The 53,628-nt window shown below is 32.0% G+C and carries 52 protein-coding genes, 2 pseudogenes and 1 riboswitch (1 of these 55 cut by a window edge); of the genes and pseudogenes, 11 read left to right on the top strand and 43 right to left on the bottom strand.

What is annotated here, in order from left to right:
* Window positions 1–66: 66 nt before the first annotated feature.
* A complete protein-coding gene (locus tag CIW83_RS11650; RefSeq protein ID WP_094901345.1) occupies window positions 67–1,032 on the bottom strand; it encodes a L,D-transpeptidase in 966 nt (321 codons plus the stop codon).
* A 211-nt stretch (window positions 1,033–1,243) separates the two neighbouring features.
* On the opposite strand from CIW83_RS11650, the gene sufC reads away from it, so the two are divergent.
* From sufC to sufU, 5 genes are read left to right on the top strand one after another with little or no spacing between them, the layout of a single operon-like run.
* Entirely contained in the window at window positions 1,244–1,999 is a 756-nt protein-coding gene (sufC, locus tag CIW83_RS11645) for a Fe-S cluster assembly ATPase SufC (protein WP_094901343.1), read from the top strand.
* An 11-nt stretch (window positions 2,000–2,010) separates the two neighbouring features.
* On the top strand, window positions 2,011–3,417 hold the full coding sequence (sufB, locus tag CIW83_RS11640) for a Fe-S cluster assembly protein SufB (RefSeq protein ID WP_094901341.1): 1,407 nt from the start codon (window positions 2,011–2,013) through the stop codon (window positions 3,415–3,417).
* An 11-nt stretch (window positions 3,418–3,428) separates the two neighbouring features.
* Window positions 3,429–4,481, top strand: a complete 1,053-nt coding sequence (gene sufD, locus CIW83_RS11635; protein WP_094901339.1) for a Fe-S cluster assembly protein SufD — start codon at window positions 3,429–3,431, stop codon at window positions 4,479–4,481.
* The gene (locus CIW83_RS11630; protein ID WP_094901337.1) at window positions 4,474–5,712 is read left to right on the top strand and encodes a cysteine desulfurase; all 1,239 of its coding nucleotides are present in this window, start codon (window positions 4,474–4,476) and stop codon (window positions 5,710–5,712) included. The genes sufD and CIW83_RS11630 overlap by 8 nt, the downstream gene beginning before the upstream one ends.
* Complete coding sequence (gene sufU / locus CIW83_RS11625) at window positions 5,702–6,127, top strand: Fe-S cluster assembly sulfur transfer protein SufU (RefSeq protein ID WP_094901335.1); 426 nt, start codon at window positions 5,702–5,704, stop codon at window positions 6,125–6,127. Before CIW83_RS11630 ends, sufU begins: the two co-directional genes overlap by 11 nt.
* Window positions 6,128–6,156: 29 nt before the next feature.
* Here sufU and CIW83_RS11620 read toward each other — a convergent pair whose 3' ends face one another.
* From CIW83_RS11620 to CIW83_RS11605, 4 genes are all read right to left on the bottom strand, one after another.
* Window positions 6,157–6,717: a GNAT family N-acetyltransferase gene (locus CIW83_RS11620; protein ID WP_094901333.1), complete on the bottom strand. Its 561-nt coding sequence runs from the start codon at window positions 6,715–6,717 to the stop codon at window positions 6,157–6,159.
* A 15-nt stretch (window positions 6,718–6,732) separates the two neighbouring features.
* Window positions 6,733–7,353 (bottom strand): TetR family transcriptional regulator, encoded by a 621-nt coding sequence (locus CIW83_RS11615; RefSeq protein WP_094901331.1) that lies wholly within the window; start codon window positions 7,351–7,353, stop codon window positions 6,733–6,735.
* 458 nt (window positions 7,354–7,811) lie between these two features.
* Window positions 7,812–8,957: a glycerate kinase gene (locus tag CIW83_RS11610; RefSeq protein ID WP_094901329.1), complete on the bottom strand. Its 1,146-nt coding sequence runs from the start codon at window positions 8,955–8,957 to the stop codon at window positions 7,812–7,814.
* Window positions 8,958–9,003: 46 nt separating this feature from the next.
* Window positions 9,004–9,960, bottom strand: a complete 957-nt coding sequence (locus CIW83_RS11605; RefSeq protein ID WP_094901327.1) for a D-2-hydroxyacid dehydrogenase — start codon at window positions 9,958–9,960, stop codon at window positions 9,004–9,006.
* A gap of 246 nt (window positions 9,961–10,206) precedes the next feature.
* A riboswitch (cyclic di-AMP (ydaO/yuaA leader) is annotated at window positions 10,207–10,341 on the top strand.
* 9 nt (window positions 10,342–10,350) lie between these two features.
* Between CIW83_RS11605 and CIW83_RS11600 the strand changes: the two genes are divergently transcribed.
* Window positions 10,351–11,061: a cell wall hydrolase gene (locus CIW83_RS11600; protein ID WP_094901325.1), complete on the top strand. Its 711-nt coding sequence runs from the start codon at window positions 10,351–10,353 to the stop codon at window positions 11,059–11,061.
* 285 nt (window positions 11,062–11,346) lie between these two features.
* Here the strand turns inward: CIW83_RS11600 and CIW83_RS11595 are convergent, their stop codons facing one another.
* From CIW83_RS11595 to CIW83_RS11505, 20 genes and pseudogenes are all read right to left on the bottom strand, one after another.
* Window positions 11,347–13,602 (bottom strand): hypothetical protein, encoded by a 2,256-nt coding sequence (locus tag CIW83_RS11595; protein WP_094901323.1) that lies wholly within the window; start codon window positions 13,600–13,602, stop codon window positions 11,347–11,349.
* A gap of 617 nt (window positions 13,603–14,219) precedes the next feature.
* Entirely contained in the window at window positions 14,220–15,035 is an 816-nt protein-coding gene (locus CIW83_RS11590) for a GNAT family N-acetyltransferase (RefSeq protein ID WP_094901321.1), read from the bottom strand.
* A 71-nt stretch (window positions 15,036–15,106) separates the two neighbouring features.
* Entirely contained in the window at window positions 15,107–15,775 is a 669-nt protein-coding gene (locus tag CIW83_RS11585) for a nucleotidyltransferase domain-containing protein (protein WP_094901319.1), read from the bottom strand.
* A gap of 108 nt (window positions 15,776–15,883) precedes the next feature.
* Window positions 15,884–16,813, bottom strand: coding sequence for a D-alanyl-D-alanine carboxypeptidase family protein (locus CIW83_RS11580; protein WP_235601304.1), 930 nt, complete (start codon window positions 16,811–16,813; stop codon window positions 15,884–15,886).
* 266 nt (window positions 16,814–17,079) lie between these two features.
* Window positions 17,080–17,601 (bottom strand): GNAT family N-acetyltransferase, encoded by a 522-nt coding sequence (locus tag CIW83_RS11575; protein WP_158220104.1) that lies wholly within the window; start codon window positions 17,599–17,601, stop codon window positions 17,080–17,082.
* Between the two features lie 115 nt (window positions 17,602–17,716).
* Entirely contained in the window at window positions 17,717–18,631 is a 915-nt protein-coding gene (locus CIW83_RS11570) for a CPBP family intramembrane glutamic endopeptidase (protein WP_094901313.1), read from the bottom strand.
* A gap of 321 nt (window positions 18,632–18,952) precedes the next feature.
* On the bottom strand, window positions 18,953–19,165 hold the full coding sequence (locus CIW83_RS11565) for a hypothetical protein (protein ID WP_094901311.1): 213 nt from the start codon (window positions 19,163–19,165) through the stop codon (window positions 18,953–18,955).
* Window positions 19,166–19,450: 285 nt separating this feature from the next.
* Window positions 19,451–21,049: an S-layer homology domain-containing protein gene (locus CIW83_RS11560; RefSeq protein WP_094901309.1), complete on the bottom strand. Its 1,599-nt coding sequence runs from the start codon at window positions 21,047–21,049 to the stop codon at window positions 19,451–19,453.
* 284 nt (window positions 21,050–21,333) lie between these two features.
* Complete coding sequence (locus tag CIW83_RS11555; protein ID WP_094901307.1) at window positions 21,334–21,900, bottom strand: DUF3841 domain-containing protein; 567 nt, start codon at window positions 21,898–21,900, stop codon at window positions 21,334–21,336.
* A gap of 32 nt (window positions 21,901–21,932) precedes the next feature.
* Window positions 21,933–22,516: pseudogene (locus tag CIW83_RS23705) on the bottom strand (DUF3841 domain-containing protein).
* A 299-nt stretch (window positions 22,517–22,815) separates the two neighbouring features.
* Entirely contained in the window at window positions 22,816–23,271 is a 456-nt protein-coding gene (locus CIW83_RS11545) for a hypothetical protein (protein WP_094901305.1), read from the bottom strand.
* Window positions 23,272–23,666: 395 nt separating this feature from the next.
* Complete coding sequence (locus CIW83_RS11540; protein WP_094901303.1) at window positions 23,667–24,242, bottom strand: DUF3841 domain-containing protein; 576 nt, start codon at window positions 24,240–24,242, stop codon at window positions 23,667–23,669.
* The gene (locus CIW83_RS24885) at window positions 24,218–24,364 is read right to left on the bottom strand and encodes a DUF3841 domain-containing protein (protein ID WP_369819393.1); all 147 of its coding nucleotides are present in this window, start codon (window positions 24,362–24,364) and stop codon (window positions 24,218–24,220) included. Before CIW83_RS24885 ends, CIW83_RS11540 begins: the two co-directional genes overlap by 25 nt.
* 20 nt (window positions 24,365–24,384) lie before the next feature.
* Window positions 24,385–24,777 carry a DUF3841 domain-containing protein gene (locus CIW83_RS11535; RefSeq protein WP_201259829.1) on the bottom strand — a complete coding sequence of 131 codons (393 nt, stop codon included), beginning with the start codon at window positions 24,775–24,777 and terminating at the stop codon, window positions 24,385–24,387.
* Between the two features lie 145 nt (window positions 24,778–24,922).
* A complete protein-coding gene (locus CIW83_RS24880; protein ID WP_143598556.1) occupies window positions 24,923–25,636 on the bottom strand; it encodes a glycine/betaine/sarcosine/D-proline family reductase selenoprotein B in 714 nt (237 codons plus the stop codon).
* Between the two features lie 243 nt (window positions 25,637–25,879).
* A pseudogene (locus CIW83_RS24875) lies at window positions 25,880–26,935 on the bottom strand (glycine/sarcosine/betaine reductase component B subunit); the annotation flags it as partial.
* Window positions 26,936–27,049: 114 nt separating this feature from the next.
* Entirely contained in the window at window positions 27,050–27,811 is a 762-nt protein-coding gene (locus tag CIW83_RS11525) for a 4Fe-4S double cluster binding domain-containing protein (protein ID WP_094901300.1), read from the bottom strand.
* Between the two features lie 58 nt (window positions 27,812–27,869).
* Window positions 27,870–28,790 carry a DMT family transporter gene (locus tag CIW83_RS11520; protein WP_201259826.1) on the bottom strand — a complete coding sequence of 307 codons (921 nt, stop codon included), beginning with the start codon at window positions 28,788–28,790 and terminating at the stop codon, window positions 27,870–27,872.
* A gap of 452 nt (window positions 28,791–29,242) precedes the next feature.
* Entirely contained in the window at window positions 29,243–29,410 is a 168-nt protein-coding gene (locus tag CIW83_RS24870; RefSeq protein ID WP_201259825.1) for a DUF3841 domain-containing protein, read from the bottom strand.
* A 243-nt stretch (window positions 29,411–29,653) separates the two neighbouring features.
* Window positions 29,654–30,310: a B3/4 domain-containing protein gene (locus tag CIW83_RS11505; protein ID WP_094901296.1), complete on the bottom strand. Its 657-nt coding sequence runs from the start codon at window positions 30,308–30,310 to the stop codon at window positions 29,654–29,656.
* Between the two features lie 150 nt (window positions 30,311–30,460).
* Between CIW83_RS11505 and CIW83_RS11500 the strand changes: the two genes are divergently transcribed.
* A complete protein-coding gene (locus tag CIW83_RS11500) occupies window positions 30,461–31,345 on the top strand; it encodes a LysR family transcriptional regulator (protein WP_094901294.1) in 885 nt (294 codons plus the stop codon).
* A gap of 226 nt (window positions 31,346–31,571) precedes the next feature.
* On the opposite strand, the gene CIW83_RS22935 is transcribed toward CIW83_RS11500, so the two are convergent.
* The 17 genes from CIW83_RS22935 to yaaA all read right to left on the bottom strand — a co-directional run bounded on the left by CIW83_RS22935 (window position 31,572) and on the right by yaaA (window position 47,242).
* Window positions 31,572–32,015, bottom strand: a complete 444-nt coding sequence (locus CIW83_RS22935; RefSeq protein WP_255374398.1) for an HAD-IA family hydrolase — start codon at window positions 32,013–32,015, stop codon at window positions 31,572–31,574.
* A 54-nt stretch (window positions 32,016–32,069) separates the two neighbouring features.
* Window positions 32,070–32,306: a hypothetical protein gene (locus CIW83_RS22930; protein ID WP_201259824.1), complete on the bottom strand. Its 237-nt coding sequence runs from the start codon at window positions 32,304–32,306 to the stop codon at window positions 32,070–32,072.
* 181 nt (window positions 32,307–32,487) lie between these two features.
* Window positions 32,488–33,240 (bottom strand): serine hydrolase, encoded by a 753-nt coding sequence (locus CIW83_RS11490; protein ID WP_255374389.1) that lies wholly within the window; start codon window positions 33,238–33,240, stop codon window positions 32,488–32,490.
* Complete coding sequence (locus CIW83_RS24365) at window positions 33,216–33,467, bottom strand: serine hydrolase (protein ID WP_255374387.1); 252 nt, start codon at window positions 33,465–33,467, stop codon at window positions 33,216–33,218. The genes CIW83_RS11490 and CIW83_RS24365 overlap by 25 nt, the downstream gene beginning before the upstream one ends.
* A gap of 75 nt (window positions 33,468–33,542) precedes the next feature.
* The gene (locus tag CIW83_RS11485) at window positions 33,543–34,376 is read right to left on the bottom strand and encodes a MerR family transcriptional regulator (protein ID WP_094901292.1); all 834 of its coding nucleotides are present in this window, start codon (window positions 34,374–34,376) and stop codon (window positions 33,543–33,545) included.
* Window positions 34,377–34,699: 323 nt separating this feature from the next.
* Complete coding sequence (locus CIW83_RS11480; protein WP_094901290.1) at window positions 34,700–35,257, bottom strand: DUF3795 domain-containing protein; 558 nt, start codon at window positions 35,255–35,257, stop codon at window positions 34,700–34,702.
* 538 nt (window positions 35,258–35,795) lie between these two features.
* Complete coding sequence (locus CIW83_RS11475) at window positions 35,796–36,518, bottom strand: Cache 3/Cache 2 fusion domain-containing protein (RefSeq protein WP_158220103.1); 723 nt, start codon at window positions 36,516–36,518, stop codon at window positions 35,796–35,798.
* Window positions 36,519–36,583: 65 nt separating this feature from the next.
* Complete coding sequence (locus tag CIW83_RS11470) at window positions 36,584–36,964, bottom strand: hypothetical protein (protein ID WP_094901286.1); 381 nt, start codon at window positions 36,962–36,964, stop codon at window positions 36,584–36,586.
* Window positions 36,965–36,974: 10 nt separating this feature from the next.
* Window positions 36,975–37,535 carry a hypothetical protein gene (locus tag CIW83_RS11465; RefSeq protein ID WP_201259823.1) on the bottom strand — a complete coding sequence of 187 codons (561 nt, stop codon included), beginning with the start codon at window positions 37,533–37,535 and terminating at the stop codon, window positions 36,975–36,977.
* A gap of 387 nt (window positions 37,536–37,922) precedes the next feature.
* On the bottom strand, window positions 37,923–38,870 hold the full coding sequence (locus CIW83_RS11460) for an ATP-binding cassette domain-containing protein (RefSeq protein WP_094901284.1): 948 nt from the start codon (window positions 38,868–38,870) through the stop codon (window positions 37,923–37,925).
* Window positions 38,871–38,873: 3 nt separating this feature from the next.
* The gene (locus CIW83_RS11455; RefSeq protein ID WP_094901282.1) at window positions 38,874–39,920 is read right to left on the bottom strand and encodes an ABC transporter ATP-binding protein; all 1,047 of its coding nucleotides are present in this window, start codon (window positions 39,918–39,920) and stop codon (window positions 38,874–38,876) included.
* Window positions 39,921–39,944: 24 nt separating this feature from the next.
* A complete protein-coding gene (oppC, locus tag CIW83_RS11450; protein ID WP_094901280.1) occupies window positions 39,945–40,895 on the bottom strand; it encodes an oligopeptide ABC transporter permease OppC in 951 nt (316 codons plus the stop codon).
* Entirely contained in the window at window positions 40,895–41,845 is a 951-nt protein-coding gene (locus tag CIW83_RS11445; RefSeq protein ID WP_094901277.1) for an ABC transporter permease, read from the bottom strand. Before CIW83_RS11445 ends, oppC begins: the two co-directional genes overlap by 1 nt.
* Before the next feature lie 14 nt (window positions 41,846–41,859).
* Window positions 41,860–43,857: an ABC transporter substrate-binding protein gene (locus tag CIW83_RS11440; protein ID WP_094901275.1), complete on the bottom strand. Its 1,998-nt coding sequence runs from the start codon at window positions 43,855–43,857 to the stop codon at window positions 41,860–41,862.
* Window positions 43,858–44,275: 418 nt separating this feature from the next.
* Window positions 44,276–44,686: a hypothetical protein gene (locus CIW83_RS11435; protein ID WP_143598554.1), complete on the bottom strand. Its 411-nt coding sequence runs from the start codon at window positions 44,684–44,686 to the stop codon at window positions 44,276–44,278.
* Window positions 44,687–44,891: 205 nt separating this feature from the next.
* Window positions 44,892–46,247: a 23S rRNA (uracil(1939)-C(5))-methyltransferase RlmD gene (gene rlmD, locus CIW83_RS11430; RefSeq protein WP_094901271.1), complete on the bottom strand. Its 1,356-nt coding sequence runs from the start codon at window positions 46,245–46,247 to the stop codon at window positions 44,892–44,894.
* 155 nt (window positions 46,248–46,402) lie between these two features.
* Complete coding sequence (gene yaaA, locus CIW83_RS11425) at window positions 46,403–47,242, bottom strand: peroxide stress protein YaaA (protein WP_235601303.1); 840 nt, start codon at window positions 47,240–47,242, stop codon at window positions 46,403–46,405.
* Between the two features lie 314 nt (window positions 47,243–47,556).
* Here yaaA and CIW83_RS11420 point away from each other — a divergent pair, with 314 nt between their 5' ends.
* The 4 genes from CIW83_RS11420 to CIW83_RS11405 all read left to right on the top strand — a co-directional run bounded on the left by CIW83_RS11420 (window position 47,557) and on the right by CIW83_RS11405 (window position 52,461).
* The gene (locus CIW83_RS11420; protein ID WP_094901269.1) at window positions 47,557–48,243 is read left to right on the top strand and encodes a response regulator transcription factor; all 687 of its coding nucleotides are present in this window, start codon (window positions 47,557–47,559) and stop codon (window positions 48,241–48,243) included.
* Window positions 48,233–49,252, top strand: coding sequence for a sensor histidine kinase KdpD (locus CIW83_RS11415; RefSeq protein ID WP_094901267.1), 1,020 nt, complete (start codon window positions 48,233–48,235; stop codon window positions 49,250–49,252). The genes CIW83_RS11420 and CIW83_RS11415 overlap by 11 nt, the downstream gene beginning before the upstream one ends.
* Window positions 49,253–49,384: 132 nt before the next feature.
* The gene (locus tag CIW83_RS11410; protein ID WP_094901265.1) at window positions 49,385–50,053 is read left to right on the top strand and encodes an ABC transporter ATP-binding protein; all 669 of its coding nucleotides are present in this window, start codon (window positions 49,385–49,387) and stop codon (window positions 50,051–50,053) included.
* 11 nt (window positions 50,054–50,064) lie between these two features.
* Window positions 50,065–52,461: an ABC transporter permease gene (locus CIW83_RS11405; RefSeq protein WP_094901263.1), complete on the top strand. Its 2,397-nt coding sequence runs from the start codon at window positions 50,065–50,067 to the stop codon at window positions 52,459–52,461.
* A 40-nt stretch (window positions 52,462–52,501) separates the two neighbouring features.
* On the opposite strand, the gene CIW83_RS11400 is transcribed toward CIW83_RS11405, so the two are convergent.
* A protein-coding gene (locus CIW83_RS11400; protein WP_094901261.1) for an ATP-dependent DNA helicase crosses the window boundary here: on the bottom strand, window positions 52,502–53,628 show its 3' portion. 1,201 nt of this gene lie beyond the right edge of the window; the window shows 1,127 of its 2,328 coding nt (coding positions 1,202–2,328); its start codon lies beyond the right edge, outside the window; the stop codon is at window positions 52,502–52,504.

Genomic DNA, 53,628 nt, shown 5'->3' with positions numbered 1-53,628 from the left:
AAATTGGAAACTGTAAATCTTCAATTTAAGATTAACGACTATAGTTTTAAAAGCGTAGTCTAATATTCATTTAAATAATATACCGTATTCTTTGAGCTTTATTTCATTTCCTATCCATACAGGTGTACCTTTATCAATTAGCTGATATAGTATTTCTACATCTTGATTATACATTCTAACACAACCTAAGGATACGTATTTTCCAATGCTTTCTTTATCAGAATTTCCATGTATACCATAGGACCCTCCACCTTTTATACTCAATCCCATCCATCTTTTGCCAAGAGGATTATTTGGTGCTCCGCCCTTTACAGGCTTATATTTTCCTGCTCCTCCCCAGTATGGATTCACAAATTTCGTTACTATTGTAAATTTGCCTTCTGGAGTATACTCAGGAGCCTTTCCAGTTGCTACAGGATATCTTTTTATTATTTCTTTTCCTGATAAATGATATAAGGTATTATTGCTTTTATTAATTATTATAAAATTCCCTCCAGGGATTTCAGTTGTAAATTCCAACTCTATTTCTGGAACACTTATCTTATTTAATTCTATATCTTCATTTATCTTATGATATGTATTCTTACCGACTATACCATCAGATGTCAGCCCTTTTTCTCTTTGATATCTAGCTACTATCTCTTTTGTCTTACTATCATAATAATATCCTCCTGCTATATCGACATATCCTTTCTTCTCTAAAAACCTCTTGAGTCTTACAACTTCTTCACTAGATATCCCTTCCTTTAATATTAGCCCATCAACATTAAATTTTGTAATAATTTCTATTTTATTTTCTTCTTGGAATTCTTCCTGAGCTTCTTGCTGTATTTCTATTATAATCTCCTCCATATTTTTTTCTATTTGTTCATCTGTTAGTTCTTCCTCAAACTCTTCTTCCATTAGTTCTTCCTCAATTTCTATACTTTCTACAATACTTGTGTCTATATGGCTTAAATCATTCTTTACTTGACCACCGACTATAACTTGCTGAAGTATCATAAATATTACTATAAACTTATTTAACTGCATTTCAAGCCTCCCCTTTCTACTAGATTTTATAATCTATATGTCTTCTTTTATTGTATTCTTTGTAGCGAAGGATTTATGAGTAAAATTAAAATACAATTAATTCCTAGTAAATTAGTCTATTTACTTTTTTAAACCACAAGTATATAATTATACTTACATCGATGATAATCATTATCAAGTGATAACTTTTTTCATATAAAGGAGGGTTTTTATGCCAAATAATTTACTTAGTATAAATAATTTAAAGGTAAATATAGAAGATAAGGAGATTTTGAAAGGACTTAATCTCCACATTAATCATGGTGAAATCCATATTATCATGGGACCTAATGGTGGAGGAAAATCAACTCTGGCATATACTTTAATGGGACATCCAAAGTACGAGATTATAGATGGGGAAATAGAATTTGAGGGAGAGCTGATAAATGATTTAGCACCTGATAAGAGAGCTAAAAAAGGAATATTTCTATCCTTCCAATACCCAGAGGAAATTCCCGGTGTTACAGTAGAAGAATTTCTGCGAACTTCAAAAACATCTGTTTCAGGAGAAGCTCAAAAGCTTATTCCTTTTAAAAAATTACTAAAGGAGAAAATGAAACAGCTAGAAATGAAAGATGAATATGCATCTAGATATTTAAATCTAGGGTTTTCAGGAGGAGAAAAGAAGAAAAATGAAATCCTTCAAATGTCTATTCTTGATCCCAAGCTCGCAATCCTAGATGAAACAGATTCCGGGCTTGATGTAGATGCAATAAGGATAGTAGCTGAGGGTGTAAAGAATTTTAAAAACCAAAAAAATTCTATATTAGTAATAACTCACTATAATAAATTACTCGATTATCTTCAACCCGATTATATCCATATCTTACTTGATGGAAAAATCGTTAAAACTGGCGGAATAGAACTAGCCAAGGAAATTGATGAAAGAGGATACGAGAATATTAAAGCTGAGCTTTCCAGCAAATAGAGGTGAAAAATATGGAAAGAAAAAAAACATATATTGAAGATATTGACAGGGGAATCTATGATATCAAAAATAAATTTACCTATAAATATAAATCAGACAAAGGTTTAAGTCCTGAAATAATAAAAGAAATTTCAAGAGAAAAGAATGAGCCGCAATGGATGACTGATTTTAGATTGAAATCGCTAGAGATATATAACAGTAAACCTATGCCTGCTTGGGGAGCAGATTTATCAGACCTTGATATGGATGATATTATAACCTATATCAGACCTAATTCTGATATGAAGAATAGTTGGGATGACGTACCCGAAGATATAAAGAAAACCTTTGAATTATTAGGTCTTCCCCAAGCGGAAAGAGAAGCCCTAGCTGGAGTTGGAGCACAATATGATTCAGAAGTTGTCTATCACAATATCAAAAAGGAATTAGTCGAACAAGGTGTAGTATATACCGATATGGAAACTGCATTAGAAGAGTATGAAGATATAGTTAAAGAATATTTTATGACTTTGATCCCTCCAAATGCCCATAAATTTGCTGCCCTCCATGGAGCTGTTTGGTCAGGAGGTTCTTTTGTATATGTCCCTGCTGGGATTCAAGTAGACATTCCCCTTCAATCGTATTTCAGACTTAATGCACCGGGAGCAGGTCAGTTTGAGCATACCTTAATAATTGTGGAAGAAGGAGCAAAACTCCACTTCATAGAAGGCTGTTCTGCTCCCAAATATAAAGTAAACAATCTGCATGCTGGCTGTGTTGAGTTATTTATAAGAGAAAATGCAACTTTGAGATACAGTACCATAGAAAATTGGTCCAAAAACATGTATAACTTAAATACGAAAAGGGCCTTAGTAGATAAAAATGGTACTATAGAATGGATTTCCGGCTCTTTCGGATCTAAAGTCACTATGCTTTATCCTATGAGCATATTGAGGGGAGAAGGTGCAAAATCAGAATTTACAGGAGTCACCTTTGCAGCAAAAGGACAGTATTTAGATACTGGTACAAAGGTTGTTCATGCAGCACCACATACAACATCGACGGTTAATTCTAAATCTATTTCCAGAGATGGAGGTCATGCCTTTTATAGGGGACTTCTTAAGGTGGCTAAGGATGCCTATGGATGCAAATCATCAGTATCCTGTGAATCATTAATGCTTGATAATAAATCCAGATCAGATACTTTGCCTATAATAGAATTAAATAATGACAATATAGACATAGGTCATGAGGCTAAAATAGGCAGAATCAGCGATGAGGCTATCTTCTATCTTATGAGCAGAGGAATTAGCGAAGAAGAAGCCAAGGCAATGATAGTCAGAGGTTTTGTGGAACCAATAACTAAGGAGCTTCCACTTGAATATGCTGTTGAACTTAATAACTTGATTAATATAGAACTTGAAGGTTCTATTGGATAAGGAGGGATAAAATGCTTTGGAAAAGAATTGGTTTAGAGGATTTTCAGTTTCCTAATGTTTTGAATTACACAAAAGATTATATAAAAATCGAAGGAGAACTTCCTATTGGAGTAGAATTAAATAGGACAAATGAAGATATGGATAACTATTTTAATGCACCTAAAATTCAAGGGGTAGGAGATAGATTTGTTTCCTTTGTCAATAAATTTTATAACAGCGGCATAGGCTTATCCCTTCCCCCGAATACTAAAATAAATAGTCCTATAAAAGTTGAATTTAATATGGATAATGAAAATCCTATTGTTATAGATAAAAATATTATTATAGCTGAAGCTGGAAGTCAAGCAACAATTGTTATTGATTACAGCTCCAATGAAGAAATAGAAGCTTTCCATAATGGACTTACAATTGCATATGCAAAAGAAAATTCGGTAATCAACATAATAAAACTGCAAAGAATGAACGATATATCTCGGAACTTCGATTCAAATATTGCCTTTGTGGAAGGACGAGGAAAGGTAAATTGGATATCTGTTGAGTTAGGAAGCAGTATTAGCGGTTCTAGTTATTGCACTATTTTAGAGGGTGAAGCAAGTGAGTCCAATCTTTCTTCCATATATCTAGGTGATGGAATACGCAAAATGGATTTGGAGTATTCCATGATTCACTGCGGTCCTAGAAGTATAAGTAATATCGAAACTAAGGGAGTTCTCAAAGATAAATCTAAAAAAGTATTTAGAGGAAATCTTGATTTTAAGAGAGGTGCCAGACATTCCAAAGGTTCTGAGGAAGAGTATGTAATATTACTTGATCCTACTGTAAAATCAGATTCCATACCAGCATTATTGTGCGGTGAAGATGATGTAGAAGGAGAACATGCAGCTAGTGCAGGACAAATTGATGAAAATAGGCTTTTTTATCTTATGAGCAGAGGATTGAGCGAGAGAGAAGCAAAAAAATTAATCGTAGAAGCATCCTTTAGACCGATAATTGATAAAATTCCCTTAAAGGACTTACGTAAATTGATTAGCAGTGAAGTTGAGAGGAGAATTATAGATGCTTAAACTAAATCCTCAAGAAATAAAAAAAGACTTTCCTATATTTAATCAACAAATAAATAATAATGAACTAGTATATTTAGACAATGGTGCTACAACACAGAAACCTATACAAGTCATTGATGCCATGAGTAATTATAACAAAGTCTCTCATGGAAATCCTCATAGAGGTGCTCATCAGCTTAGTATAAGGGCTACAGAGGAGTACGATTTAGCTAAGGAGAAAGTAAGAGAGTTTATCAATGCTAAAGATATAGAAGAGATTATTTTCACCAGAAATACTACGGAGTCCATCAATCTAATTGCCTATTCCTATGGAAGGGAATTCATTAAAGAGAATGATGAAATAGTATTAGCTATCTCAGAGCACCATAGCAATATCCTCCCTTGGCAAAGAATAGCAAAGGAGAAAAAGGCAGTATTAAAATATATGTATTTAGATGAAGAAGGAAGGATTTCTCTAGAAGAAATAAAGAAAAAAATAACCAATAAGACAAAGATTGTATCTATTGCTCAGATGTCTAATGTTCTGGGAGTTATTCACCCTCTTAGTGAAATAATAGACTACGCTCATAATAAGAGCTCCATAGTTGTAGTAGACGGAGCTCAAAGCACTCCACATATGTCAGTAGATGTTCAACATCTTGATGTAGATTTCTTTGTCTTTTCTGCCCATAAGATGTTAGGTTCTATGGGAATAGGAGTATTATATGGTAAAAAAGAATTGTTAGAAAGTATGCCTCCATTTTTAATGGGTGGAGATATGATAGAATATGTCTATGAACAGGAATCCACCTTTGCCCCCCTTCCACATAAGTTTGAGGCTGGAACACAAAATGTAGAAGGAGCTGTAGGACTTAAAGCGGCAATTGATTATTTGCAAAATATAGGTCTAGATAATATCCATAAACATGAGAAAATCCTAGTGGAATATGCATTGGAAAAAATGCTTTATATACCTTATGTGAATATTCAAGGTCCTAAAGATTTGGATACGAGAGGCGGCATAATATCCTTTACAATAGATGATATACATCCCCATGATATAGCATCTATTTTGGACTCCTATGGTATAGCCCTTAGAGCAGGACATCACTGTTGTCAACCTTTGATGAGGTATCTTGATGTTCCTGCAACTTCTAGGATAAGCTTCTATCTCTATAATACAAAGGAAGATATAGACCAATTTATTGAAGGAATTAAAAATGTAAGGAAGTGGTTAGGTTATGGATCTTAATTCAATTTATACTCAACTTATTATGGAGCATAATAAAAATGGACACAATAAGAAATCCTTATTAGATTCAGACATCACTGAAAGAGGGCATAATCCCACCTGTGGTGATGATATTTCCTTGCACCTAAAGCTTGATGGAAATATAATAAAGGATGCTTCATTTACTGGAGTTGGATGTGCTATATCTCAAGCATCTACATCTATGATGATAGATTTAATAAAGGGTCTAACTATAGAGGAATCACTAAATTTAATAAAAACCTTTATAGGTATGATAAAAAAAGAAATCACTGACGAAAATGAACTAGAGAAATTAGAAGATGCTATAGTTCTTCAAAATATTTCTAACATGCCTGCTAGGGTAAAATGTGCTGTTTTAGCATGGCATACATTGAAGGAAGCAATATCAAAATAAAGACGGTAAAAACCGTCTCTATTTTGATACTACTCTGCACCTCTATCCACATAATCTCTTTTAATATATTCATTTTGAAGAATTGCCATATGAATTATATCTTGCCATTTCCCCTCTCTAAAAATGCTTTCTCGTAATCTTCCTTCATGTTGAAAACCTATTTTCTCATATAGATTAATAGCTTTGCTATTAAAAGAAAAGACCCTTAAATACACTCTATGCAGATTCATTTCAAGAAAGCTATAATCAAGAAGTAATTTCATCGCTTCTGTTCCATATCCTTTGCCCCATGATGTCTTATCTCCAATATCAATAATACATTCAGCGTTACGATTTTTATAATCAATATTAATCAATGAAGTAATCCCTACAGGATTATTAGACTCCTTTTCCACTATTATATAACTCCTTGAAGATCCTGAACCTAAAATTACTTGACTAACAAACTCTTTTGTCTCGTCAATATGATAAATATCTAAAAATGGAGAAGTAGATTTCATGACCTCTATGTCATTTCTCCATGTATGATATAACTCTACATCTTGTAATGTCATCTTTCTTAAAATAATTTTAGAAGACTCAAATAACATAATAACACTCCTTTACTATTCTATAATTGGGCAAAGCATTTCTCTCAATGTAAAAAATAAGATATCAATTTGCTCATTTACCTTAGTGACTTCTATACCTAAATTAAATGTATCTAGCATTAACCCATCTATGAAGGAAATAATATATAAAGCAATTGACTTTGAAGGCATACAAGGTTTGAATTCTTCTTTTTTAGCCCCTTCTTCAATAAATTCTTTTATTGAAGAAGCTAACTCCTTATACCGCTCTATTACATAGGGATTACTTGTCTCATTGGAATTACGATATGTTGTCAAGAAGAATTCCGTCTTGCAAAGTAAAAGGGACTGATTAATATATTCAATATTTTTTTGTTGTATTCTGATCCAGTTTATTAACTGTTGCCAAAAAGAAGATCTATCCTCTTTTTTAAAATAAAGAATATCCATTTTATCTTCTAACTTGAGAAGTTCCTCAAATACATGCTGAATATTATTAAAATAGGAATATAAAGCACCTCTTGATATACCTGCTTCATCAATAATATCCTGCATTGTTGCTTGTATATACCCCTTCTGTATAAACACTCTTTTGGCAGCTTCCAATAATTCTTTCCTTTTATTTGTTTTATATTGATTACTTACTTTTGGAGACATATTCTCTTTCCTCTTTTCTATTGTAATACTTTAACAAATTCTGATTCTGCAAAGCAATTTGTTTATTCCAAATACAAAATAGACATTGATGTCGTTTTAATTTGATTATAAACGACATCAATGTCTATGTCAATATCTTATAACACCTATAGGGGAAAACAATTCACTTTTATTGGCTTTCATGGTATAATGTTTTGATAAAAATAGCTTTAATATTTATTAGATATGGTGTTGTACATAATATGGATTTTTGTTGGAGAAATACTTCTGATCAGGAACTAAAAGAACAACCGAGATTTTGTTCTTTTCAAGCTGCTAGCCTTGGTACTGCTAAACTATACAGCATTTTAATGGAACAGTTTTTACTTTACAGCAGCTATTTTCCAAATTTAAGAAGAAGTAATGCTGGTACTTTCTACAGCAGTGCGTCAGTTTTGCCGCACTGTTGTTTCTTGTTCCTAGCAATTTAAGTTCATCAACCTTATTATATTTTCAGCTGTTTTTTCCATATTCTCTTGTCCTTTCTCTAATGCTTCTTCCAATGTTGTTATATCTCTTGTTATACTAAAAATAGAATCAATCCCCATAGTATATAGAATTTCTATATTAGATCCTACTCTTCCTGCCAATGCTATTACTGGTTTATTATATCGTTTTGCCGCTTTAGCAACACCAAGAGGAGTTTTTCCAAATTTAGTCTGAAAATCAATTGACCCTTCACCAGTCCACACCATATCAGCAAGAGACAATTTTTCTTCAAGTTTTGAATACTTAATTACCATATCAATACCTTTATTTAATTTACCATTTAAAAATGCCATAAGTCCCGCACCAAGTCCTCCAGCTGCACCTGCACCATATACATGTAAAATATCTATTCCTAATTGTCTTTTTATTATCTCAGAATAATGTCTCAAATTATTATCCAATATCTCCATCATTTCAGGTGTTGCCCCTTTTTGTGCCCCAAATACATAAGAAGCTCCTTGTTCTCCACATAAAGGATTATCAACGTCACAAGCGACATCTACAATAACATTTTTTAAACGATTGTCAAAATTAGATAAATCAATGGTAACTAATTTATCTAATTCTTTTCCTCCAAATCCTAACTCCTTGCCTTCTTTATCAAGAAACTTACCGCCTAATGCTTGTACAACTCCTATGCCACCATCGTTGGTTGCACTTCCACCTATACCTATTAATAATTTTTTCACATCATGATTTAAACAAGCTTTTATAAGCTGTCCCGTACCATAAGTAGTAGTTATTAAAGGATTTCTTTTTTCTAGTGGCACTAAATGGATGCCGCTGGCACTTGCCATCTCAAGTATACCAGTTTCTCCATCTCCTAAAATGCCATAACTTGCTTCTACTTCATCTCCTAATGGTCCTATTACACTTATTGTATATATTTTACCATTTGTAGAATCTATTAAAGACTGCATTGTTCCTTCCCCACCATCAGCCATTGGTACATGTATACAGCTAATACTACTATTAGCTTTCTTAATTCCTCTTTCCATGGCCTCACAAGCCTCCTTAGCAGTCATACTTTCTTTAAATGAATCAGGTGCTAATACAATAACAAAATCTCTTTTCATTTCTGCCCTCCGAACATTATTCAGAAATCTTTAACTTCAGTAATGACTAATTCACTACATTGATTGGATTACCTTCTATGAATGACCTTAAATTTTTTACTGCGATATCCATAAGTCTTTGTCTACTTTCCCTTGGTACCCATGCAATATGAGGAGTGATAATTATATTTTTAGCATCAAGAAGTGGATTATCTAATTGAATAGGTTCTATTGATACTACATCACATGCTGCCCCTGCTATCTTTCCACTGTTTAAAGCATCTCTTAAATCCTCTTCTACAATTAACTGACCACGAGAGGTGTTAATTATCATAACTCCATCCTTCATCTTTCCAATCGTATCCTTATTAATTATGCCCCTTGTTTCTGGAAAAAGTGGACAGTGTAAAGAAATCACATCTGATTTCGCCAAAAGTTCCTCTAAGTCAACATATTTACAAGTCTCTGTTTCAAACTCTGGCCTTCTATTATTACTTAGTGCTAAAATATTCATCCCTAAGGCCTGTGCAATTTTAGCAGTTCTTTGACCAATTCTGCCAAATCCTATGATTCCCATAGTTTTACCATCAAGTTCGACCATTGGATGATTCCAAAAACACCAGTCAATATTATTTGTCCAATCTCCTTCTTTTACTGCATCTGAATGTGCACCAATATGATGACAAAGCTCTAATAATAGAGCAATTGTAAATTGAGCAACTGCATTAGTCCCATAAGTTGGAACATTGCATACAAGAATGTTCTTATTTTTTGCAGCTATAATGTCTATATTGTTATATCCTGTCGCCAATTCACCAATGAATTTTATATTAGGACATAGATCAAGAGTCTCTTTTGTAATGGGAGTTTTATTTGTATAAACAATATCAGCCTCTCCAATTCTTTCTGCAATCTTATCTATTGGAGTCCTATCATATACTGTTAGTTCTCCTAAGGTTTCTAGCTCGTCCCAGCTCAAATCTCCAGGATTTAAAGTATATCCATCCAAAACTACTATTTTCATAATATACACCTCATTAAATTAAATTTATATAGATATAAGCAAACAGAACCACCTGTATCCATGCTATTAGGGCATCCCATTCCCCCCGCTTTCTAGCCATACAGTTATTATATTCTATATCTAACCTGATATCCATATTAATATATATATGGATATTATACTATATTTTACATATGCAATTTTTGGTATATTAGACTTTCGGGTTTACATAATAAATATCTTCTTATATAATATCCATATTGCATATCATCATAACTGCTGAATCCTAGATATTATAGGTACGGAGGAACCATTTAAGGGGTTAATCCACATCACTGTGGTAGGGAGCCTTCTATCCCGAACCCGTCAGCTAACTTCGGAAGCCTTATTACGGAAGGAGTGTGTATGTCAATGAAAGGAAAAAGAATATTATCAATTTTAATAGTTTTAATATTATTATTGGTACCAATAACTGGAGTATTTGCAAGCGAAAATTATAAAACATTGAAATTTAGCAGTAAAGGAAATGAAGTTTCTAGGCTTCAGCAGAAATTGCAAAATTATGGATACTATACAATCTCTATAGATGGTATCTATGGAAAGGTGACAGAGAAAGCTGTTATTAACTTTCAGAAGGATAATAAATTAATTATTGATGGTATTGCAGGAAAACAAACTCAAACAGCACTATATGGTAAAACTACCACTGTCTCAAGAGGGACAAGCTCTTCTAGAAGTTCTGTAAAAAGCTATAGTGATGCTGATTTATTATGGTTAGCTAGAATTATTGAAGCAGAAGCAAGTGGAGAGCCATACAATGGAAAAGTAGCAGTTGGAAATGTAATTCTTAACAGAGTTAATTCTAAAGAATTTCCTAATACTATATATGGTGTAATTTTCGAGTATTATGGCAGTATTCCTCAGTTTAGTCCAGTTGCTGAAGGAACTATATATAATACTCCATCACAAGAAAGTATAAATGCAGCTAAGGATGCTCTAAATGGAGCAAGACCAGTAGGAAATTCAACATATTTTTTCAATCCAGCTAAAGCAGCAGGAACTTGGATTGTAAAAAATAAGACCTATGTAACAAAAATAGGTGGACATAGTTTCTATGCATAACTATTTACTTTAAAAGGGGTAGACATCTGTCTACCCCTTTTAAAATTCAATAAAAACACATAAGAGAAAAAAATCGTTATCAATTTTATTTATCAAGATTTCTTCATTCCCTTATTTTATCTACAAATTTATATAATAACACCTCTACATGTATTTCTTTAAACATTTTGCACTATTTCATACCAAAGAATAGCTACAAGACGCTTTGCTTGAACCTTTAGACCTGTATTTTCATTTTTAATTATCAATTCATCCATTCTCTGTCCTATATCTGCTTAATATGCGTTAAAAAAATTTATGGAATCTTCCTTCTCCGTTGCACTCCACTATATCGTTCATCAACACTCCTAGGGGTATAAACAAGTAGTCCAATATCAAGGCTGCCGCTATGGTTCCAGTATCATTAAATAAGAAGATAGCTATACCACCAAAGAGAGTTATAATAAATCCTTTAAATAAGTTGGGATAATTTTCACGGATTTTCACTAAAATTTCACTTTTCCATCTATACAATAAAATGGATAAAATCACTTGTGAAAATAAAATGATATTCCATGAAGCATTAATTAAATTCCAGAAAACTTGTTTTAACTTATAACCAATTATCTCAAAAAATTTACTAAAACCGCCTGTTATTAAAGATTCTAATGCCTTTCCTGCATGAGTAGGATTTGGATTAAATAAGACATCTAATGCGGCCAATAATAATATTCCTACAATAACTCCAATAACTATAATCATTATCTTTTTAAAAGAAAATTTTTTATCAAAAACTATTAGCAGAATTAACAAAGCAATCAGCATAGCAGACAATGTACCACCCATATTAGCTCCAAAGAAAGGACTGAGACCCACTATCACTAAAATCATATACGAAGTTATAAATACTGCCATAGTAGGTTTCTTAATTTTATATAGATGAAATAATGAAAAAAAGCCTAACAAAGTAGAGCCCAGCAATATACCCATATAGTCATTACCTATGCCGTAAAACCTACCACCTGCAATAGCATCAGATCCTAATGGAGAAATAATCATTAGTTTTTTCACAAAGAAGATATCTATCAATAGAAATATACTGGTTATTAATCCCAAAGTGGCCATGGTCATCCATTTTTTATTAAAAATTCTATTTAAAATATAGGATATAATAAAAGCACCGCCAAATACATAAAACAAATCAAAACCTATGTATTTATAACCAAATAGCGAGACCGTCATCATTGTTAAAGGAACTGCCATTATTGTCAAGCTTAAATAATTAAGTATCTTATTAGGTAGTACCTTCCATTTTATAAATCTAGGTAAGTAAAATCCTACTAAAGCAATGCCTACCAAAACAATAAAAGCCTGATGAAAGACATTGCGATACTTCCTTAAATATAAACTTTGTGCTTGACTTCTAAGTAAAACCTCAGTAGGGTTTTCATTGCTTATTACTTTCATTGGTTCTCCGATAAAACTTCTAGGTTCAGCAATTCCAAAAAAATCAAGGATAGTAGGTCCAAAATCAAAATTAGTGACTAATCCTTCTCTACGAGTTGTATTGGATATTAGCAATCCTTTTTCAGTGTTAGCACTCGACATAATTATAGGAGTTAAACCAAAATTGCCTTGATTAACCACTTCCTTGGAAGGATTAGGGGTTATGATCATAAATAAAGTTTTTTCCTGATCAACTTTATTCATAACCTGACCAAGGAATGAATCAGCTCGTTCAATAGCTTTGATTTTTTGCTCTTCCTTAATATCATCTGTAGTTAATCGATTTGCTTTCTGCACTCTCACAGTATCTCCATAATCTATAAATAGCATATTTACATGAGGCAAAATACGTTCTACTTCTTCTAATAGCTTTTCTTGATTTAACTTAATTCCTCCTAATACATTAACATCAGTCATTAATAAATCAGATTCTATAGAACCAAAAGGAATTATACCATTTTCATCCATAGCCAACAAAGTAGCTTCTCTAGCAGGGACATCTATGTCACTATTTCCTACTACTCCAGTTACAAGACCTTTTTCTTTGGCTATTTTCCCCAAAAGTCCTACCTGATTGTTAGGAGTAATATCTAAAGCAGTTCTTTCAATATCTCTAATAGCTATATTTATAATCTCACCATCTGGAGGAGTTTTTCCTGTATACAATTTATAAATATCGCTGACTGTAACATATTCTGATACTAAGCTATAATCTGAAAGAGGGTACATTTGATTTCTTGGGAAGGCTAATCCACCTTTAGTAGATGCCAAAGTTCTTACTCCCATACCTAAACTAAGATAGGTACTCCCTCTATTAGACAAACTTGACCTTGCTCTTATATTCATAAAACCCATAGCTCCATTTTCCAACAATACATCTATATTTGGAGTATGGCTGTTAAGTACATCTTCTAAGCTAATTTCATCCAATATCAATATGATTGCCTTTTTGTCTTCGATTTTATCAGAAGCAGCTACTGACTTAGAAATTGGCATACCTAAAACTATACACATGGCTAAAGCCAGGTTCAATATGTTTTTGAAAATTTTTTTCAATTTAATGTTCCTCCCTTAAAGTAATTTCCATAAAACGACCTAATGGATTAACATAAAAGTTAAATGACAGTCATTGGATAAATCTTGGAGCATTTATAAATCTATTAAAATATTAATCATTGCTCTATAGATTATTGCCTTTAAACTCATTTAATTTTCAATTTTATTATATTAAAATAAAAAAATATCTTGAATTCTAATCAATCAAGACATTCGCTTTCGCTTTATAATCTTCAAGAATCATTTAAAGGACTTAAATATAAACTTATACTAGCACAAAGTGATTTAGATTTCAACTTATTATTTATAATTAAAGCTTCTCTATTATTTAATAAAGTTAAAAATTAATCCACAAAAACTCCCCTGAAATCATGGCCTAAGGGAGTAAAAACCTACATATATCCTTATGTTCTTAATCATGAAATAATGATGTGGTAAATAGCCGCCATCTATTTGATCTAAAAAATAATTTTAAAAAGCATCTTCGTTGTTTCTAAGATTATATTCATTTATTGATTTATCAATATTTAAAATATCCATGAGAAACACAACTTTTCTACTATAAGTACACTTAGCTGTGCATCATTAAATATATATACATTTACCAAAATTGTATACTATATATCAAACCAATATACTTGATCTTGCTTTATGAATTTAAATCCTGCTTTTTCTGCCAATCTCTGCGATGCAGAATTAGATTCCATGCAATCCCATTGAACAGTCACGCCTATTCTTATACACTCATTTACAAACTCCCTAGTCAATATTAACCCTAAGCCTTTATTTCTATGCTCTTCCTCAACATATATATCAATGGGAATAATATTATTGAATCTTCCAGTTCCCACAATTACAGCAATAATTTTATTTAAATGCACTGCACAAAATGCCGAACTTTTTCTAATAAAAGTATCAAAGTTTTCCCATGATTCTAGTATTCTCTCAGTCACTAAATTTCCATTTTGAATATTTCCTCTATCTATTAAATTCCAAAGCTCATAATCAACTTTATATAACTTATATTCTTCTGTCAGACTAAATAATTCAGTAATTTTATCATTTGTCCTAAATTTGTATTCATTTTCTTTTTGCATTTCTCTATCATAAAACATTTTCAGTATATATCTTTTTAAACTATCATTTTCAATGGAAAACTCAAAATAATCAATTCCTTTTGCTTTTAATATTATAAACAGTTCATTTTTAATAAATGCTTCAATGCTTTTATATTCTTCTTTAGATTGAATATCTCCTAGAAATGCAAAACTTCCCACTGCATAAGACTCTGCAATTGCAATATTTGGATTTTCAATATTATCAACCCATAAATTTCCCTTACATTCACCAGAAACTATCCCTGAAAAACTTGGACTCCAATCATTTGTTACTTTCTCATAATTTATAATCTTCAAGCCATCTACTTTGATCATACCTGTAAATACCCCCCCACATGATTCAAATTTTATCTATCATAGGTCATTTCTCTTATTCATAATAGTCATCAGTAGGATTGTAAAAGATTACTGCTCCAAGAGATGATTTTATCATAATATAAGACTAAGTCACTCTCATCCATTGCAGTTAACTTTTCTCTCTCTATACAAATGTTCAATATTTCTTTATCTATACCGTCCAAGCGTTTTTCCAAATCTATCTTGCTGCCTATGTATTCGTTTGTTTCATAAAAATACTTAGCTTGCAAAATAAAAAATGCTGACTTGTAAAGCACTGATAAAACTTCGGAGCTATTTTCATAGATAAAATTATGGCAGCATCCATGATATAGATTACACGCACCTATTTTTATAGCGCGCTTAACATCCCCTTTGTCAATCAGTGGCAACAAATAGTCTATGCTACCGTAGATTGACTGCGTATCATAGTAAAATTGAAATAGATCGGATTTTTCCCAACTTAAAATTTCATTTTGCCCAGAAATAAACCCGCAAGCTTTTTCTCCATAAGGCATTTTGAATATTATCTCCCGATATCTTTTCAAATCTTCCATAGTCAGTTCATTTAGGATAACTACAATATCTATATCACTGTTATCACCAGCTTCTCTACGTTTGTAACTTCCCTGTAGACCAATAAAAATCACATTATCTCCATATTCCTTTTTTATTTTTGAAACAAGTTCATTTATCCAATCATCTATAAAGAAAGTCATATTCTCACCTCGTAAATTCTATTCCCTTATAATTACATTATAAGCAGTTATGGAATATTTTACAATAACTCTGCAAAATTGCAGATATTCGATATAATCTTTAAAAAACTATTCTTCTCCTAGACTGTTATACACTGTCAATGCATCGCTAATATTGAACTGTTCAGATCTGTTATCTCCCTTCGCACCAGCTGTAATCAGAATGTATTCTTCTTCACCTACTTTGGCAAGACTTGCTAGACATAAGCCAGCCATATCTGTATATCCAGTTTTTCCCCCTAAAATTTTTCCATCCATAACATTGGGTGTATCAAGGTTTTTAAACATTGTACTATAAAATGTAATCCCATCAGGATGTTTGTTCGTAGACTTGGATGTATGGCGGGAAGAAGTGAAAATCTCTCGGAATGTATCGTTCTCAAGGGCATGATTAAGAAGTATAGCCAAATCTTTGGCTGTTGTATAGTGATCTTCATCATGGAGTCCAGTAGTATTTTCAAAATGAGTATTATTCATGCCGAGATCTATCGCCTTTTGATTCATCATTTCTGCAAATTTCTGCTCTGACCCTGCAATTTCATCAGCAAGTCCAATACAGCACTCTGCACCACTTGGAAGCATAACTCCATATAACAAGTCAATTGCCCTGACATTCTCGTCTACTTGAAATCCTGCCATGGATGCATTCGCTTCATATAATCCCTGAAATGTAGAGTTTGTAAGTTTGATTTCTTCCTTCAAATCAGGTAAATTTTCTATCGCAACAATTGCCGTCATTATTTTAGTCAAAGAGGCTGGATAGATTCTTCCTTCGCTCTTTTTTTCCATCATAACAGTATTGTCATCTATACGGATCAGAATAGCATGAGTACTTTGCAGGCTGTCAGAAGGTATAAAAGCAGAATCGTAGAAGGGAACCGGCACAGTTTTATCATTACTGTTTTTATCAGATAAATTCCAAGCTCCAGGGATAGAAATAAGTTTGTAAATAAGAACAGCAATGATAAACATCGATGGAAACATCAGAATCCTTTTCATCTTTGATTTTTTCTTTCTTTTTTTTGATGTCATAATAAAACAGCTCCTTCTTTTGTGATTATTTTATTTAATCACATAATAAGGAGTCATGTTGGAATTTTTTCTTACAAATATCTTACGAATATCTTAATATTCTTTTGTGACTGAAGACTCACAGTAATATTGTATATTCTTCATTACTTCTCGCTATAATAATCGGAGCTGGTATCCTCTTAAGTCATAATATATTTATAAAACATAAGTTTTAATTTCATTAATACCCTTTACTAAAGAAATAAATTCATAATTATTACTGTATGTTCTTTATTTCCATAGGTATTTTTTACTCTATCCACTTCAACATATCCCATTTGACACCAAAATTTATATCCTCTATAATTCTCTTCTACTACTCCAATTCTTAATAACTTGCCATGTTCTTCTAAAACCCAACTTTTTATAAGATCATGTGATTTTCTTCCTAAGCTGTTTCCTCTTTCACTTGGGTCAATCATCAGTAAACCTATCATCCATTCTCCAGCTATTTTATAATCTTTAATGATATCAATTACCGCAATTAAAATACCATTCTCTTTATAAACTCCGAAAACATACTTGTCTTTCAACTCTTTATCAGGAGGCAAATCAAATAGAATGCTTTTTCCCGCATCTTTTTCAGGCGGTCTACCTTCAATTAACTCCGAAAAATCTGAACATCTTTCACATAGGGCTTGTACATCAATCGCATCATCACCTGATAGCAGCCTAATATTGTATTCATGCTGCCCTATTATCTTATTTCCTATCAATATTAATCATCCTTTCTTACGTTCCAACAAGCAACAGATATCCACATGCCTTATTTGGACAATAATGATGCCATTTAAGACTGGTGGAATCTTGCAAATTATATTTTCTCTTATATTATCTATTTCTATCGTATTTCCTCAATTTCAATATTAATGCAACAATCGCAATCAATAATGTAATTGTTGTGACTAGTCCACCTTCAGGGCCAAAATCCCCTCCTGTAAGTAAGTTGGCACCTACCTGTTGTGTTTGAAAAATCTTTTCACCATTATCAGCAAAACCACTGACAGGAAGACCATAGATATTTCCAAGAGCAAGGTTCCAAGCAAAATGCATTCCGCAAACTCCCCATATATTTCCGTTAAGAATAGCATAACTTGCGAAAAATATACCTGATAACGTCAAATTTATAAAAGATAAAACTGTTACTCCAGAACTAAATAAATGGAGAATACCAAATATGATCGCTGTGATAGCAATTGACATAAGAGGGGTGCAGTTTTTTTCTAAACTCGGAATTAACCATCCCCTTATTGCAATTTCCTCCGAAGCACTTTGTACAATCCATCCAAATGCTATGATACCAATATTTATTATCATATAGTCATATTCTACTTGGCGATATTGTAATTTCACCGCTCCTATAAAATCCAATATGGCTACAACTATTGTTATAGTGCATAGGCCAATTATAAATCCAATTATATATGATTTTAAAGGTTTTCCAGCTTGAAAACCAATGGAATTCACTGGGCGTTTTTCTATAAATTTTACCCATAAAAAGAAAACTGCTATTTGCATTCCACAGACCATCAACTTTCTTAATGCAATCACAGTATTGTCACTAACATTGCTTGTAGACTCAAAAATATTTAAAACTGATAATGCTAGCAAACGCCCTAAGGCAAGTCCAATTATCCACAATAAAAAATAGACTATAATGGTTAATTGAATATTTAATTTTATTTTACTTTTTTCTCCTTGCAGAAACAGAGCACTTTTTTTAAATTGTAGATTTAAATTTCTCATATGACCTCTTATACAGTATTTTATTAATATAAAATATATTTTAATTGCTTTAATATTCCAACTCTAACAAGGAAACGTAAGATATATACTTACACTCTCTATAAAAGTACACAACTCTCAACATGCAGTGAAGATATAAAAAATCTGCTGCCCTTGATAGCTATCACTATATTTCAAATTAGCTTTTCTCCTGAAGGACTCCAACAAGTAACTGCGTTTTGGATATCCACAGATATCTGGTAGATTCGCCAGTAAGCATATCGTAGATATTAAGTCCGTTGATCATTATATTGTTTACAGTTCCTTTCAGATTGTAGGCAATCATTCGCTGATCTGGAACCATGAAACTCCACCTATTTCTATACCTTCTGCAATGATTTTTTGGTTGCTGCCATCTATATCACAAAGAATTAGAGTGTTTTTTATACCATTACCTTGTAACACTAGTATCTTATTTTCATCAGGAGATGGAATCACATCATAAACAAATTTGATATTTAATTTTATCTTTTCCTCGATAGCCTGATTCAGCATAATTAAACTTTCATCGAAATACGTATAAATTATTAAATTTAAAAAATATTGAGCAACATCAAATTAACATCGCCAAAATTATAATCCCTTTACATGATAATTCTTATCAACCAAAGGGATTATTTTTATTATACCAATCAATATTTTAAGTTATCTCTTGCTGTCATATAGCTCAGATTCATAATTAGAGAAAGTTTTCATATCCTTATAAAGATAACTGGCTGCAAGAATAATAAAGTTCTCCAAATAAAAACCATAGAGCATTGCTTCTTTAAAGAATACTCCCTATTTATCAGATATCTGCAAATGTTCTACAGTTGAGAAAATGTCTTCAAAGGCATGTGAGCCAAGACCGTAAAGTAATTGTGTAAAGTTCAAGTCGTGATCGTATCCATCATAAATATTAACTGTCAAATTATCTTTCCCCAATTCTTTAAAACGGTTTTGAACATCATAGGTACCTTGAACAGGGCAATTTGCATCATAAGTACCCTGGAAGATATACATAGGAATATCAACCTTAGTCATTATATCCTCGGTTTTGGGCAGCTCAAAATGGGCCTTAAACCAATCTGTCATGAGCGGAGGCATAATTGTTGACATATTTTCTGCAATCCATTTATCATCATTATTTTCAATTGCTTCAAAAAGACCATCTTTAACAGGGGTCATCATAATAGTAAAATCCTCTACGGTTATTAAGCCATCACTGTCCAAATCAATATCCTTAAATGCAATTCCACCCAGTAAACTGTCTATAATTTCATTGGGATCTGTTTCATATTGCTCCTTTGTAATCTTTTCAGCTCCAGCAACGTTAAACAAAAGTGTATAATTGAAAAATGACATTCCGCCACCTAACTGGTACTCCAATACATCACGCATATTATCGTTGCAATATCCCATAAGTAGTAGCGTATCAGCTTCTGCCCCATATTCCGATACAGCCAGCGGGGCTATAATGGTCCCTTCGCTTACCCCTAGGAGTATAACATCTGCGTCTGACAAACGAGAATCTTGTTTTAATTGCTCAATCATATATTTGATATCCTGAGCTATATTTTGAGGAGTATATTGTTTGTAGACATTTTCATCAATATCAGCATAGTGGGGTTCTTCATCCCCCAAACTAGTGCCTCTTGTATTATAAGTAAAAAAAGCTGTGCCATCACTGGTAAAGTTATCCGCATATATATCCAGATATTTAAACCTGATGCCTGAAATGTCATTTTGACGGCGCATTTCATAAGTATTAGGACCCGTACCATGAACGAATATTACAAGCCTATCAATTTTTTCTTCCCCTGCTGGTACAGAAAGCCTTCCGGCTACTTCAAATCCGTTAAATGATTTAATGGTCTTAATTTCATCTTCACGGCCCTGCAGCCCAAGAGATTTAATTGCGGCAACAGCATTATCCAAATCTACTTGTGACAGTGGTTCACTGCCGTTAAAATTACCGTTTTCATCAGCTGATAAAATGCCGCGGGCTACCACCCTTTGAATACTACCCACCGCCCATGAAGGCAACTCCTTCTGATCCGCCAAAACTGGACCATCCATAGGCTGGGGCAATTCCATTAAATTATCCAACGCTAGGGCCGCTTCTGCACGAGTAATAATATTGTCGGCACGCACGGAACCATCGGTATACCCTGCTATATATCCATTCCTCTTTGCTGCCATTAACTCAAAATAATCCTCAGCTTTCAAGTCAATATCTGAAAATGCTTCCTCCGTACCCAATACCGTATAAATATGAAAGGTTTCATTTATCATTTTTATAAAACCCCTCCTTGAAATGTTGCTTTCGGAAGCTCGAACCGTAGATATAGGTCCAACTATAAGCAATAAAGATAAAAATAAAGCTGTAAATTTCTTCATAACATTCTCCTCCTAACTCTTTTATTTGAAAGAATATACCCCCTGCATCCAAAAGGCAAATAAGTCTGTTTCTTAGACGGAAAGTATGATATACATTATATCAACTATTAATATAAATAAAAAGATATATACAAATTTATACGCAAAATATGGGCAAATCTCACCTTTTGCTCATGTCTATATATTCATAAGTTGGTAATGCAATTTTAGTAGCAAGAAAATATAATATTTTCTCAGGTGCAGCAACAATTACCTGACTGTTTCATTTGAATACAACTCACTGTTTATATATTATCTGACACTATCCATTCTCTTCGAAGTTCCCATAGAGCAGCTTGATTTGGCTTTGATAAATCTATATTATCTTCAAACAAAGAATCCCAGCTTTTTTTCACCTTTTGCTTTAAATGAGGATAAAAATTAGTCATATAGATACTAGCTTCATTTTTGATTCCTTGTTTTTCTAGAGATTCATTATATTCAATCCAATCCTTTTCATCTTTAGGTATATAAGCTAAGTTTAATATTCTATTCCATTTGAATGGATCAAATAGAATTACATTTTCAATTTCTACTTCTATCTCTAAGACTTGGCTATCCTCATGATTTTCAACATATTTTAAATCAGTAAATAGCCATATTGGATATTCTGCTCCCTCTGGCTTAGGCACTATATTTACAGCATTTCTAATGAACCAGTTATAAGGTTCTAAAAAAACATTAGCTACATTTTCATATTTTTTAATGATGAATTCTTTTTTAACATGGTATATTCCCTTTTCTCTAATAGTATCTAAAACTATCTCACTTTGAGATGTATATAATCTTATCTTTTTACTTGATTTAGACATAGATTCTACCACCTCCCTTTTACATTCATCACTTATCTATGTATAATATCTACTACCCATTCTCTTTTTATCTCCCATATAGTTGCCTGTGACAATGTACTTTTCTCATCAAATGGCTCAAATAACCTTTCCCAACTTTTGATTATCTTATTTTTAAGTAATGGATAGAAATTACCCTTATCACTCATAATTAGAGAAGACTCATCACTTATACCAAATTTCTTCAACTCTTTATTGTGTATTTCTTCATCCTCTGGATCAATGGGTAAATAAAAATAATTCACTACATATCCCCATTTATTCACATCAGTATAGATAACATCTTTTCTATCTACTTCTATCTCCAGAATAATAGTATCCTCTGTAGCTGTAACATCATCTCTGAAGATGTGGAAAGCCAAATAGGGTATATTGCACCTTCTGGTCTAGGCACTATTTTAGCTGCATTCCTTCCATACCATTCATATAGATTTAAGTAATAATTTGATATGGTATCCATCTTTTCTAAAATATACTCCTTCTTAACCCTGTAAACACCATATTTCTCCAATTCATCAAGAACATTCTTATGCTGTCTTGTCCAAAGTTTTACTTTATCATTAGGATTAGTTACCATAACTTTACACCTCTCTTATTCAAAATAAGCACATGGTCCTATAGAACATCTTCCACAGGAATCACATTGCCCTAAGTCTGTATAAAGGCTATCTGTATATAAACATTTTTTATAACAAACCTTTCTATTTAGTGCATCAATAGATAAAGAATTAGTAGGGCAGTTGTCTACACATTCTAAACAAGAACCACTTAAATAATATAAACAACGTGGACTAGTTGAAGATACACTGTTACTTGGCTCTATATCTATATCTAAAAATACAGTTCCTATTCTTCCTGCACACCCTTTGTCTGTAATTAATAGAGAGTTCCCCCAAGACCAGCTATATAGGCTGCTGACTTATGAGACCATGGTGCTTTTAATAAATCTTTATCGAAACCTTGAGTAGCTTGTATTGTAGCACCCTCAACATTAAAACCCTTTAAATATTCAACTAATCTATTGGTTAAATCATTTATTAATTCATTACCCTCATAGTAAGTGTTAGCCCATATATATGAAACTTCTGTGTTGTCTTCTAAAATATTACTTTCTACTACTTTCTTTGTAAAGGGAATAAAAAATGAAACTAATGTCCTACAAGAGGGCAGAACATCTGTTGGATATAAATGATGTGAACCAATAATATCTTTAATATTTTCATATCGTTCATCTTTTTCACTACTAAAACCTATTAGAGTTTTTCTAAAAAAGCCATCTTTATTATGAGATAATACATAATCAGTAATAAATTCTCCAATTATTTCTTTCAAAATATCCCTCCCAATTAAGAATACATAATAAAAACAAGTGTTATTATACTAATAATCTGTTATTTCTATATTGATAGATAATAATCTAATTTATTAATATTAAAACACTTAACCTTATTAATTTATATAATATCATAATCGCAATTATACAACAATCATGATTATTGATGAGTTTTATAATTATTTTATTGATGTAGAAAAATCTAAGCTTATATAACTATAATTAAGTTGTAATTTTAAATAATGTATATAATTTTATCTTTTTATTGGATTTAGACATATACTCTAAATGGCAGTCTCAATTTTTATTAAAACTGCCATTATAAATTTAATCCAATAAATCATTTTACACTACAATATTTAATATTTGTTAGAGTTATTTTAAATATATAAAGCTACACAATCCATTCTTTCTTTAGTCGCCATAATCCTACCTGCACACTTCTTACACCTTTGAGGTTTCCTTGCTTTATGTTTTCATGATGACGAAACAACCTTTTCCAACTATCCTGCACCTGACGTTTTAAATCGGGATAAAAGTTTGTAAGAATTATATCACTTTCTTTCCTAATTCCGCATTCAATAACCATCTGTTGAAATTGTGCTTCATCTTCCCCTGTCTCACCAATATATTGTAGACAAAGTATTTTATTCCAGTCATACATATCAAAAAATATGACTTCTTCTATGGGAACATACATTTCCAAAAGCTTACTATCTGCTGACCGCTCAACATTATATAGGTCCTTGAAAGCCCAATAAGGGTATTCTGCACCTTCAGGCTTTGAAACATACTTTTTTGCTTCCATTACAAACCAATCATATGCAGCTACAAAAATCGGAGCACTTTCTTCATATTTATTTAACACATATTTCTTCTTAGCAAAACAAACTCCATCATTTTCAAGAGTATTCACTACGACTTCTGATTGATGAGAATAAAGGATTACCGTATTATCTGTGTTATCCATTCTTTTCTAACCTCCCATATATTACCATACCTTTCATCATTGCCAAGAATAATGGAATCGTCAAACAATCGACTCCAGCTATCAATTATTTTCCTCTTTATCTGAGGATAAAATTGCGACATATATGCTTTAGTGTCGCTACTCACACCATATTGTTCCAAAAGTTGTCGGTGATTTCAGCATCTTGTTTGTCTTTTGGAATATAAGAATAATTGAGAATTGTACCCCACTTATCTATATTAATCATAGTTATTAAGGATGGGTCTAGCTTAAGTTCTAATATTACTGTTCCCGCACTAGGAAGCATAGTTGCCTCCTTTTTAAGAGATACCCATATAGGATATTCTGCATCATATGGCTTTCGGAATGTGTTTGGAGTATTCTTCACCAACCAATCATAAACCTCTAATACCAAATATGCATGTCTATCTAAATCTTTCAAAATATATTCTTTTTTGGCAGTATATCTACCAGTTCTTTCAAGCTCTTTAACAACATTTTCATTCTGTTTCGTCCATATTGTAATTTTATCCATCAGCTTTAACCTTCTTTCATTCACAATATCAGCGAAAGCTATTTTCGAATAACCATAGTATTTTTCTTCTAGTTATCATTTTAAAAACTAAAAAAACACATACTTTTGAATTTATCAATCCTTTAATTACACATATTATCCAATCTTAATATTCAATTGGCAGTGGAATATTTTGACCTGGCTTATCTATGGATACAAGATTAAGCAAAGTCTGTTGTAGTATTTCTTTCTGTTGCAATGGATTATTTGGAGCACCAGCATTTGCTCCAATAGGCACTATAGGTGATACTCCTCTTGGAGCACCACATCGTATAGATATAGCGGGCAAAACAGAAATAATAATTGTAGGGATTCCCAATCCCTCTACTACTCTTTGAATAATAACAGAAGAGCGATGACAGGTTCCTCAGCCTGCAGTAAATACAGCCGCGTCTACTCCATCATTTTTTAGTATATCTGCAATAGCAGGTCCCGTTTCATTAGCCAGTCTTTTAATATCTCCTCCTCCACCCATAAAACCAATATGTCTTGGAGCAACTCTTGCAATAAGATGTTCTTCAACTAATTTTCTCAAAGGATCAAGAGGAAGCATACTGTTTATATCTGCTAAAGCATCAGAATTATCATATCCACCATGACTTACAGTCAAATCAGCAGTAGATGCATCTCCTGGAATAATTCTAAAGCTACTGTCACTGGTTAAAATAAAACGTTTATCAAATTTTAAATGCACCCCAGTTCCTGAAACAAGAGCGATCTTCATCTTAGATAATGGTTTGGTTACTGGTGTCCATACTATAGGAGGCATGGTTGCAGTAGGTATTTCTGACTGAAATGTTCTAGCACCATTATTTCTCATTTTGTCCAGGTTTTTTTCCCTTATATTTGGATCCCAGCGACTTGGTGGAGACGTCACTCTTTCCCCTCCCATGACCGCTTTAAGCATGGCAAGAGCAACTATAGCATCCTCCTCTACCATTGTATTATCTGCAAGAATTCCATTTTCAAGCCCTATATTAGCTTTAGTACAATCAACAAGATTACGAGTATATTTATTACCTGTAATCAGCGGACCAAAATTACCACAAAATGTTGCCCCCACAGCTGGAATTTCACGTTTACCTATAGCCTCAAGGTGTGCAGCAAAATCTATATGATTATTTCCATATCCTTCGGTAGCTACTATAACTCCACTTACATCCATGGAGGCAGCAAGCATTCCCAGACGTTCTGCCACCATATGCTTTTGCTTGTCAATGGCAGGGCTTCCTACAAATGCAACTCCACACAAATCTATATCATCATCCCTTAAAGACATAGTTATCAAAGGATCACGGAAGTAATGTCGACTAGTTTCTTTTGTCGAAGGTCCAACGCAGGTTAGAGCATGAACAGCTCCATCAATTGCCTCTAAAGGAGAAAGCATAATAGGGATATTTCCCATATCAATATTAGAACGTGATCCTGTAATACCACAAGGTTGTAAAGGAAGCAACAGTTTTTCATGCATAGCTCCTTGCCCCATTATTTCCTTCACTAACAAGACCTTAGGCTTATCTGTATTACGAACATATGTGAATTTCTGTTCATCGGTGCCCCCAGAAATAAATTCTTCCTCACTTAATGAAAGGATAGCTGAACGAATATCTTCTGCTATATATTCAGCAGCTTTATGACATGCCAAAGGACCTGAACGTTTCATCCTTTCTCCTGCCTTTATAAGACAATCTATCTTAATGATTATCTCACCTTTATCTATAGACCCAGGTCTATTGAAACGAATTTTATCTGACAGTATTCCCTCACATGATCCTGCTTCGCTGATTTGCTCTCCAGATTCATCCTTACCGCAAATTGCTAACACTACACCAGATAATGTACGAGTCACTCCTTCACCTATGGGAAAGTTCTTTTCCTTAACTGCCAAGGGTTGTACATCAAGAACTGTATTGATATAGGTTTCGTATTCTACAGGAGTTATAATATCTAAAGCCATATCTAATACAATGTTTTGATCAGCATGTATAAAAGATTCCCTGCATAAGTCAGAAGCAATATATAGGATATCTCCTTCTATCTTGGTTTGCTCTGCAAACAAGACTTGGTTAATCTTATAATTCCTCTTAATTAATGAACCTAGATGTTTTTTATCATCCATTTTAAACACTCCTTTTCTATTGAATATAATCATAGAGAACATGAAAACAATCCATTTTTCCGCCTTTATTACCTCAGATTCCTTTAACTATAAGGCAGAATATAGTTTCTTTCACTACTCTATATATGCAAATGGACATATACTGATGCATTTACCACAAGTATCTGCACTCTCAAGCTTTGTTGTTTCTTTCAGCAGTCTTTCATTCTTGTTCAATTCATCTTGACATGCAAATTTATCCATCGTTTCTGCAGATAGTGCCTTTACGGGACATATTTTAAAGCATAATCCACAAGTTCCATTTTTTATATATAAGCATTTGTTTTCCACAGGGACTTTATCAGTCTTTAAAACAGCAGATGTTATTACAGTACAAAATCGACCACTGGAGCCTTTTTCTGTTATTATCAATCTATTTGCACCAAAATCCCCTAACCCTGCTATAACCGCCGCACTTCTATGAGACCACATGGATTTCAGATTCTTAGGATCATACGTATGAGTTGGTTTTATTCCTATCGCTGAGTAGCCTAGATCCGTCAAATAATCAGATACAGCTTCATTAATCACATTAAAATGCCTATTGATTTCTTGATATGCCTCACCCCACAAAGGCGAGCCATCCTTCATTTTTTTAGGTTCTGCTGTTACATCTTTAGTAAAAGGTATAAAATAGCTAATGACACTTTTAGCATCTGATAAAAATTCAAACGGGGTTAAGTGCCACTCTCCTATAATTTTTTTCAACTCATCATATCTTTCATCATCAGCTGAGGAAAAAGAAACCAATGGTTGTCTATACAAATCTGGTCGATTAAGTTCATTTACCTTATCAGATATAATCTTCTCAACCTTCCTCTCCATTATTCCATTCATACATTTTTCATCTCCCATATAATATTGATATTTTTTCACAATTCAATTCATATAAGTATTATGTCTCTATATCTATATCCTCTTTCTCAGTCAGAAATCCATCTGAATAATCTTGTTTTCCTTCTCCCTTTGCAATCAGCAGAATACTGATAATTATTAGGCTACAACCAAATAATTTCAACGGTGATACGGTTTCTTTCAAAATAAGTATACCTAAGATAATACTGGTTATAGGCTCTAAGGTAGAAAGTATAGCTGCTGTTGAAACTCCTGTTAACTTAATACCCTGTTGTAATAGAGGCAATGCTCCAAGGGATGTAAAAAAGGATACAAATGCGCATAAAATCCAAGCCTTAGGCGTGAGAGAAAAGTTCAAGTTTCCTGTATATAGTCCGAATAAGCCAGATACCACCGCCATAAGTAAATTGAGATAAAGTGTCAGCTTGAAATAGTGAATATGCTTTAGCTGTGCTTTATCTATGCAAATCATGTAGAGAGAATAGGTTACACCAGATAAAAGAGCCAGAGCCATACCCTTCATGCCAAATGATGAGATATGATCCATAAACATGAAGATTCCAATACTACATAAAATCAAGGCACTAATTTTCCAAAGATTCATTTTCTCCTTAAACAAGATTGCACATGCAGCAGAAACTAAAATCGGATATGTAAAGTGTAGTGTAGTAGCTACACTCACTGATATATAGCTATAGGACATATACAGAGAAAGAGATGTAAGAGAAATCCCAAATACTCCTGCAACAAAAATCTCTTTCCAATCCTTACTTATACTTAATGAGATTTTTTTATATTTCAATATAATGAACAGAATAGGTATTGAAAGCAGTCCTCTGAAAAAAGTAGCTGTTATTCCATTAGCTCCTCCATCAAAGGCAGCTCTTGCTAAGATAGGGGTGAATCCATAAATTATTGCAGATAACATTGAAGATATAATACCCATTGATTTATTACTCACAATTAAACACATCCTTTGCCATATTGAATCTCAGCTGATTCAATGCTGTCCTATCATACATTATTTGATACCAGTATATAAGAAACGATATATAGTGTTATATAATACTTGTTATATTAAGTAAATTTACACTTTCTTAAGTTTATATTAAGTATTACTTGAATATAAAAAATGGGACTTATGTATATAACTAAATTCAAAGTTTTTAAATCAGTGGAACTTGGTATTTTTTCCGCTACCGTGGATTCTAAGAATATGTTAAAATTTTCGGTTCTTCAAAATCTAGAAAGCAGTGTCCGTATATATCATATTCCTAAAAAAATGGCAGCTTCAATTATTGCGAAAACTGCCGTTACAAACCCAATCTAATAAATTATCTAACACTATGATGTTTAATCTTTGTTATAGCTATTTTAATTAAATAAAGCTTACACAATCCATTCTTTCTTTAATTACCATAATCCTACCTGCACACTTCTTACATCTTCGAGGTTTCCTTGTTTTATGTTTTCATGATGACGAAACAATCTTTTCCAACTGTCAATTATTTTTCTCTTTATCTGAGGATAAAATTGCAACATATATGCTTTAGTGCCACTACTTACACCATATTGTTCCAAAATACTAGATACCTTTTACAAACAAAACAATATGCTCCTCATCGACTTATGATAGATCTAAATTACTAAAGCAAGTGCATCAGAATTTTGGGTTTATGCTGGACGTAATGAATCAGGGTTCCTTCGCTCTACAAATAAGCCTTCATTTTTTTGATTAATGAACATAGATGTTTCTTATCATCCATTTTACCGTTCTTTTAAAGTAAGTAAAGATAATCTAATTGTTTTACTGATGCTTTTGATTTAAATAATTAGCTTTTCCACCTTAATTACTCCACAATAATTTGTCAGATATGATGAAAGTTTTTCCATCCAATAGTCGAGCTCATCAGCACCATCAAAGGAATAGATAACTGTAATTATATCTCGTTCTCCTAGTTGTATCATAGCTCTACGGTTATCACTACTAGGATTTCCAAAAGCGCCTAACGCATCATATAGAGTAGGAAAGTATTCAATATTTACATTATCTTTTCCTATACCAGCATAATGAGAACCATTTTCTGCACGTCTAAGTTCTATATCTCCTTTGAGTTGCTTTGTATCGTATGATCCAATGGAATATCCAGAAGTAATTGAGATAAGGTTGTTTACATCTACAATATTATTAATATGGTATAACCCTTTTCCTTTAACTATACGGCGAAGCATAGCTTCAGCAGCATTACGGTATTCTTGGGGAGATTTACCCAGAGCTTTATATGCCTGACGTGTTGAAATAATGTGGGGATTTTTTGCGATTTCCTCTATTGAATATTCTCGAGATAATGTAGCTACTGTAATTTCAAATAATTCAAGAAATTCTTGACTACTTGATTCAACCATTGCCCTATAAGATAAAACACCTAGTGCCGTTCTTGGCGAAAGCGAATACACCTCATCTGAAATAGAAATTTTCATTTTATATCATCCTCTTTCTTACTTCTATCCTAATTTATAATAATATCTTGTTATATTATTGATAATATTATATAATCTTTTTTATATTAAGTAAATTTACATTTATTTAAGTATGCTTTAAGTATTACTTAAATATAGAAAGGAGATTCTATGGATATCACTAAATGTAAAGTTTTTCTAAAATCAGTAGAACTTGGTAGTCTTTCTAAAGCAGCATCAGTATTAGGATATACCACATCAGGAGTAAGTCAGTTAATAAGTTCATTTGAAAAGGATATGGGATTTCCTTTGCTTACAAGGAGTAATAAGGGCGTAAAACCCACAGACAATGCTTTAAAAATTATACCTATTTTGAGAGAAATATTAATACAAGAAGAAAAACTTAATCAAATTAGCGCAGAAATTAAAGGATTAGCTATTGGTAATATTACTATTGGAGCTTATTCAAGTATTGCGACCCATTGGTTACCATCTGTCATAAAAGGTTTTCAAGAAATTTATCCTCAAATAGAAATACGACTCATGGAAGGTATACGTCAAGAGGTAGAAAGCTGGCTTTCTGATAAGAGAACGGATATTGCTTTTTTTACTTATAAGGATCCGATGCCTTATGATTGGATACCTCTTGCAGAAGATCCTATGCTGGCAATTTTGCCAAAAAGTCACCCCCTTGCAAAGAAATTAGTATATCCGCTTCAAAACTGTCAATATGAGCGATTTATTATGCCAGCCCTTGGACGAGATGATGATGTTGCAGAACTACTCAGAAAAAACAATTTAACTCCAAACATTTCCTTTTCTACTTTAGAAAATTTTGCTGCATTAGCAATGATTGAACAGGGAATGGGCATGAGTATCATGAATGAATTGATTACAAAAAGATGGCAGTGTGATGTGGTAAAGCTTCCACTTGACCCTCCCCAACAAATTACACTTGGAATCGCTATTCCATCATTAAAGATGTCACCTCCTGCTGTCAAAAAATTTGTTAAATATGCTAGAAATCTCTTAGTTCATGAAAAAACCCAGCTATAAAGAAGATATTCTCAAAGCTAGGTTAATTTTATAATAAGTCTATTTGATTTTTGATTGATTTCTACTTATGCTCTTGGAGATTCTTGACATAAGTAGTATATCTGCTTATTTCGTTATCATTGTCACAACCTCTGTATGCCCTAAGCCGATAATAAAGATGTCATAGGGGAGCAGTACCTCCTATTGATTATATCTTACTATAATCGTGTAAGATTATTCAAGATGATTAGGGGGTTAAATAGTATTTTAAATTTTTAAGATCTTTAATTACTACATAATCTTTTTCTATACTTAACAATTTCTGTGTTAAATATTGTAAGTTATTTCTACATAGCAATACTCCATTAATTCCAAGTTTCATAGTGCCTCTGCAATTAATAAGGTTATCATCTATAAATACTGCTTCTTCTGGTAAAATCATAAGTTCCTCTATCGCTTTTAAATACATTTCTTTATTTGGCTTTGTTGTTCCTAAAACTGAAGAAATTACAAATGAATCAAAATAACTATATAAACCTTTACTTTCATATACATCTTTTAAAGATGGCCATGCATCTGAAACTATTGCTAACTTATATTTCATCTTTAGCTCTGGAATTATCATTAATGCATCATCATAAAATATATACTTATCCATATTGTAAACTAAGTCCGCTGCTAAACAATTTATTTGTTTTTCCTTTAATTCTAGTTCAGGAAGGTTATCAGAAAAAATCTCATAATATTATTTAAAATGTGTATACTCATCCTCTTTCGTTTGAATTAGATTTCGTGCATTAATATACTTCCCTGCTTTATTAAATGCACTTTTTATTTTTTTATTATTTATAGCATTGTATTTTTTATTGTCCACATACTCAAAAAATCTGGGTGAAATAAACCAATGTCCTGTTCTTGGCTGATTTAAAACACGACCTGAATCAAATAAAATAGCTTTAATATTTGCTTTTTTACTTATCATATTAACTCCCACCTTTTTAGATATCAATAAAACAAACTATGCTAAACTAATTCTAACATACTACATTTCTGTATTTATTTAATCCTGAAAGACTACTAATCTTCGGCTATTTTTTGATACAACACATTTCCTTTTACAAGCCATCAGCACCAGTCCAGAATTATTTATTGATTCACTATTCTCAATCCTCAAATATTGGTTCAATATACTCTTTAATAAGTTCTATTCTATCCTTGACCTTTGGCATAAAAAGAGAGGCAATAGCAATTACCATTTTTTTCTTTGTATTGACATAAATAATATTTCCTCCATCTCCCATAGCTGCATAGCCATGCTCTCCATCATTACCAACCCACCACAAATATCCATATGGCAGATTGAGTTTTTCCCATAGGCTATGTTCCTTTGTACTCTCGTCTATCCATCTTGTAGATACAATTTCTTTTCCATTCCACATTCCGCCATCTAAGCATAATTGACCTATTTTTGCCATATCCGTAGGAGAGAGAGTAAGACCCCATCCTCCTGTATTTACTCCAGTTGAGTCAGAAACCCAGCCGCTGATATTTTTAGCTTTATTAAATGCCAGCTGTTCCTCTTTACTACGAAAAATCACATTACCCTCAACAGTAATTCCCAATGGCGAGAATAAATTTTCTGTTGCGAAATCAAACACAGATTGTCCGGTTGCTTTTACAAGAATGCCCGACAAAATATCTGGCCCTATGAGGGGAGTGTATCTAAATTTCCCTATCTGCCCCCTACCTCCTAATAAATCAAGCGTAAACTTTACCCAGTCATCACTCGTGAAATACTTTATGTAAGGTGCAAACTTATATTTATACGGAGCTGTCATTGTCAGCAAATTCATAAGTGTAACATTCTGTATTGTTTTTTCTCTTCTTTTAACTATGTAATCTGGGAAAAAATCCAATACTTTCTGGTTGATACTTTTGATGTACCTTTGTCCATGGCAATCCCGATCAATATGGAAATAATACTTTTTGTTACTGAATAAACATGGATTCGGCTAGTAGCAGTGCATTCATTAAAGTAATTTTCATATAGTGTTTTACCGTCTTTTAGTACAACCATACCTGCAATGCTACTATAATCATTGTTTATTTTCTTTTCCAGCTCTGTCATTCTTTCCTGATTCATACAAATTTCTCCTTTACCATTTATCGTCTTTTCTTAGTTCATATTGTGAAAATTGAGTGGTCTTGGCTTCTTGGTCTAAATATTTGACGCTTTCTTTTTAACAGGATAATAAATTTCAGTTATAAGCTCACTTTCTTTTGAAACTTGAGTGGGATCAGTTACATATACTTCATAAAGGGCGTTGTTACATTCATATCCTTCTTTTTCTGCCCATTCTCGTTGTTTAGTGTATACAGAAGATAGATTAGAATAAGAGCCATACAGAACTGTTTTTAAGCATAGTCCTGGGTAAAAATCTCTTGTACCTGTAACATACTCTTTTACCGGAATAGCAAATTCAGTATCTAAACCAAATGGACTAAATTCTGCACTGTGAAAAAGTACCATTGGTGGAGCAAGTATAGTTAATTTGTCGTCTTGAATTTTCTTAAATAATTTACTAAAGCAATTACCATATTCTTCAGCAAATTCGTATTCATGAACCATTTTTCGGAAGGATAGAAGATACATATTTGGTACTTCTACAAGTTGAACATCAATACTTTCCAGATATGACATAATTGATTTGCCTTGTTTCAAATTTGATATATCATTATTTAATTGGTCTAAAGTTTTTTTAAGTTCCTGTACTTGTTTCTCAATTTCTTTTTTCTTTTTGATAAGTGCTAAGTAAAGTTTCTCGTCCAACAATTCTTCTGATTTGAGGATTGTTTTAATTTCCTCTAAAGAAAAATTATATGATTTTAGGTGGTTAATAAATAACATCGTTTCTAATTGTTCAACAGAATAATATCTATAGCCATTTTCAGGGTTGATTTCAACAGGTAGAATTAACCCTATTTCAGCATAATAGCGAAGCGTCTTTGTAGACACTTTACATATATTTGAAAACTCTCCAATAGATAACATAGATTATCCTCCTTTCAGCATATCCCATACACTTACCTTTATCTTACACCTTACCCTAAGGGTAAAGTCAATATAATAAATAATACTTACTTGGACACAAGGGGACGGTTCTCTTGTGTCATTTGAATCAAGTCAATAGTGAAACTACATATTAATTCTTTTCCAGATAAATCAAAAGGGCAATTTTGATAATACAAAAATTAACACACAAGAACCGTCCCCTTGTGTTCAAAAATAGGCTAAGTCTATAGATCTTAAGAAACCTAAGGCTTAGCCTATTTAATCATTAATCAAATTTGCGTCTTATTTGTCACTGAAATATATTACTTCTTTGCATGCTTTTTATTAAGCTTTAAGACAATATTTTTCTGTTCTGCAACAGTTTGAAAAATTGTTACTGCAACATTTGCTTTTTCTTTTAGCGTTAAGTTTTCATATGCAGTCTTGGAATTGATTTGTTCTATAATGTTTTTCAGATCATGCAAATCTAAAAGGTTTACAGCTATACCAAAAAAGCTTTTTCGACGTCCATCGTTATAGTTTGCGAGCAAATGTTTTAGTATCTCAGCTTTTTCTATTAATTCAGAATTATATTGCTCTGTACCTATCTTCTGCGCTTTTTTCATATCTTTAAGCTGATTGCGGTGGGTAATAAAAGAGTCAAATTCATCTATGCCTTTGTATTTTTCACAGGGATATTCATTGCAAAGATAACAGTATTCAATGTTTCCGTGCTGTAAACTACACCTGGCAATAGCACAACCCTGATTACCTGCACCTCCACCACAACCAGGGCAGTAATTATCCAATTTCATAGTACAAAGTTCGCAATTCAAACCACATAATGAAAACATTAGGTCTTTTCTTTGAAAGTTTTTCATACTTATCCTCCTTACATGGGATATAAGTTCTCTTTATTTTTTATGATAATCACTATGCCATCTATATTTTTCCTGTTTTTAAGCTTCAAGATCACTCCAAAACCACAACATGTTGTAGTTTAACCATCTTATTTCTTCTTGTCACCACAATACGTCATCAGAATTATACTCTCCGCCGTAGAATGTTACCAATCACATTTCGCTACTCTCGTGTTCTTGGACATTCTTGGTATGAGACGTACATCCGCTTCCCCAGGATATGTATTTCATTTCAGTTCATAGAAACCCCTTTCAATTCTTGCAATGTCATATTTTCAATCATTTTTTTATTTATCAATAAAACAGATGATATTATATTGGAAGAAAATCAGAAACCAGATTATTGCATGGTAGGAATGGATTATAATGATAAAAGTTATATAAGCTATCAACAGTAGATATAGTTTATACTAGATTTAAAATTTGCTAACTATTACCTTAATTTATTCTATCCTTTTGCTAAGTCTTGCTCATCTACTTCATCTGAAATTAAAGATAGTTATTCAGGTATATCAAAAAGTTCCTCTGATATATGCGGCTTAGCACTATTTAATTCTCTATCCCTTACTGATGCACTGGCCAATGCAATTAATGAGCCTAGTGATATAGCCCTTAATACAATAATTAATATGTTGATTTTACTCATTCTAGCATCATGTACTTTTATAATATTATCCAATATTCTTGTTGGTGTACCTACAAACAATAACCCTATTATATTATTATTTTTATCTTTTATCGGTCGATAAGCCGTATAATAGCTTTCACCTAGTATTTCTGCCTCTCCTATATATAACTCTCCATTCATTACTGTTTGATATGCATTATGGTCAGTACCTAAGAATGTACCTATGGCTCTTTCGTTTTCCTCAGACATAATATTTGTTGAAATTCTTTTAAAGTCATCGTTAACTTTAACAAAAATAGAAGACTTATCTCCTAAATCTTCTAATACAGTATCTACCACTCCAAATCTACCTTCTATACTGTTACCATTACTATCAAGTAAAGTTCCATCTCCTTGAGTTAATGTACCATAAGAGTTATTGATATATTTCATTGTTAAATTTATATTATTTTCAACATTCTTTTTTAACAATTGATTTTTAATATTATCCATTTCTTTGGTGCTGTATGAAAATCCTAATAAACCTACAATCAAGCTAGCTAACAAGGCTATCATCCCACAATATGCTATTAATTTTGTTTTATTAATCTTCATAAATTGCTCCCTCCGTTTTACCATTTGCACTTCAGACTTTATATAACAAAGATTTAGCTCTCAGACTATTCATTTATCCCTACAAATACCTTCTTAAAGCCCAGCCATGCAAAACATGATATAGCGGCTATTGTACCGAGCCTTCCACCAATACCTGCATATGCACTTCTAGCTGCTATAAACAATATTCCTGTCATTAAAGATATTACAGCCATTTCCAAAAGATTTAATGCATTTTCAACGGAAATCATTCCAGCATAAGAAGAACAGGCTGCAGCTGTTGCCAATACACCACCCATTAAAGGAAAAAAATAGGGAAGCATAAGCCCCGACACCAAAGTTATGATGGCTGAAGCAATAACCGCTCCTCTCTTTAAAATATTGGATACTATATAAGTGGCCATGCCTGCAGCTATTGATATTATTAAAATAATCACTTCCTCCATGTAATACCTCCTAACTAAAAATTCTCATTATTGCTTTCGTAATTATTGTAGACAATGCTGCGGTAGTTCCACCTTTTCCACCGATGCCTGCATAAATTTCCGCAGTAGCTAAAAGAATTAGTCCTACTATCAAACTTCCTAGTGCAGCTGCTGCCATAGAAGGTATTACTGCCAATGAACTCATCCCAACAAAGGATGATGTATATGTTATACCAGCCAAGTCGTTTGGAAGAAATATAGCAGCCATTACACCTACTAATCCATTAGCAATAACTGCTCCGTATCCCATTTTATGATTTATAAACCATGTTAAAGTAACCCCTATAAATGAACATATCAGAACATATAAATTTCTTTTATTAACCCTACTTTTGTCGTCTCTTTCTATCAATTTTCTAAAGTGATCCGCTAAACTTATAGCAAAGAAACATCCAAAAATTATTAAAATTTCTGTCTTATAAAAGTTTTCTTCATTAGCTGCTGTTGAGATAATCAATCCCCCTCCAGTTGCAATAAAAGCTATTAATCCTAATAACCTTGTTCTCGTTTTATCAAATAACTTTCTATTCATTTTATTGCTACCAAAGATTTATAAAAATCTATAATTTGAACATTTTTGTAATGTCTCTATTCCTTGGTAACTCCCTCCCTTTTTATTTGTTTTATATTTTTCAAACATATTTGTTGAATGATTATCAAGTGCAGTTATGCTACATACCTTTAGTTTAATTTATATTCATTTAGAAAGCAATATTGAATTGGATTTACTCAATAGATTTCTATCTTTGCTGTGCTTCATTTACTACTTTAGCGGTCAATTGCACGCAATAAAACTTCAAGCAGCTCCAATAGAACCACTATTAATCATTGAACTCTTTATTTCTAATGAATACACAAAAATACACCTTAGTAAAGATATCTATCTTTCTAAGGTGTATTTAAAATCATTAATATTATTCTATATTGCATCCATTATAGCAATTTCTCTTCTATATTGTTCAAGTTCACGTTGATTTCCATAGATAAAATGTCCTTTAATAATTTCTTCCCAAATTGGTTTATCTACAGAGTAATCATGAACTGACGGATCATAAACAATTAGCTTTTTATTCTTTTCTATTTCTGGATCTGGCTGTGGTACTGCTGATAGTAAAGCTCTTGTATATGGATGTAAAGGATGTCTAAATAATTCTTCAGATTCTGCTAACTCCACTATTCTACCTTTACTTATAACTGCGATTCTATCAGATATAAAACGTACTACAGATAAATCATGAGAAATAAATAAATATGTTAATTCTTTATCTTTTTTAAGTTCATTTAGTAAATTAAGAACCTGTGCACGAATAGAAACATCTAATGCTGATATGGGTTCATCTGCTACTATAAACTCCGGTTCCATAACTAATGCCCTTGCTATACCAATACGTTGCCTTTGACCACCTGAAAATTCATGTGGAAATCGAGAAGCAAACTCTGGCAAAAGACCTACTTCAAGTAATGCTTTTTGAACCTTTTCTGCCCGATCTTTATCATCCTTATATAGACGAAAATTTAATAATCCTTCTGATATTATATATTCAACTTTTGCTCTTTCATTTAGAGAAGCCATAGGATCTTGAAATATCATCTGACATTTTCTGATAACTTCTTCATCTAATTCTTTAGAAATTTTGCCATTTATCTTTTGCCCTTTAAAATAAATCTCACCTGATGATGTTGGATTTAATCTTAATATAGCACGACCTATGGTAGTTTTTCCAGAGCCTGACTCCCCTACTAAGGAAAAAGTTTCACCTTTATAAATATGAAAGTTAACATCATCTACTGCTACAAATTTCTTTTTCCCTTTTCCAAATGTTATCTGCAAATCTTTTAATTCAATTAATTTTTCTCTTTCTGTCATCCTTTAACTCCTCCCTATATTATGGCTATGAGCACGTAATCTTTGAATAGTCTCTGGCTGTTCTATCCTTGGAGATCTTGGATCTAAATACCAAGTTTTTGCCTTGTGAGTCTCGGATACACTAAAGAATGGTGGTTCCTTTACAAAATCTATTGCTAATGCTCTTTTATTACGAGGAGCAAATGCATCACCTTTTATTTCATGGAATAAATTTGGTGGAGTTCCCTCTATAGATGGCAATGCTTCGCCTTTTACAGTTAACTGAGGTAGTGATGACAATAACGCCCAAGTATATGGATGCCATGCATTATAAAATATTTCATTTATAAGTCCATATTCTACTATCTGACCAGCATACATAACTGCTACACGTTCAGCTACATTGGCTACAACGCCTAAATCATGAGTTATATATATAACTGTCATATTGAATTCTCTTTGTAAACTACGAATTAAATCTAATATCTGAGCTTGAATTGTAACATCTAAAGCCGTTGTTGGCTCATCACAAATTAATATTTGGGGAAGACAAGCTACTGCTATGGCAATAACTACACGCTGTCTCATACCACCTGAAAATTCATGTGGATACTGATTATAACGACGTTCTGGATCATCAATTCCTACCTTCTCCAACATATTAATTGCAATCTTTTTAGCATCTTCTCCCCTTAAACCTTGATGCAACTCTATACTTTCCTGAATCTGCTTTCCTACAACCTTTAATGGATTAAGGGAAGTCATAGGATCTTGCATTACCATAGCTATCTCTTTACCTCTAATATTAAGCCATTCTTTCTCTGTCTTATATTTTGAAATATCTTCTCCTTTGTACATAATAGATCCATTGGTAATACTACCATTGGCATCTAACATACCTACAAAAGATTTTGTAAATACGGATTTTCCCGAACCTGATTCTCCTACAATTGCTAATGTTTCACCCTCATATAAATCTAGAGAACAGTTACGGATTGCTTTTAATTTTTGTCCACGTAAACTAAATTGAATCTCAACATCTTTTACGGATAAAATTAGTTTTTTTGCCATTGATTCTTCCTCCTGTTCTTAAATTTATACATGATTTCTTGGATCTGCTGCATCAGAAAACGCATTTCCTAAAAGATAGAATGTTATAGAAATAATAGATACAATAGCTGCTGGGAATGCCAATAAATATGGATAATCCAAGAAGAATGTTCTAGCATTTCTAAGTAATATACCTAATGAAGGTGTATTTATATCAAGCCCGAGTCCCAAGTATGATAACATTGATTCTGTGGCAATTGTTTGTGGTATTGACAATGCCAATCTTAGTATAATAACACTTATTAATTGTGGCAGAATATTTTTTAATAAAATTCTCCATGTAGGTGTACCTAATGATCTAGATGCAAGATTATACTCTCTATCTCTATGAATCATAACTAGGTTCCGTACGTTTCTTGCCATTACTAACCAACCAAATGCAATAAGAGAACATGCCATAATCCAAAAGCCTTGTCCTACCATAAGTGCAATTAAGGTTAAATATATTATATTTGGAACATTGTTTATTAGATTATACAACTCTGTAAAAAATCTATCTAATTTTCTAACATATCCCCATAGGCAGCCAATAATAACACCTAATATACACTCTCCTAAGCCAACTATTAAAGCTAGTTTAATAGATATCTGAGAAGCATACCAAACTTGAGACCAATAGTCACGGCCTAAGTTATCTGTCCCAAACCAATACTCAGAGTTTGGGCTAAAAAATCCTTTTGTAGTATCTGGAACTAAGGATGCATAATCATATTTGCCTATTCTTAAAGCTATAAAAGAAAATATTACCAATGCAAAAAATATAAAACTTAAAATTACTGCTGATTTTTTCTTTAAAAAGTTCTGAAATACAGACTTCCAATAGGAATAATCTGAATATCCAATTTTTTCTGCAGCTTCCGGAGAATACTCTACAAAGTGAAAAAGCTCATCTTCATTTATTATTTCTTCTTCTAATGTTTTAATATGAGCAGTCATTATCTAGAACCTCCTTCACTGGTAAGTGTAATTCTTGGGTCAATTAACATCATAAGTATATCTCCAAAAAATACACCTAATATACCTAGAGTTGCATATAAAATAGTTACTGTCTGGACAACATTTAAGTCATATCTAGTTATTGAATCAATTAATAAAGGACCCATCCCTGGTATAGAGAAAAAACGCTCCACAAGGATTGAACCGCCTACGGTTGTTAGAAATGACATTGGCAAATACTGTGCCAATGGTACAAATGCATTTCTAAGTATATGTTTGCCCATTATTTTTCTAGTAGACATTCCTTTTATTCTTGCTAGTTTTATATAATCTTTATTTATTTCATCTACCATATACCTTCTAGTCCATAGTGCCCACCATGCAATACTACTTATACATAAACATATAACTGGTAATATACTTGATGGTCCTGGATTTCTTGTAGAATACATCGATGGTAATTTTAATAGTCTTGTACCAAATATTAAGATCAATGAATATGATACCAATGGCGGCACCGCATTAGCGAAAATAGTATAGGTTGTACCAATATGATCTCCTAGTTTATCTTTAAACCTTGATTGCATCATACCCATTGTAACTCCAGTAATTAATGAAATACCTAGTGCCATTATTCCTAGTTTCATAGATATAGCAAATCTATCAGATATGATTTTAACTACAGGTACACCATTTTGAATTCTTCGGGATTCCCCAAAATCAAAACGAACTAATTTCCCATAAAAATCGACTAATTGTTTTGGTATAGGATCTAGTAATCCTGCAGCTAATAATTGTTCATTTTTCTGTTCTTCTGTAAACTTCATCAACTGTTCTTCAGTAAAATAATAATCCGTTGGAAGCATTCTCATAAGCAAAAATACTATTGTTGCTATTAGTAAGACTGTTACAATAGATTGTAACAGTCTTTTAGCACTATATTTAACCATATATAGTCACCGTCCTATTTCTTACCTGCATTATGTGCATCTTGAAGAGCTGCAGCTTCTTCTGTAGTGTATCCATCAGAATTTGTTCTGATATTTTTAAATTTTTCATTTTGTATACCAAACATGGCATTCATTTTACTAGTGTTGTCATATTTAGCCAATGCAACCATCTGCTGATACATAGCTGGTACAGCAAATGCATTTTCTAGCATGTATGCTTCTGCCTTTGCATAAGCCTTATAACGAGCATCTAGATCAGTGGTTATAGCATCTGCTGCTTCTACTAATTTAGTAAATTCCTTATAAGCTGCAAGTAATTCCTTGTTTGCTTCTGTCTCTTCTGTTATATCATTTATATATGAATAGTTTGCTGAATAATAAGCATTGTCATTACCATAGGTTTCCTGTCCTAGATAATTTTGTGGATCACCATAGTCTGCACCCCATCCGTTAATTGCTATTGAGTGAAGATGCGGCTGTACAACTTCTTTTCTTATTGATGATACATAAGTTTTTATATTAAATTTAACAAAATCATCTCCCAAGCTCTCTGAGAATATTTGTTTTAATACGTTAGCTGTATCTAAAACAGTTTGGTTACCTGCTGCGATATAATAATCAATTTCTACTGGGAAAGTAACACCTAATGCTGTTAATTCTTCCATAGCTTGTTTCTTTAACGCAGCTGTTTTTGCTTCATCTAGTCTCACCATTTTCTTTCCATTAAGTTCTGGTAAGCCCATTTCTTGTCTAACTAATTCTGTATATTCTGTACCGTCTGAAGTATATACTAAGCCCTTCATGGTATAGAAATTATTCTCTCCTATATATGGGTCTAAGGGATTTTGTCTCTTATAATAATTTTCTAAATTTAATCCATAGTACCAAGTTTGTCTAAATGCTTTATTTGCAATTGCTGTATTCCAATTTGTATCAGGTGTTCCATCTTCTTTATTTTTATTAAAGTTAAAATGGATTTGAAATGAGTACTTAGATAGTACGTCTGGTACTAAATAGTTATAGAATTGGTGATTTTTATCTTTACTTATTGTATTTACTTGACTTTCTGTTAATTGAACATAGTCAATTTCTCCTGATTGATACAATTGATATGCTACATCTAGAGACTCAACCATTTTTATAGTTATTGTATCAAATAAACTTGCTGCTTTGTCCCAATATAATGGATTTTTAGTAAATACTTTTTCATTACCTTGGATATATTGGGTCATTGTATAAGCTCCACTATACCACATGTTTTCATTGTTCATAGATCTGACATTGTCTGCTCCACCTAGTTCATCAACCATTTGTTGTGACAATGGATATAGGCAGTTATAAGTTGCTACTGTATCAAAATATGGTTTTTCTGTTATACATTTATAAACTAATTTATTACCGTCTATTTCTAATCCAACTATTTCACGGAACTTTGAACCCGCTTCCGCTGTTAAAGCTTTTGCTTCTTCTGCCGAAAGAGTTTTTGTCCACTCATAATACTCTTCAGCGCCTTTTATCATTTCAATTGGCATTGATGTATTTGATGAATCGTTTTTATGGAAATTAAGAATCCACTCAAGTCCTGTTGCAAAGTCTTCTGCTGTAAGAGCTGCTTTTTCCTCACCATTCATACCTACCCATTTTACGCCATCACGAATTTTAAATGTCCATGTTAATCCGCCATCTTCTGTACCCCATTCTTCTGCTATTCCTGGAACCAATTCACCATATGTATCCACTTCTAGCAATGGATCAAGTAAATTAGTCAAGTTTTCAGAGTCTTCAGCTCTTTGGCTATATAAAATATTGAATGTTTCTAGTTCTCTGGTTTGTACCTTAGATATAACTAAATCCTTAATAGTTTTAGCTGTTTTTGGTTCTTCATTGTTAACAACATCGTTGCTACCATTGTCACTAGTATCAGTAGTCTTTGAACCTCCACTGCCACAAGCACTAAGCATTAAAACTAATACTAAAATCAATGATAATAACTTGAACTTTGACTTTTTCATAATATTTCCCCCTTTTTTTAATAAAAAAGTAACAAAATATAATCATTCATTTTACCATAATTTTGATGTGGATATTTACTATTTGGAAAATAAAAGTTATTGGTAATATTCTGAACATTGATTATACTTTTGAAAATAGTTTATCAAAAACAATCTACATTGTCAATCAGATTTGAAATGGCTTAACACTCTTATAAATGCCAATAAATTACATAACTCCCTCAAAATTCCATATCCACTAATTTAAGTTATTCATAAATATTTGTTTTAATTTTATTAGTTCAGATGTATATTTAATTTCATTTATGATAATTTATATTTTAATTGATAAATTTTATATAATATCCTTATGCTATAAAAACTAGATAGACATAATCTATCTAGTTTTTATTTTATATTTTTGAAAACCAACAATTATTTATAAATATATAGCGATTATTGAAGGAATTAAAAAACAAATCCCTGTAAAAATATTAGCTATCATTGCTGATAATATTTCATCCTCTTCTTCAAGCTCGTCACTTGTAACATCTTCTTCTAAAAAGTCAATTATGCTCTTTGATTGATGCCCTGACTTATCTTTTCCCTTGTTACCCTTCCTTGCCATGCCAATACTAATTCCATCTAACTTTAGATAGCTAAACCATGCCATAGTTAATAGAACAACTCCCACAAAAAAGAATGCTTTTTCAACCATTATGTATGTTTCATTCTTATTTGTAAAATGATTCCAAAGTAGTGAAAAAGTAATTCCTAAAAATGCCCTTGATGTAATCTTATATATACTTGGCTGTATCAAATACGAATACATCCTTAATAATTTTTTCATTTTGAAAATCCTTTCCAATTGCTAATTATTTATAATAATATATAATTACTTTTACAACATTAATGCAACTTAGAACAACTTGTAGATAGTGTAAAATTACTGTAGAAAAAAACAATTAGAATTTTTCCTTGTTTCATGGACTTGGCTAATATACTAATGTTGTTTGCTAATACTACTAGATTTATTCTTAGTTGCATCATGTAGACTAACTTTTCAATAGTCTTACCACACACTCAACGTGAGGAGTTCTCGGGAACTGATCCATACATTTAACCTTCTCTATTTTATATCCTCTTTCAATAAATACCTTTAAATCCCTTACTAAAGTAACTGGATTACAAGATACATATACGAATACTTCTGGATTAAAATCTATAATCTTATTTATAGCCTTTGGATGAATTCCATCTCTTGGTGGATCTATAACTATTAAATCTGGTTTTTCCTTTAGTTCATCTACAGCCTTTAGTACATCCCCAGCTATAAATTCTACATTATCTAAATTATTTAGCTTTGCGTTTTCACAAGCTTTCTCTACTGCTTCTTCTACTATCTCAATACCGAATACCTTTTTCGCCACAGGCGCCATTATTTGCGCAATAGTACCTGTGCCTGAATATAAGTCAAAAACTATTTTATCATCTATATCTCCTGCAAATTCCCTTACCATAGAATATAATTTCTCAGCACCAAAGGTATTGGTCTGGAAGAAAGAGAATGGCGATATCTTAAATTTCAATCCCAACATTTCTTCAATGATATAATCCTTACCATATAGTAAATCAAGTTTATCTGCCTTTACTACATCAGATAAACTGTCATTAGTAGTATGAAAAATTCCTGTTATCTTACCTACAGTCGAAAGATTGATTAGTCTATCTATAAATCCTTCCTTATCTAATTCTCCTTGGCTAGATGTTACTAGATTTACAAGTATCTCTCCAGTAGATAAAGCCTTTCTAACTACCAAATGTCTTAAAAATCCTGAGTGGGATCTTTTATTATAATAAGTTGTATTTAATTCTTGAAAATAGTTAAGAACTGCTGCAAGTATTGTGGTAAAATCATTGTCTACTATATTACAATTTCCCACATTAACTACTTCATAAAATCTGCCCTTACGATGAAGTCCTAATGCTAATGGACCATCCTTTTCTTCATCACCAAAGGTATATTCCATTTTATTTCTATATCCGCCAACTACTGGACTTTTCTCTATTCCTAAGAAATTAATATCTAGTGCCTCTTGTTCAAATAAGGCTTTTACTTGCCTTTCTTTTAATTTTAATTCGTTTTCATAGGATAATGACTGATAAGCACAGCCACCACAGAATCCAAAATGAGGACAGGATATTTCAGTCTCAAGCGGAGATTTTTCAAGTACATTTACTAGTTTAACCTCAATATAGCCTTTTCTCTTTCTACTTACCCTCGCCTGTACCTTTTGCCCTTCTATTCCACCTTTAAACTTAATATTATGCTCCTCAAATGCAGCTTTACCTTTATTAGGAAAACCTACTTCTTTTATCTCAAATTCAATTAAATCGTTTTTCTTTACCATAATCCACCTACCATTAAATAATATCTATCTTTTTATTGATAGAACAATTATACAGAAAAGCCATAGTATTTACAAGTATCATAAGGTTGTGCTCATAAATCCTCTTCTATTCAAATTATAATTCAATCTATAATGTATATTCTATCTATTATAGCTTAACCTTCATTGTTATTTTTAATAAAAACATAAGTATTCTCATTAGATAACTCATGCTTAAAAATGTAGCCAAGTCTATCAAAATCTTTTATCCCTTCTACATTCTTAATTCGTTTTTCTGCCATAAATCGTACCATTTCTCCTCTTGCCATTTTAGCAAAGGTTCCTTTTTCAACTACCTTGCCATTAATTAGTTCACCAAATACACAGGTAACAAATTTCATTCCTTCATCTAAGTAATTGAATATACATTTGCTATACTCCTTTGATGCCAGATTTACAACACACTTACTTTCTGAAAAAAGTTTTTTAGCAAGCTTATCGTTCCAGAATTGGTATAGTGAATTAAAATGCCAATCTATAAGTTTAGTCTGCATTTCCAGCCTATATGGAACAACACCATCAAAGGGACGTAATATTCCGTAAAACCCAGATAGAATACGTAAATGCTCATCAATATATTCTAGTTCCTCTTCTTCAAATACTCCGGGAGCCATATATTGGTATTGAATTCCCTCATAGGATAGAATGGCAGGTGTCAGATTTCTATATAAATCCATATTTCTAACACGCTCATAATTAAGCTCTGCAATCTTATCATTGCATTTCCATATTGATTTCACTTCTTTATAGTTTAGTCCCTGTAAATAGGTAAGCAGGATTTCTGCATCCTTTATAAATTCTGGAATATGACGATGCCCAAGGTCATCAGAATCTATTCTCATCTTTTTAGCAGGTGAAATAATAATTCTCATAGCTTCCTCTTCTCCACAGTTATTTTTTCTTTCTTCCATTGGATGTTTCATATTTTTACAATTGAGTATTGTCACATACTCCATATAGCCTTATTATACCTCTATCTCAATAATAAAAACTCCAGATGTTATATAACTCCAATATCCTTCTTATAAATTCAATTCTCTTCCATTTTACTATATTTTCACCTAATAGTGGAACAGCCTATCCAAATTTATTATATTAATATAGTGTATGTTCTAATTTAATCTCAATTAAATGGATCCAATATATAAGGAATATATACAAGAATCTGAACAATATCTTACACAACAGCATAGAAATGTTATTTTAGTTATGTAGAGTATGGTATATAATATGATTAAAATAGCTCTATATCGGATAGGGGGGAATAAAAATGAAAAGAATATTATTAGTAGAAGATGATAAACTACTAAATCAAACCTTAGCCTACCATTTAACGGCAGAAGGATATGAAGTTATCTCTTCCCATAATATAAAGTCTACAGAAGATTATCTCTCAAAAGATGGTTTTGATTTGATTATACTAGACATAAACCTTCCTGACGGAAGTGGTTTTGAATTATGTAAAATATGGAGAGGTAAAATAACAACTCCTATTATATTTTTAACTGCGAATGATATGGAAAGTGATATGCTAAAGGGCTATGAATTAGGAGGAGAAGATTATATCACGAAGCCATTTCATGTTAGTGTTTTTCTTAAGAAAATAGGAATCTTATTAAAGAACACTGATAAAAAAAATACAGAACATATCTATGATGATGGAAACTTATTATTAAATTTCACAAATAGAACCGCTAAGTTACAAGGAGAAAATCTTGAATTGACTACTGGAGAATTTAATCTATTATATTTATTTGTTATCAATTATAAAATGGTTCTTACAAGAAATCTATTGTTAGAAAAGCTTTGGGATAATAATGAAAAATATGTTGACGAAAATGCCTTGACTATGATGATTAGTCGAATTCGGACAAAGATTGAGACCAAAGATAAAAAATATATTAAAACAATCTATGGAATTGGTTATCAATGGATAGGAGATGCCTATGAAGAATAGGAATTTTTATACAATACTCAGTGTCATTATCATAGGAGTTATATATCATATTTTTTTAATTTCCTATTTTTATAATATTAAACTATTATTATTCTCCTTGATTACTTATTTTACTATTATATTGATTTTTTATCGCAGCACACAAAAAGCTGTTAATCAGTATATGAAATTCATCAGTTCCTTCAATGATTCACTAAGCCACCTAATCAATCGGGATTATAAAAAATTAAATGAGCTACAGACTTTACATGAAACCTTTGATTCAAAAGTTAATAAAAAGATAATACGATTATGGGAGATTTGGCAGGATGAATCCCTACGAGGAATAAAAGAAAAAAAGAACTTACAAAGTCTAATTTCAGATGTTTCTCATCAGGTAAAAACACCTATGACCAATTTAAAAATGCTACAAACAGCTTTAGAAAATGAAAGAATATCCAAAGAACATAAGGATCAACTATTAAAATCTATGGAAGGACAGCTAGATAAAATAGGTTTTTTATTAGAATCTATGATTAAATCATCAAGACTAGAAACAGGTTTAATCCAATTAAATAAAACCTCCTACAATTTATTTGATACAATTGTAGAAGCTATATCTGGTATTACAGTAAAAGCAGCAAGAAAAAACATAGAAATTCTTGTGAGTTGTCCAGAAAATTATATTTTACCACATGATAAAAAATGGACGGCAGAAGCACTATTTAATATATTAGAAAACGCAATAAAGTATTCGCCAGAGAATACCAAAATGGAAATTAAAGTATACAGATGGGAAATGTATACAAAAATTGATGTCCTAGATGAAGGTAGAGGTATATCAGAAGAATATTTCGGAAAAATATTTCAAAGATTTTTTAGGGGAGAAAATGGTTGTGATGAAGAAGGAGTTGGAATTGGGTTGTATCTATCACGAGAAATCATTCAGAGACAAGGCGGCTATATAAAAGTATCTTCTACTCTAGGAGAAGGCTCTACTTTTTCTATCTTTTTACCAAATGAGTTATAAAGATTATATTCAATACCAATTCTAACAGAAAAGTTAGTATTGGTATTATTTTTTTTAATAAAAGATATTTTTTGTTATATTTCTGTTAGATTTACTTGATAGAGTTAGATTAAGAAAAGGAGGAATACAGATATGGATATATTAGAAACCATTGACTTAAAAAAGTATTATGGAAAAGAGTCTAACCTTGTAAAAGCCATAGACGGAGTGAATATAAGAATAGAAAAAGGCGAATTTGTCGCTATTGTTGGAACCTCCGGATCAGGGAAGTCAACTTTATTAAATATGTTGGGTGGTTTAGATAATCCCACATCTGGCAAAGTTATTGTAACTGGCAAGGATATTTCTAAGTTCTCAGATGAAGAATCAACTATTTTTAGAAGAAGAAATGTAGGATTTGTTTTTCAAAATTATAATTTAGTACCTATACTAAATCTTTATGAAAATATTGTTCTACCATTAGATCTAGATGGAGAAACAATCGACGGAAAATACATAGGCGAAATAATTGAATTGTTACATCTAGAAGAGAAAAAACGAAGATTTCCTAATTATTTATCAGGAGGAGAGCAACAAAGAGGAGCAATAGCAAGAGCCTTAGCAACCAAACCATCCATTATTTTAGCAGATGAACCCACTGGAAATCTAGATAGCAAAACCAGTGCAGAGGTATTAGGATTACTAAAAAAGACAAGTGAACAATTTAATCAAACTATTGTAATGATCACTCATAATAATGAAATTGCCCAATTGGCTGATCGTATTATCCGAATTGAAGACGGAAGAATTTCTAATCAATAGGAGGTAGGACAATGATATCAAATAATAATCGAGCAGTCATAGGAAAATTGGCTAATAGAAATATCAAATTTAATGGAACAAGGAATATTTTTATTCTGATAACTATTATTTTATCTGTTTCATTATTAGGAGTTATGTCTCTTACCCAATCAGCAAGAGAACAAAAAATTAAAAGGCAGCTAGATATGGTACAGCATGTTATGTATGAAGATGTTAATGAGGAGCAGATTGAAAAATTAAAAGCCTCTGATGAAATAGATTTTTTGACTCTGGCAAAGTTTGGTAAGAGCTTTAAAATACAGGCTAAAATGATTCATCCAATTTATTTTGAAAAAGATACAAAGAATATAAAGACACCAGCAATAATACAGGGGAGTTATCCTGAAAAATTAAATGAAATCGCAGTATATAAACCTATGTTAAAGTTATTTCACAATGTAAAAAATATTGGGGATACTATACGGATAAAATTTTTGGATGGACGAGAAGAAGAATTTAACATAAGTGGGTTTATTGAAGGAAATGAGAATTCCAATGTCTTTCAAGTCTTATTTTCTAAGGAGTATTCTGAAAGTGGAGAACAATTGAAAGATGTCCCTTACACAGTTCTTTGTAAAATAAAAAATGCAGATAGAATGTCAGAAAATGAGTTTTTGGATACAGTAAGAAGAATTGGAAGATATGCAGGGATTGAAAGAAAAAACATTAATCCACATAATGCCTTCGCCAATTCATTATCCCTTTCAAAACAAAATGCTTTATTTATTATAGGACTATCTATAGGAATTCTATTCGTTAGTATATTGGTGGTTTATAATGTATTTTATATTTCAGTTTTAGAAAATATTCAAAGATTTGGTCAGCTTAGAACCATAGGAACTTCTAAAAAACAGATTAGAGTAATCGTAAGAAGAGAAGGAAAAATTATGTTTTCTAAGGGTACTCCAGTAGGATTGTTAATATCTTGGATTATTTCATATTTGATTAATCCAGATGGTTGGAGTTGGAGATATACCATTATTCTTAGTTTGATTGTGGCAATTGCTGAATATATCACTATTATTATATCTATTAGAAAACCAGCTAAAATAGCTTCTTCTATCTCTCCTGTGGAAGCATCAAGATTTTCTGGCAATAAACATAATGGAGTAAAAGAAACAAAAAATTTGCACAGAAAGCTATCTCCATATTCTATGGCACAAATAAGTCTAAAAAGAAATAAGAACAAATCTTTCTTGACGTTGGTTTCTCTCGGAGTAGGCGGAGTACTATTTATTATGGGTTCAACACTAATAGTATCAACTTCTCTAGAAGAATATTCAAGACAAGGGTTATATGAATTTGGGGAATATATTATTTCCTTTGATTATAATACAGTACAAACTATGGATAAAGGCGTAACAGGCGTTCAATTAGATAATCCAATAGATAAAGAATTGATACAAGAAATAAATGAACTACCAGAGGTTAATAAAGTCATAGAATTTCATCGAACCTCCGTAAAATTTGACTATAAAGATGCAATCAATGTAGGAGATCATTTCTCAGCATTTACTAAAGAAGATATAGATACAATAAATAAAACATTGGCAGAAGGAAGATTTGACTATAATGAAATGATAAAAAATGATGAAATCCTTATTGTATATAATAAAGTTGCAGAAGAAATCTATGGTTGGAAATTTGAAATCGGAGATAAAGTTAATTTTAGATATTTTGATGGAAAAAAAGAAGTTGAAAAATCATTTAAGATTGCAGGTTCTATAGAGAAACCTAGCAATGTGACACATCACTCTGGTTGGTTTTTGCTGCCAGCAGAAAAACTAGAATTATTATTCCCAGATCTCAATACAATAGATACATTGGTAGTATCTATTAATGATTTTGAAACTGAAGGAGATATAGCAGAAAGTAAAATTCATAGTTTAATAGATAAAAATCCTTTACTAGGGATGCATACATTAAGACAAAATCTAATAGAAGATAAGGAGTCCTTTAATTTATTATATAAATCAATAATAGGATTAAGTGGATTCGTCATTTTATTTAGTTTAATTAATCTAGTAAATACAATAATAACCAATATCATTTCAAGGAAAAAAGAATTTGCAATGCTTCAATCCATTGGTCTAAGTAATAAACAATTAGTAAAACTGATTCAATTTGAAGGATTAAGTTTATCTTTTGGGAATTTAATAATCACTTTGATATTCGGTAGTACACTAGGTTACGGATTAATAAGAATCTTACAGCATGTTGGTGCAACCTATCTTCATTACCGTTTTCCAATATATTACTTTATGGTGTACATTATAATCATCATTATAGTTCCGCTTATTGTTTCCAGCATTTTAGTAAGATTATTTCAAAAGGAAAGTCTTGTTTCAAGGCTGCGACATGTTGATTAGCAGATGTTAACTATATGAAAGGATTCTAGGAGATTTTTAATCACCAAAATCTCTCTAGAATCCTTTTCATAGCTATATCATTCCTTATATTTTTAGCTCCTAACCATTCATTGGGAAATAAAGATTTATATTCTTTAGTTCCATATCTATCATCTATAAGTAAAATAGCTCCCCTGTCTTCAGGAGATCTAATTACTCTTCCTGCGGCTTGAAGTACTTTATTCATACCTGGATATACATAGGCATATTCATATCCTTCACCTAAATTATGAGTAAAATAATCTTTAATTATATTTCTTTCAAAACAAATCTGTGGCAAACCAACACCTACTATTATAGCTCCTATAAGCTTTTCACCTGTTAAATCTATGCCCTCTGAGAATATTCCGCCCATTACTGCAAAGGCAATAAGATCATTTCCTTCTTCAAATTTCAGCAAAAATTCTTCCTTTTCAACTTCTGACATATTGCCATCTTGGATAATTATATTTATACCTTGATTTCTATCCATAATCAAATTATATACATTAGTCATATAAGCATAAGAAGGAAAAAATACAAAATAATTACCTTTCTTAGCCTCGATAAAGGATTCTATACATCTTACAATATCTATATAAGTTTTTTCTCTATCCTTATATCTTGTAGATATACTGTCAGCAACCATAAGACATAGATTTTCCCTTGGGAAAGGTGAGCTAAGCTTTATATTATAGTCTCCATCTTTACCTCCAAGCAGATCCATATGATAATCTAGAGGAGTTAAGGTAGCTGAAAAAAGTATACTGCTCCTCCCTCTAGACAATGCTTCTTTTAAAAGATACGATGGATCAATGCAATATAGCTTTAATACTAAATCCTTAGATGATTCCTTGACATAGGTTACATAATGGCTATCATAGAACTCTGAAATCTTATTAAAAGTTATTAGATTAAAATAGAGTTCCAGAACCTTATCGTATTCTTCATTATTCTTTTCCTCTATAAGCCAAGGTTCAAGAACTGTCATAAGCTTCTTAATTGGATAGTATAAATCGTCTATTCCCTCTCTTTGATAATATTCCCCCTCTATTTCTAAATCCTTCTTCAATTTATTCAATATACTATTTACCTTATTTAAGCTCTTATAAATAGGAGGATATTTTTCCTTAAATATATCTCTTATAT

The sequence above is a fragment of the Tissierella sp. P1 genome, assembly GCF_002266425.1.
GTDB classification, from domain to species: Bacteria; Bacillota; Clostridia; order Tissierellales; family Tissierellaceae; genus Tissierella; species Tissierella carlieri.
The sequence above is the reverse complement of the archived record's forward strand: the minus strand, read 5'-3'. Positions and strand labels throughout refer to the sequence as shown.

Coding starts and splice junctions, on each gene's coding strand:
- yaaA (WP_235601303.1), bottom strand. CDS start 47,242: ATGGAGTATGTGACAATACTCAATTGTAAAAATATGAAACATCCAATG.
- CIW83_RS11540 (WP_094901303.1), bottom strand. CDS start 24,242: ATGGATAACACAGATAATACGGTAATCCTTTATTCTCATCAATCAGAA.
- CIW83_RS11415 (WP_094901267.1), top strand. CDS start 48,233: ATGAAGAATAGGAATTTTTATACAATACTCAGTGTCATTATCATAGGA.
- CIW83_RS11610 (WP_094901329.1), bottom strand. CDS start 8,957: ATGAAAAGAGATTTTGTTATTGTATTAGCACCTGATTCATTTAAAGAA.
- CIW83_RS11500 (WP_094901294.1), top strand. CDS start 30,461: ATGGATATCACTAAATGTAAAGTTTTTCTAAAATCAGTAGAACTTGGT.
- CIW83_RS11585 (WP_094901319.1), bottom strand. CDS start 15,775: ATGACTTTCTTTATAGATGATTGGATAAATGAACTTGTTTCAAAAATA.
- CIW83_RS11410 (WP_094901265.1), top strand. CDS start 49,385: ATGGATATATTAGAAACCATTGACTTAAAAAAGTATTATGGAAAAGAG.
- CIW83_RS11535 (WP_201259829.1), bottom strand. CDS start 24,777: ATGGATAAAATTACAATATGGACGAAACAGAATGAAAATGTTGTTAAA.
- oppC (WP_094901280.1), bottom strand. CDS start 40,895: ATGACTGCTCATATTAAAACATTAGAAGAAGAAATAATAAATGAAGAT.
- CIW83_RS11435 (WP_143598554.1), bottom strand. CDS start 44,686: ATGAAAAAATTATTAAGGATGTATTCGTATTTGATACAGCCAAGTATA.
- CIW83_RS11505 (WP_094901296.1), bottom strand. CDS start 30,310: ATGAAAATTTCTATTTCAGATGAGGTGTATTCGCTTTCGCCAAGAACG.
- CIW83_RS11525 (WP_094901300.1), bottom strand. CDS start 27,811: ATGAATGGAATAATGGAGAGGAAGGTTGAGAAGATTATATCTGATAAG.
- CIW83_RS22930 (WP_201259824.1), bottom strand. CDS start 32,306: ATGATAAGTAAAAAAGCAAATATTAAAGCTATTTTATTTGATTCAGGT.
- CIW83_RS11480 (WP_094901290.1), bottom strand. CDS start 35,257: ATGAAAAACTTTCAAAGAAAAGACCTAATGTTTTCATTATGTGGTTTG.
- CIW83_RS11445 (WP_094901277.1), bottom strand. CDS start 41,845: ATGGTTAAATATAGTGCTAAAAGACTGTTACAATCTATTGTAACAGTC.
- CIW83_RS11440 (WP_094901275.1), bottom strand. CDS start 43,857: ATGAAAAAGTCAAAGTTCAAGTTATTATCATTGATTTTAGTATTAGTT.
- sufD (WP_094901339.1), top strand. CDS start 3,429: ATGCTTTGGAAAAGAATTGGTTTAGAGGATTTTCAGTTTCCTAATGTT.
- CIW83_RS11420 (WP_094901269.1), top strand. CDS start 47,557: ATGAAAAGAATATTATTAGTAGAAGATGATAAACTACTAAATCAAACC.
- rlmD (WP_094901271.1), bottom strand. CDS start 46,247: ATGGTAAAGAAAAACGATTTAATTGAATTTGAGATAAAAGAAGTAGGT.
- CIW83_RS11580 (WP_235601304.1), bottom strand. CDS start 16,813: ATGAAAAGGATTCTGATGTTTCCATCGATGTTTATCATTGCTGTTCTT.
- CIW83_RS11475 (WP_158220103.1), bottom strand. CDS start 36,518: ATGAAGATTAATAAAACAAAATTAATAGCATATTGTGGGATGATAGCC.
- CIW83_RS11630 (WP_094901337.1), top strand. CDS start 4,474: ATGCTTAAACTAAATCCTCAAGAAATAAAAAAAGACTTTCCTATATTT.
- CIW83_RS11570 (WP_094901313.1), bottom strand. CDS start 18,631: ATGAGAAATTTAAATCTACAATTTAAAAAAAGTGCTCTGTTTCTGCAA.
- sufU (WP_094901335.1), top strand. CDS start 5,702: ATGGATCTTAATTCAATTTATACTCAACTTATTATGGAGCATAATAAA.
- CIW83_RS11455 (WP_094901282.1), bottom strand. CDS start 39,920: ATGGCAAAAAAACTAATTTTATCCGTAAAAGATGTTGAGATTCAATTT.
- CIW83_RS11560 (WP_094901309.1), bottom strand. CDS start 21,049: ATGAAGAAATTTACAGCTTTATTTTTATCTTTATTGCTTATAGTTGGA.
- CIW83_RS11460 (WP_094901284.1), bottom strand. CDS start 38,870: ATGACAGAAAGAGAAAAATTAATTGAATTAAAAGATTTGCAGATAACA.
- CIW83_RS11620 (WP_094901333.1), bottom strand. CDS start 6,717: ATGTTATTTGAGTCTTCTAAAATTATTTTAAGAAAGATGACATTACAA.
- CIW83_RS11590 (WP_094901321.1), bottom strand. CDS start 15,035: ATGATCAAAGTAGATGGCTTGAAGATTATAAATTATGAGAAAGTAACA.
- CIW83_RS11565 (WP_094901311.1), bottom strand. CDS start 19,165: ATGCTGAATCAGGCTATCGAGGAAAAGATAAAATTAAATATCAAATTT.
- CIW83_RS11470 (WP_094901286.1), bottom strand. CDS start 36,964: ATGGAGGAAGTGATTATTTTAATAATATCAATAGCTGCAGGCATGGCC.
- CIW83_RS11650 (WP_094901345.1), bottom strand. CDS start 1,032: ATGCAGTTAAATAAGTTTATAGTAATATTTATGATACTTCAGCAAGTT.
- CIW83_RS11485 (WP_094901292.1), bottom strand. CDS start 34,376: ATGTTATCTATTGGAGAGTTTTCAAATATATGTAAAGTGTCTACAAAG.
- sufB (WP_094901341.1), top strand. CDS start 2,011: ATGGAAAGAAAAAAAACATATATTGAAGATATTGACAGGGGAATCTAT.
- CIW83_RS24885 (WP_369819393.1), bottom strand. CDS start 24,364: ATGTCGCAATTTTATCCTCAGATAAAGAGGAAAATAATTGATAGCTGG.
- CIW83_RS11605 (WP_094901327.1), bottom strand. CDS start 9,960: ATGAAAATAGTAGTTTTGGATGGATATACTTTAAATCCTGGAGATTTG.
- CIW83_RS11600 (WP_094901325.1), top strand. CDS start 10,351: ATGAAAGGAAAAAGAATATTATCAATTTTAATAGTTTTAATATTATTA.
- CIW83_RS11615 (WP_094901331.1), bottom strand. CDS start 7,353: ATGTCTCCAAAAGTAAGTAATCAATATAAAACAAATAAAAGGAAAGAA.
- CIW83_RS24365 (WP_255374387.1), bottom strand. CDS start 33,467: ATGAATCAGGAAAGAATGACAGAGCTGGAAAAGAAAATAAACAATGAT.
- CIW83_RS11555 (WP_094901307.1), bottom strand. CDS start 21,900: ATGTCTAAATCAAGTAAAAAGATAAGATTATATACATCTCAAAGTGAG.
- CIW83_RS11405 (WP_094901263.1), top strand. CDS start 50,065: ATGATATCAAATAATAATCGAGCAGTCATAGGAAAATTGGCTAATAGA.
- CIW83_RS11465 (WP_201259823.1), bottom strand. CDS start 37,535: ATGAATAGAAAGTTATTTGATAAAACGAGAACAAGGTTATTAGGATTA.
- sufC (WP_094901343.1), top strand. CDS start 1,244: ATGCCAAATAATTTACTTAGTATAAATAATTTAAAGGTAAATATAGAA.